General features: G+C 64.6%; 46 protein-coding genes, 1 tRNA gene and 1 pseudogene. 13 read left to right on the forward strand and 35 right to left on the reverse strand.

The genetic code is table 11. The annotated features are described in order from the left end of the window. Positions 1 to 388: 388 nt before the first annotated feature. Together EB836_RS15755 and EB836_RS15760 are read left to right on the forward strand one after the other, a co-directional pair. On the forward strand, positions 389 to 1,312 hold the full coding sequence (locus tag EB836_RS15755) for a LysR family transcriptional regulator (protein WP_135542085.1): 924 nt from the start codon (positions 389 to 391) through the stop codon (positions 1,310 to 1,312). Between the two features lie 385 nt (positions 1,313 to 1,697). Further along, positions 1,698 to 2,141: a hypothetical protein gene (locus tag EB836_RS15760; RefSeq protein ID WP_135542087.1), complete on the forward strand. Its 444-nt coding sequence runs from the start codon at positions 1,698 to 1,700 to the stop codon at positions 2,139 to 2,141. A gap of 122 nt (positions 2,142 to 2,263) precedes the next feature. Here the strand turns inward: EB836_RS15760 and EB836_RS15765 are convergent, their stop codons facing one another. Then, positions 2,264 to 2,665 (reverse strand): helix-turn-helix domain-containing protein, encoded by a 402-nt coding sequence (locus EB836_RS15765; protein ID WP_135542089.1) that lies wholly within the window; start codon positions 2,663 to 2,665, stop codon positions 2,264 to 2,266. Between the two features lie 112 nt (positions 2,666 to 2,777). Here EB836_RS15765 and EB836_RS15770 point away from each other — a divergent pair, with 112 nt between their 5' ends. After that, positions 2,778 to 3,383 (forward strand): NAD(P)H-binding protein, encoded by a 606-nt coding sequence (locus EB836_RS15770; RefSeq protein ID WP_135542091.1) that lies wholly within the window; start codon positions 2,778 to 2,780, stop codon positions 3,381 to 3,383. Between the two features lie 118 nt (positions 3,384 to 3,501). On the opposite strand, the gene EB836_RS15775 is transcribed toward EB836_RS15770, so the two are convergent. The 5 genes and pseudogenes from EB836_RS15775 to EB836_RS15795 form a co-directional block, all read right to left on the reverse strand. Then, positions 3,502 to 4,884, reverse strand: coding sequence for an NAD(P)/FAD-dependent oxidoreductase (locus tag EB836_RS15775; protein WP_135542093.1), 1,383 nt, complete (start codon positions 4,882 to 4,884; stop codon positions 3,502 to 3,504). A gap of 91 nt (positions 4,885 to 4,975) precedes the next feature. After that, complete coding sequence (locus tag EB836_RS15780) at positions 4,976 to 6,220, reverse strand: S8 family serine peptidase (protein WP_240690063.1); 1,245 nt, start codon at positions 6,218 to 6,220, stop codon at positions 4,976 to 4,978. Then, positions 6,217 to 7,161, reverse strand: coding sequence for a Ppx/GppA phosphatase family protein (locus EB836_RS15785; protein WP_135542095.1), 945 nt, complete (start codon positions 7,159 to 7,161; stop codon positions 6,217 to 6,219). The genes EB836_RS15780 and EB836_RS15785 overlap by 4 nt, the downstream gene beginning before the upstream one ends. Before the next feature lie 156 nt (positions 7,162 to 7,317). Next, positions 7,318 to 7,797 (reverse strand): annotated as a pseudogene (locus EB836_RS15790) (DUF501 domain-containing protein); the annotation flags it as partial. Continuing rightward, positions 7,797 to 8,285, reverse strand: coding sequence for a septum formation initiator family protein (locus EB836_RS15795; RefSeq protein ID WP_135542100.1), 489 nt, complete (start codon positions 8,283 to 8,285; stop codon positions 7,797 to 7,799). The pseudogene EB836_RS15790 and the gene EB836_RS15795, both read right to left, overlap by 1 nt. Before the next feature lie 421 nt (positions 8,286 to 8,706). Here EB836_RS15795 and EB836_RS15800 point away from each other — a divergent pair, with 421 nt between their 5' ends. Continuing rightward, a complete protein-coding gene (locus tag EB836_RS15800) occupies positions 8,707 to 9,717 on the forward strand; it encodes a DUF559 domain-containing protein (protein ID WP_135542101.1) in 1,011 nt (336 codons plus the stop codon). Between the two features lie 312 nt (positions 9,718 to 10,029). On the opposite strand, the gene eno is transcribed toward EB836_RS15800, so the two are convergent. From eno to mfd, 5 genes are all read right to left on the reverse strand, one after another. Beyond that, complete coding sequence (eno, locus tag EB836_RS15805; RefSeq protein ID WP_135542103.1) at positions 10,030 to 11,310, reverse strand: phosphopyruvate hydratase; 1,281 nt, start codon at positions 11,308 to 11,310, stop codon at positions 10,030 to 10,032. 139 nt (positions 11,311 to 11,449) lie between these two features. Continuing rightward, positions 11,450 to 12,349, reverse strand: a complete 900-nt coding sequence (locus EB836_RS15810; RefSeq protein ID WP_135542105.1) for a tyrosine-protein phosphatase — start codon at positions 12,347 to 12,349, stop codon at positions 11,450 to 11,452. Then, positions 12,346 to 12,804, reverse strand: a complete 459-nt coding sequence (locus EB836_RS15815) for a MazG nucleotide pyrophosphohydrolase domain-containing protein (protein WP_240690064.1) — start codon at positions 12,802 to 12,804, stop codon at positions 12,346 to 12,348. The genes EB836_RS15810 and EB836_RS15815 overlap by 4 nt, the downstream gene beginning before the upstream one ends. A 64-nt stretch (positions 12,805 to 12,868) precedes the next feature. Next, positions 12,869 to 13,063 (reverse strand): CsbD family protein, encoded by a 195-nt coding sequence (locus EB836_RS15820; protein WP_135542107.1) that lies wholly within the window; start codon positions 13,061 to 13,063, stop codon positions 12,869 to 12,871. A gap of 114 nt (positions 13,064 to 13,177) precedes the next feature. Next, the gene (gene mfd, locus EB836_RS15825; RefSeq protein ID WP_135542109.1) at positions 13,178 to 16,768 is read right to left on the reverse strand and encodes a transcription-repair coupling factor; all 3,591 of its coding nucleotides are present in this window, start codon (positions 16,766 to 16,768) and stop codon (positions 13,178 to 13,180) included. Positions 16,769 to 16,949: 181 nt separating this feature from the next. Here mfd and EB836_RS15830 point away from each other — a divergent pair, with 181 nt between their 5' ends. Together EB836_RS15830 and EB836_RS15835 are read left to right on the forward strand one after the other, a co-directional pair. Then, positions 16,950 to 18,428: an arylsulfotransferase family protein gene (locus EB836_RS15830; RefSeq protein ID WP_135542111.1), complete on the forward strand. Its 1,479-nt coding sequence runs from the start codon at positions 16,950 to 16,952 to the stop codon at positions 18,426 to 18,428. Between the two features lie 119 nt (positions 18,429 to 18,547). After that, on the forward strand, positions 18,548 to 19,270 hold the full coding sequence (locus EB836_RS15835; protein WP_135542113.1) for a rhomboid family intramembrane serine protease: 723 nt from the start codon (positions 18,548 to 18,550) through the stop codon (positions 19,268 to 19,270). A 92-nt stretch (positions 19,271 to 19,362) separates the two neighbouring features. Here the strand turns inward: EB836_RS15835 and pth are convergent, their stop codons facing one another. The 6 genes from pth to EB836_RS15865 form a co-directional block, all read right to left on the reverse strand. Next, on the reverse strand, positions 19,363 to 19,962 hold the full coding sequence (gene pth / locus EB836_RS15840) for an aminoacyl-tRNA hydrolase (RefSeq protein ID WP_135542115.1): 600 nt from the start codon (positions 19,960 to 19,962) through the stop codon (positions 19,363 to 19,365). 265 nt (positions 19,963 to 20,227) lie between these two features. After that, complete coding sequence (locus EB836_RS15845) at positions 20,228 to 20,875, reverse strand: 50S ribosomal protein L25/general stress protein Ctc (RefSeq protein WP_135542117.1); 648 nt, start codon at positions 20,873 to 20,875, stop codon at positions 20,228 to 20,230. Positions 20,876 to 21,029: 154 nt separating this feature from the next. Continuing rightward, a complete protein-coding gene (locus EB836_RS15850) occupies positions 21,030 to 22,040 on the reverse strand; it encodes an alpha/beta hydrolase (protein ID WP_135542119.1) in 1,011 nt (336 codons plus the stop codon). Positions 22,041 to 22,267: 227 nt separating this feature from the next. Further along, positions 22,268 to 23,239, reverse strand: coding sequence for a ribose-phosphate diphosphokinase (locus tag EB836_RS15855; protein ID WP_135542121.1), 972 nt, complete (start codon positions 23,237 to 23,239; stop codon positions 22,268 to 22,270). Continuing rightward, positions 23,232 to 24,689: a bifunctional UDP-N-acetylglucosamine diphosphorylase/glucosamine-1-phosphate N-acetyltransferase GlmU gene (gene glmU / locus EB836_RS15860; protein ID WP_135542123.1), complete on the reverse strand. Its 1,458-nt coding sequence runs from the start codon at positions 24,687 to 24,689 to the stop codon at positions 23,232 to 23,234. Before glmU ends, EB836_RS15855 begins: the two co-directional genes overlap by 8 nt. Before the next feature lie 32 nt (positions 24,690 to 24,721). Then, a tRNA-Gln gene (locus tag EB836_RS15865) sits at positions 24,722 to 24,793 on the reverse strand. A gap of 64 nt (positions 24,794 to 24,857) precedes the next feature. Between EB836_RS15865 and EB836_RS15870 the strand changes: the two genes are divergently transcribed. From EB836_RS15870 to EB836_RS15880, 3 genes are all read left to right on the forward strand, one after another. Next, the gene (locus tag EB836_RS15870; RefSeq protein ID WP_135542125.1) at positions 24,858 to 25,250 is read left to right on the forward strand and encodes a hypothetical protein; all 393 of its coding nucleotides are present in this window, start codon (positions 24,858 to 24,860) and stop codon (positions 25,248 to 25,250) included. A 219-nt stretch (positions 25,251 to 25,469) separates the two neighbouring features. Further along, positions 25,470 to 26,822, forward strand: a complete 1,353-nt coding sequence (locus EB836_RS15875) for an integrase core domain-containing protein (RefSeq protein WP_167854489.1) — start codon at positions 25,470 to 25,472, stop codon at positions 26,820 to 26,822. 244 nt (positions 26,823 to 27,066) lie between these two features. After that, positions 27,067 to 29,565, forward strand: coding sequence for a UvrD-helicase domain-containing protein (locus tag EB836_RS15880; RefSeq protein ID WP_135542129.1), 2,499 nt, complete (start codon positions 27,067 to 27,069; stop codon positions 29,563 to 29,565). Positions 29,566 to 29,712: 147 nt separating this feature from the next. Here EB836_RS15880 and EB836_RS15885 read toward each other — a convergent pair whose 3' ends face one another. The 4 genes from EB836_RS15885 to purN form a co-directional block, all read right to left on the reverse strand. Beyond that, on the reverse strand, positions 29,713 to 29,895 hold the full coding sequence (locus tag EB836_RS15885; protein WP_135542130.1) for an Rv0909 family putative TA system antitoxin: 183 nt from the start codon (positions 29,893 to 29,895) through the stop codon (positions 29,713 to 29,715). 157 nt (positions 29,896 to 30,052) lie between these two features. Further along, on the reverse strand, positions 30,053 to 30,394 hold the full coding sequence (locus tag EB836_RS15890; protein WP_135542132.1) for a DUF3017 domain-containing protein: 342 nt from the start codon (positions 30,392 to 30,394) through the stop codon (positions 30,053 to 30,055). Position 30,395: 1 nt separating this feature from the next. Beyond that, positions 30,396 to 31,940, reverse strand: coding sequence for a bifunctional phosphoribosylaminoimidazolecarboxamide formyltransferase/IMP cyclohydrolase (purH, locus tag EB836_RS15895; protein WP_135542134.1), 1,545 nt, complete (start codon positions 31,938 to 31,940; stop codon positions 30,396 to 30,398). A 49-nt stretch (positions 31,941 to 31,989) separates the two neighbouring features. Continuing rightward, positions 31,990 to 32,613, reverse strand: a complete 624-nt coding sequence (gene purN, locus EB836_RS15900) for a phosphoribosylglycinamide formyltransferase (RefSeq protein WP_135542136.1) — start codon at positions 32,611 to 32,613, stop codon at positions 31,990 to 31,992. Between the two features lie 102 nt (positions 32,614 to 32,715). Between purN and EB836_RS15905 the strand changes: the two genes are divergently transcribed. Next, positions 32,716 to 33,168, forward strand: a complete 453-nt coding sequence (locus EB836_RS15905) for a hypothetical protein (RefSeq protein ID WP_135542138.1) — start codon at positions 32,716 to 32,718, stop codon at positions 33,166 to 33,168. A gap of 154 nt (positions 33,169 to 33,322) precedes the next feature. Here EB836_RS15905 and EB836_RS15910 read toward each other — a convergent pair whose 3' ends face one another. Further along, on the reverse strand, positions 33,323 to 34,642 hold the full coding sequence (locus EB836_RS15910; protein WP_205683393.1) for a DUF6350 family protein: 1,320 nt from the start codon (positions 34,640 to 34,642) through the stop codon (positions 33,323 to 33,325). 116 nt (positions 34,643 to 34,758) lie between these two features. On the opposite strand from EB836_RS15910, the gene EB836_RS15915 reads away from it, so the two are divergent. Further along, positions 34,759 to 36,456, forward strand: a complete 1,698-nt coding sequence (locus EB836_RS15915; RefSeq protein ID WP_135542140.1) for a hypothetical protein — start codon at positions 34,759 to 34,761, stop codon at positions 36,454 to 36,456. 105 nt (positions 36,457 to 36,561) lie between these two features. Here the strand turns inward: EB836_RS15915 and EB836_RS15920 are convergent, their stop codons facing one another. The 10 genes from EB836_RS15920 to clpS all read right to left on the reverse strand — a co-directional run bounded on the left by EB836_RS15920 (position 36,562) and on the right by clpS (position 46,593). Further along, positions 36,562 to 37,980: an amidase gene (locus EB836_RS15920; RefSeq protein ID WP_135542142.1), complete on the reverse strand. Its 1,419-nt coding sequence runs from the start codon at positions 37,978 to 37,980 to the stop codon at positions 36,562 to 36,564. A 124-nt stretch (positions 37,981 to 38,104) separates the two neighbouring features. Then, entirely contained in the window at positions 38,105 to 39,871 is a 1,767-nt protein-coding gene (locus EB836_RS15925) for an ABC transporter ATP-binding protein (RefSeq protein ID WP_135542144.1), read from the reverse strand. Beyond that, the gene (locus EB836_RS15930) at positions 39,864 to 40,679 is read right to left on the reverse strand and encodes an ABC transporter permease (protein WP_240690066.1); all 816 of its coding nucleotides are present in this window, start codon (positions 40,677 to 40,679) and stop codon (positions 39,864 to 39,866) included. Before EB836_RS15930 ends, EB836_RS15925 begins: the two co-directional genes overlap by 8 nt. 116 nt (positions 40,680 to 40,795) lie before the next feature. Next, positions 40,796 to 41,743, reverse strand: coding sequence for an ABC transporter permease (locus EB836_RS15935; RefSeq protein ID WP_135542148.1), 948 nt, complete (start codon positions 41,741 to 41,743; stop codon positions 40,796 to 40,798). 12 nt (positions 41,744 to 41,755) lie between these two features. Next, positions 41,756 to 43,261: an ABC transporter substrate-binding protein gene (locus EB836_RS15940; RefSeq protein WP_135542150.1), complete on the reverse strand. Its 1,506-nt coding sequence runs from the start codon at positions 43,259 to 43,261 to the stop codon at positions 41,756 to 41,758. Between the two features lie 233 nt (positions 43,262 to 43,494). Then, on the reverse strand, positions 43,495 to 44,100 hold the full coding sequence (rdgB, locus tag EB836_RS15945; RefSeq protein ID WP_135542151.1) for an RdgB/HAM1 family non-canonical purine NTP pyrophosphatase: 606 nt from the start codon (positions 44,098 to 44,100) through the stop codon (positions 43,495 to 43,497). After that, positions 44,097 to 44,819: a ribonuclease PH gene (gene rph, locus EB836_RS15950; protein WP_135542153.1), complete on the reverse strand. Its 723-nt coding sequence runs from the start codon at positions 44,817 to 44,819 to the stop codon at positions 44,097 to 44,099. The genes rdgB and rph overlap by 4 nt, the downstream gene beginning before the upstream one ends. A 65-nt stretch (positions 44,820 to 44,884) precedes the next feature. Next, positions 44,885 to 45,706 carry an MBL fold metallo-hydrolase gene (locus EB836_RS15955; RefSeq protein ID WP_135542155.1) on the reverse strand — a complete coding sequence of 274 codons (822 nt, stop codon included), beginning with the start codon at positions 45,704 to 45,706 and terminating at the stop codon, positions 44,885 to 44,887. Then, entirely contained in the window at positions 45,703 to 46,284 is a 582-nt protein-coding gene (locus tag EB836_RS15960) for a DUF2017 family protein (RefSeq protein WP_135542157.1), read from the reverse strand. Before EB836_RS15960 ends, EB836_RS15955 begins: the two co-directional genes overlap by 4 nt. 3 nt (positions 46,285 to 46,287) lie before the next feature. Then, a complete protein-coding gene (gene clpS / locus EB836_RS15965; RefSeq protein WP_135542159.1) occupies positions 46,288 to 46,593 on the reverse strand; it encodes an ATP-dependent Clp protease adapter ClpS in 306 nt (101 codons plus the stop codon). A gap of 52 nt (positions 46,594 to 46,645) precedes the next feature. Between clpS and EB836_RS15970 the strand changes: the two genes are divergently transcribed. Continuing rightward, entirely contained in the window at positions 46,646 to 47,965 is a 1,320-nt protein-coding gene (locus EB836_RS15970; protein ID WP_135542161.1) for a nicotinate phosphoribosyltransferase, read from the forward strand. A 72-nt stretch (positions 47,966 to 48,037) separates the two neighbouring features. Here EB836_RS15970 and EB836_RS15975 read toward each other — a convergent pair whose 3' ends face one another. Both EB836_RS15975 and EB836_RS15980 read right to left on the reverse strand, forming a co-directional pair. After that, positions 48,038 to 49,831 (reverse strand): DEAD/DEAH box helicase, encoded by a 1,794-nt coding sequence (locus tag EB836_RS15975; RefSeq protein ID WP_135542163.1) that lies wholly within the window; start codon positions 49,829 to 49,831, stop codon positions 48,038 to 48,040. After that, positions 49,832 to 50,086 carry a DUF3039 domain-containing protein gene (locus EB836_RS15980; RefSeq protein WP_135542165.1) on the reverse strand — a complete coding sequence of 85 codons (255 nt, stop codon included), beginning with the start codon at positions 50,084 to 50,086 and terminating at the stop codon, positions 49,832 to 49,834. Positions 50,087 to 50,117: 31 nt separating this feature from the next. Between EB836_RS15980 and EB836_RS15985 the strand changes: the two genes are divergently transcribed. Then, positions 50,118 to 50,633, forward strand: coding sequence for a flavin reductase family protein (locus EB836_RS15985; RefSeq protein ID WP_135542167.1), 516 nt, complete (start codon positions 50,118 to 50,120; stop codon positions 50,631 to 50,633). A 210-nt stretch (positions 50,634 to 50,843) separates the two neighbouring features. Here the strand turns inward: EB836_RS15985 and gdhA are convergent, their stop codons facing one another. Next, a complete protein-coding gene (gdhA, locus tag EB836_RS15990; protein ID WP_135542169.1) occupies positions 50,844 to 52,190 on the reverse strand; it encodes an NADP-specific glutamate dehydrogenase in 1,347 nt (448 codons plus the stop codon). Between the last annotated feature and the right edge of the window lie 432 nt (positions 52,191 to 52,622).

Below are 52,622 nucleotides of genomic sequence, written 5' to 3' on the forward strand. Positions count from 1 at the left end.
CCGGGTGGTCACGACTGGACACAACGAGTCGATGGGCAGAAATCGTGGCCACCAGCGGGCAGTTTTATTGGCCACCAGTGGGCAATTCTCGTGGCCGTCTATGGGCAGTTCCTACTGACCGTTGACACTCCATAACCACAATCAATCAAGTACACAGCTTCGCCGATGACGAGAGCAGTCGAGATTCCCGCGCGTACGCTCTGTCCTTGATAACGCCACCAGCGTGGTCCGCCCGCGGTTCCCAACGTGATGATGTGCGGACTGTTTGCCTTGGTCATGGGTCGGCGTTGCTCCTCAAGCGGTTCGATAGGACATCTGGTTCCCAGTGTGGTCTACGCCATTAATTTTGTAGAATCAATACTTGTGAAGTACTACATAGGCGGAATTGATGGGTGAGCTCACGCTTCGTCAACTCGAATATTTCGTCGCTGTCGTCGACGCCGGTTCGGTGACCGCAGCGTCGAAGAAGGTCAACGTCACTCAGGCAACGGTGTCGATGGCGATTGCACAACTGGAAAGCCGCCTTGGCACGGATCTGCTCATCCGACAACAGTCCAAAGGGGTCGTACCGACCCGCGCCGGAAGAGAACTGTCAGCGCGTGCACGCCACGTCGTTGCGATGACAGCCGAGATAGAACAGGTGGCAGCAACCGGAACTTCGGAGATCTCAGGGGTGCTCGAAATCGGGTGCGTGTCTTCCCTTTCCCCTCAAGTCGTGCCGCCATTAGCCGCACACTTCGAAAGGCACTACCCTCAAGTGACCTTCAACTACCGAGAAGGCTCCGCCGGAGACCTCCAGCAGGCGCTCATCGACGGCGCTCTCGATATGGCATTCGTATTCTCCCGGCAGACTCTCGAAGCGGTCCATTCTCACGACATCACAGAAGCAATCTTGAAGATCATGCTTCCGGCTGAGCACCCTCTATGCAGTAGGAAATCGATCTCATTCAGCGAGGTGGCCCACGAGTCCGCAATCCTGATCGATCTGCCTCCCAGCCGTGACAGATCGATCGAGTTCATGCGAAATGCTGGAGTGGAACCCCGCATCAGATGGACTAGCACCAACCTGGCAACGGTGATGGCTCTGGTCGCGAACGGACTGGGATATTCTCTCCGCTACGCACTCCCCGGCGAGACCAGCGCACCGGGACCTGGTGTCATTGAGATTCCGGCCGCAGATACGGTGCCGAGGAACGCGATTAGTGCTGTCTTGCCGAGAGGAGCCCACACATCACGGAAGGTTGACGAAGCGATTCGGTTCTTGAGCGACCACTTTTCTGAGGCCGCACAAGCTGGCGTTGATGGACACTGAGCATCAGGCAAGCTTCCTGGCGCTCATTGTGGCCGAGCACAGGCGACCATTCCTCAAAGCCAGTGGCCATCTCGTTCGTTTTCGCCGGCCGCGCTGACAGCATCCTTCTACCGCGATGCTTCATTTCGGTTAAATAACTCCACTCACCCCACGTTTACCCATCTTTTTCAGCGGAACCCCACGGAAACTCATGGCAACTAAGCGAACCTCAGAAGCATCGCGTTCCTCGATTTCTCGGGGCAGAAGCCACCCCACGGAAACTCGCGAAAACTATGACTCCACATCGATTCAGTGTGGGTTCGAGTCCCACTGGGGGACGATTCTTTGTCGGTGTCGAGTGCCGACCGAGATCGCCGATTTCCGCCGTTTGCGGCATGATCGTCTTATGTCGTTCCTTCTTCTCAGCCCCGGTCAGGCACCCCAGCCGATCGCCTCCGTCGACGATGATCTCGCCCGTACGCAGCACGGACCCGCCGTCATCATCACCGCCACCGAGTCGGCCTCCCCCGCTTCGGCAGACGGCTCCACCACTGCCGACTTCCCGTCGCAGGGTCGCCCGTTCGCCTTCCGTGAGACCGGTGGAGACTGGACGGAGATCGGCTTCGAAGCCGCCGATCATTGGGTGCAGATGGGCCCGGACCTACGCAGCCGCCTCGTCGAGGATCATCTTGCGACGCTCGACGTCGCCGAGTTCAAACAGGCGACGAACGGCGGCAGCGCCTCGATCATCACGAACAACTGGGTCTACTCAGGCCAGCCGCGGGTCTATCGTGTCGCCGGAGAGCTGCGTGATTTCGTCACCGTGCTCGGGGAATTCTCCCGCGCCTGATCCCTATTGCTGTTCCTCCGCGGTACGACTGTGACGGTATCCACCACACGACTGGTCGAGATGCGACCCATCGATTCTGCCGAAGCGCCCGGGCCCGCGGCCGGTTGACCGTCTGGCTCCGGTCACCGGAACGCTCGCATGCCTTCGGACACCTGTGGCTCGTCATGGCGGTCCCGGTTCTCGACGATCTCCGCGACGTTGGCCTCTGCCCACTCCCGGAGCGCTGCCACAGGATCCTGCAGCGATCGTCCGAGGCCGGTGAGCGAGTATTCCACCCGCGGCGGAACCTCGGCGAAGACCTCCCGGACCACGAGACCATCGGCGACAAGCGACCGCAGGGTCGAGGTCAGCACCTTCGGGGTGATCCCGCCGATGGCCAGACGGATCTCGTTGAAGCGCTTCGGACCGGAATCGAGAATGTCGACGATAAGCACCGTCCACTTGTCTCCGACGCGGTCAAGAACCACTCGAGTCGGGCATTCGGGGTCGAAGGCATCGCCTTCCCAGCGAACTTTCACACTCATAGCTCCATAGTATCCTTGAGGTACTCGCTATCCAAAAGATACCTTAGGAAAGTCAGATTACGACATCCACCGTGCACCGCAGTCGCGCCGCACGAAGAACGAAGGGACTCTTATGAAGATCGCACTCTTTGGAGCATCGGGAATGATCGGCTCTCGCGTCGTCGCGGAGGCGGCCTCCCGCGGGATCGAGGTCACCGCCATCACTCGGTCCGGCGCCGAGGTGGCCGGAGCGGCCCGCTCAATCACCGGTGATATGGCCAATGCGGAGCTCGGAGCACGGATGGCCGCCGACCACGATGTCATCGTCTCCACCACGGGCCCCAGCCGCACCGGCGGTGACCACCAAGAATGGCTTAACGCGCTGTCGACTCTGGCCAAGGCCACCGGCGACGCTCGACTCTTCGTCGTCGGCGGTGCCGGTTCGCTGTTCGCCGGGGACACGATGCTCAAAGACACGGAGGGCTTCCCTCCCGCGTACAAGGCTGAGGCCGAAACCGGCACGAAGGCCCTCGAGCTTCTGCGTGCCGCGAATCCGTCCCCGTGGACGCTCATCTCCCCCGCCCCGGAAATCGCTCCGGGTGAGCGCACCGGTTCCTACAACGTCGAGCTCGAGGTGCCTGCGGGCGACTCGATCTCGGCCGAGGACTTCGCTGTCGCAATGGTCGATGAGATCGCCGATCCCAAGCACATCGACGCCCGCTTCACCGTCGCGAACTGAGCAGGACGAACTCGCAGCAGAGTCTGCAGATATGACTGACGCCGGGGATGCACTCATGCATCCCCGGCGTCGGTCGTCTCATCAGGGCCTGTCACCGGATGGCACCGGTTGCAGTGGATCAGGCCTTGGCAGGTTCCTTGGGTTCCTTCTTCGGAGCCGGCTTCGAGTTAGCGGCCTCGACGAAGTTCTTGCGCGGAACATCAAGGTCGGCCAACGGCATGGCATCGCGGCCGAGCACGGCGTTGAGGAACCAGTTGCCGAAGACCTTGACCTTGCGGTCCAGGGTCGGAATGGCGTAGCCGTGGTAAGCACGGTGCATCAGCCAAGCGAGAAGTCCGCGGGCCTCGAAGTCGCCCATCTGCGACACGCCCTTGTACAGACCCAGACCAGCCACCGAGCCGATCGTCTTGTGGAAGTACTGCTTGAACTCCGTTTCTCCCCGCAGAGCGGCGAGCACGTTGGCGGCGAGCACCGGAGCCTGACGCGAAGCGTGCTGGGCGTTGGGCACACAGAAGCCTGCCACTCCGCCTCCGGAGAGGTCGGGCACAGCGGCGTTGTCGCCTGCTGCCCAAGCGCCCTCGACCACTCCGTCGTCGCCCTCGACACGCAGATCGGCGCGGACGGTGACATTGCCGCGTTCGTTGATCGGCAGGTCGGAATCGACGAGCAGCGGATTGGCCTTGACGCCGGCGGACCACACGATGGTGTCGGCGTCGAATTCCTCGCCGTTGGAGAGCTTGATGTGCTTATCGGTGCAGTCCTGGAGGAAGGTCTCGAGGTAGACGTCGATTCCACGCTCACGCATGTGCTCGACAACCCACCGGGCCTGTGCTTCGCCGACCTCGGGCATGACGCGGTCGACGGCCTCGACGAGGACGAAGCGGACATCGGCTTCGGTCAGCGTCTCATACTGGGCGATGGCCGAACGGACGAGGTCTTCGAGCTCCGTGAGCGCCTCGATGCCGGCGAATCCGCCGCCGACGAAGACGAAGGTCAGAGCCTTGCGGCGCTCCTCGTCGTCTTCCATCAGCGAAGCGTCTGCAAGGCGGGAGAGGAAGTGGTCGCGCAGGGCGACGGCTTCTTCGATGCGCTTGAGCGCAATCGCGTTCTCCTTCAGACCGGGAATCGGCAGCGCGCGAGCGACCGAACCGGCGGCGAGGATGATGTGATCGTAGTCGAGTTCGAATGCCTCATCGTTGTCGGGCTCGATGGTGGCGAACTTCTCGGCGTGGTTGATCGAGGTGACCTTCGCGGTGATGACCTCTGCACCCGGCAGGTTGCGGCGCAGCGGCACAACGGCGTGACGGGGCTCAATCGAACCGGCTGCCACCTCGGGGAGGAACGGCAGATAGGTCATGTACGGGTTGGGGTCGACCACGGTGACGGTGGCTTCGCCCCGACCGAGGTTCTTCAGCAGGTTCTGGGCGGTGGTCAGGCCGAGGTAGCCGCCACCGACGACGAGGATTCGTGGACGCAGTTTCGAGTTTCTGATGAGTGCCATATTCCCATGCTAGACCCTTGTGAAAACTTTCACTAATTGTTTCTCCGTAGGCTCAGAACGCCCCAGATCAGAGCCGTTCCACCGGCCTGATTCACCGGCGGCGACGAGCGAAGGAAACGGTTGAGGCGACGAGGAGGACAAGCGTGGCCAGGGCGCCGACGCCGAGGACGGCGAAGCCGAAGATCGGTGTCGACTGCGAGGCCGCGATGTCTGTGGGAGCAACGGCTCGCGGGCTCTCGCTCTCGTCCGGAGCGGCAGTCTCGGTCTCCTTCGCCTTCGCCTCGCCACGACGATGCATCTTCACCCAGTCCGCCAGTTCTGTCTCTGCGGAGACGATCTTGCCCGGGACTTTCGCCTTGACCGCCGCCTGCGGGTTGAGCCTGCCCCAACCGACGGTCGGATCGGGTTTGTCCTCCGTGCTCACTGCCTTGTGACCGGCGACCGGCTTCGCGCTCGACTGCAGCTTTGCGCGAACTTCATCGGCGGTGAGCTTCGGGTTGTCGGAGCGGATGAGCGCAGCCGCTCCGGAGACGATCGGTGAGGCGAACGAGCACCCCTGCCCTTCGGCGTACCCGCCGCTGTAGTACGGGATCGGGATGTCCTTGGCCGGCCCCATGAGGTCGACGGCCGTGCCCGGTGCAGTGGAGTCGTCGAGCACGCGTCCGTTCTTGTCCAATCCCCCGACACCGATGACTCCCGGGACTGTCGATGGCGACCAGGCCTGAGTTGCGCCCTGTGAGGCGTTGCCGACGCAGGCCACGATGAGAACGTCTTTCTTATAGGCGTAGGCGAAGGCGTCATCCCAACTCTCCGGCCAGCCCGGATCGTCCCATCCCAAGGACATGTTGATGACTTTGGCTCCGGAGTCGACGGACCAGCGGAGGGCTTTTTCGGCCTGTTCACGAGTCGATCCTGATTCCTTCGGGCGGTCAGGGCCCAGCCACATCGAGGCGGAGAGGATCTTCGCATCGGGGGCGACTCCGGTCGGTCCGGCTCCGGTTCCCTGGCCGGCGATGACTCCGGCGACGGCAGTGCCGTGGTGAATGGTGGTCTTGCCGCCGATAGGGGTCTTTCCGTCTTTTCCCAGTCCGCTGAAGTCCTTCGCTGAGGTCACGACCCCTCCGAGATCCTCATGGTCGGTGTTCACGCCCGAGTCGATGACAGCGACCTTGACACCTTTGCCGGTGGACTTCTTCCAGACCTTGTCGATGCCGTAGTCCTTGATGAACCATTGACCGGGCCCCGCCTTCGGCGCGGCCATGACCGGCTGGGTGGTGCCGACGATGAGGCCGAGGACGAGGACGGTGGCGGCGAAGAGTCTGGCGGTGGCCCTCACGAGCTCGTCAGCGCCAGGTCGAGCGCGGTTCCGTCGAGGATGTCAGTCTCCGAGATACGGATGTCCAGTGTCCCGCCTGCAGCGGTGACCGCCTGGTCGAAGCGGGCGGTGATGCGGGCGAACAGCAGGGAGCCGGCACCGATGACATCGACGCGTCCCGGATGCATGTACGGCAGTTCGGTACGGGCTTCGCGGTCCATGGCGAGGAGTCTGCGGGATTCGGCCTCGATGTCGGCGACGCTGATATGGGCGCCGTGGATGCGGTCTCGCTGGTAGCTGTCGAGTCCGAGCACGCCGGCGGTTATGGTCGTGACGGTGCCGGCAACGCCGATGAAGGTGCGCGGGGCCGAGAAGTCGACCGTCTGCGCGGCCCGATCGAGCTGGGCGTCGATATCAGCGATCGCCGCACGGGTCTGATCCTCGCCGGGAGTCTCCACGGGCATGTGGCGTTCGGTCAGACGCACGGATCCGATGTCCATACTCACCGCCGCCTCGACGTCGCCCTGGCCGAGGACGAGTTCGGTCGATCCGCCGCCGAGGTCCATGACGACGAAGGGCCCCTCTGCGGCCTCGAGATCCGCGGTGGCGCCGAGGAAGGACAGTCGTGCCTCCTCTTCGCCGGTGATGACGTCGGGGACGATGCCGAGGATCGAGAAGATGCCGGCGAAGAACTCATCGCGATTCTTCACATCGCGGCTGGCCGAGGTCGCCACGAATCTCAGCCTCTCCACCTGGTACTCCACGGCCACCTCGGCGAATTCCTTCGCCGCAGCGAAGGCGCGCTCCAGAGCTTCGGGAGCGAATTCGCCGGTGGCATCGACACCTTGGCCCAGCCGCACGATCCGGGTCTCGCGGCGAAGATCGGTGAGGGTGCCGTCGGCGACATCCGCGATGAGCAGGCGCAGAGAATTCGTCCCGCAGTCGAAGGCAGCAACTCGCATGGTCGGATCCTAGTCAGTCGGTTCGGTGGCGGCAATCGCCTCGGCGGTGTCAGTCGGAGCAGTCGCCTGCGCGGACGGTTCGGCAGCGTCCGAGGGGTCGGACGATCCGGCACCTGTGGCGGCGGGCTCGGGATCCGGTGCGGCGATCGGGGGCACATCGTTCATGAAGGACAGTGCACGGTCACCGATCGGGTTGACTCCGGGCCCGGCGGAGAGCGAATGGCCGACGAGGGCGTGGAGGCACTTGACGCGGGTGGGCATTCCCCCGGCCGAATAGTTCTTGATCTCCTCGACTTCGGCCAGTCCGGCTGCAGCCCCGATCTCGGAGCGGACGGCCAGGTAGGCCCGGTGGGCGGCGGCGTAGGCAGCGGCGAGCTCTTCGTCCTCGCCGACCTCGGTCGTCCATTCGGCCATGATCCCGGAGGCCTCCAGGCGCGAGCACTCGGCGACATAGGCGGGATGGGTGAGGTAGAAGGTCGTCGGGAACGGGGTGCCGTCCTCGAGCCTGGGGGCCGTGGCGACGACGAGAGGTTCACCGGCGGTGCTGCGAGCTGCGATGCCGACGACTCCGCGGGGAATGCGCCCGAGCTGGTCGTGAAGGGTTGCGAAATCCGCCTCGGTGCACTCTGTGATCATCAGCTCTTCTCCACGGTATTGCCGGTCTCCTGAATGGACTCCAGCAACTCAAGGTACCAGGCCTGCTTGGCAACCGGTCGATCTGCCTCGGAATCCTCCTCGACGGCATCCTGGTTGGTCACGATGACCGCGTTCTTGCCCTTCTCCACGTAGTACTGGTCTTCGCGCGCTTTGCGCTTGATGTAGTCGGGATCCTTGAGGTTCTTGTTCTTCTCGTCGAGGCTCTTGACCTCGGATTTCGTTGTTTCGATCTCGTTGTTCAGAGCGGCGATCTGCTGGGCCTGCTTGAGTGCGGAATTCAGCGGAGACAGGAATGCGAAGAGGACGATGGCGATGACGAGGAGGAACATTCCCGTGCGCCAGGACATGCGGCGGCTGCGCGCTTCGGCGCTGGCGTCGGCTTCGACGACGGGTTTCGACCGTCGACGAGGGGCGGCCTTACCTGGAGCCGACTTCGGGGCACTGCGTCTGGGCTTGCTCGGGACCATGCTTCTTTCCTCTGCGACTGGGGATCGGGGAAGGGTGTCGCAACATCTCCAAGTGTGCCGTGTCCGCTCACTTCGCGCGAGGATTTGGGCCCCGTGGCGTGTTCGATTCCGCACCCTGCCCGCTGACCCGGCCCGGCGCGCGTTGTCCCGTCCAGCACCGGAAGCGTCACGTTCTCCCGCTCGCGGCGCCTCCTACAGTCAGTGAGGCATCCAACACCGGAACCGATGCCACGCACCGGTCCGGCAGGATGTTCTGTGACTACCGGTGACTGATACCGCGTGACCACCACCGCGCGACCACGCGAAAGCACCACCCACTCCACACCCACACCCTTGAATTCACGCGCCTGTATCAACAGTGTTATCCACATATCAACAGCCCTCCATTGCACTTTGCTGCCGTTTCATGCAATTTGAGTGCATGTACAAACTCATCGGCACAGAAGAACTCAACAGACTCGGTTTCAGCCACAGTGATATCAGACGTGCCCGCACCTGCTGTCTGCGGCGGCTGTCGAGAGGCGTCTATCTCGTCAAACATGTCTGCGATCAAAAGGCCCATCAGCCGCTGTGGGCCAGCATCCATGAGAAGGTCCACAAGACCTTCGTCGAACACGGCGATATCCGCGATCAGGTCGAGGACCTCAACGCCTCGGTGATGGCGCGGCACAACCAGCAGTCCGATCTTCGCACCGATGCCTCGAAGCCGAATCCGCCGCCCGAGGTCTTCTCTCACATCTCCGCAGCCCTCATCCACAACCTCCCGGTCGCCTACCCAGTCACCCACCAGGTCGAAGTCGTCCGCCCCGGCACCAACCGGCGGTTCAAGAGCATCCACGTTCGCGGGAATCTCATTCCGCCCAACCACCGTGCCGTCACCGGCTGCGGCGCTGAGGTCACCACGCTCGAGCGCACCCTCATCGATGTCGCCCGCAGCTACAACCTCGACATCTCCGTGGCCATGCTCGACGATGCGCTGCACCGTGGACTGACCACGAAAGACCAGATCCGCACTGTCCTCGCCCAGTGCCTGGAGAAGCGCAATATCAGCAAGGTGAAGCTGGCGATCGAGCTCGCTGATTCCCGCCGCGAATCCCCCGCCGAGGCGATTGCCGCGGTCCGCTTCTTCCAGCACGGCATCACGGGACTGGAACCGCAGATCACCTTCCGCACCGAGAATCTGCGCCGTGACATCCGTGTCGACTTCCGCCACAGCCAGGCGCGTCTCATCGTCGAGATCGACGGCATCGGCAAGCTCTATCTGGGCTCGGGAGTCCCGCGAACGGAACTCGAAGAGGAGCGCCGCCGCGAGCAGTGGCTTCGCGATCGAGGCTGGCGGGTGATCAGGATCAGCTGGAAGGAGCTGTTTCGGGAGACGAAATTCGAGGAGATCCTTCGGGCGATCCGCCGCTCACAGCCACAGACGGCATGATCACCCACCGTTCGCGCTAGCTCCTCCCGGTGCACCGGTGCAACGTGTCGCCAGCTGGAGGGAGTGCGGCCGGCGGTGCCACGCGACGGCAACGGTGAGGGATGCCCCGAACCAACGCACCGAGATGGTCTCGCCCGTCCTCAACGAGGCAGTCTCGCCCTCCCTCAGCCGTCCGCGCCGAGATGGTCTCGCCCGTCCGCACCAGAGCAACCCCGTCTGCACGCACCGAGGCGGGGCCGGACGACCGCTGATCGTCCGGCCCCGCCTCGGGGAGTTCCTCAGGAACCTGTGTCCCGTGATTGCCGGGTTCGCTCAGGCTTCGAAGCGCGGAAAGGCTCCGCGACCGGCGTAGCGTGCCGCATCGCCGAGCTGCTCTTCGATGCGCAGCAGCTGGTTGTACTTCGCAACGCGTTCGGACCGGGCCGGGGCACCGGCCTTGATCTGACCGGCGTTCGTGGCCACAGCCAGATCGGCGATCGTCGTGTCCTCGGTCTCGCCCGAACGGTGCGAGATCATCGTCGTGTACCCGTGCGTCTGCGCCAGGGACACAGCGTCGAGGGTTTCGGTGAGGGTGCCGATCTGGTTGACCTTGACCAGCAGCGAGTTCGCGGTGGCGCTGTCGATTCCGCGCTGCAGGCGCTCCGGGTTGGTCACGAACAGGTCGTCGCCGACGAGCTGGACCTTCGCACCGATCGCTTCGGTCAGGGTCGCCCAGCCCTCCCAGTCGTTCTCGTCGAGGGGGTCCTCGATGGACACGAGCGGGTACTTCGCGAGCAGCTCCTCGTAGTAGGCGGCCATCTCTTCGGCCGTCTTCTTGCCGCCTTCGAATTCGTAGACTCCATCGTTGTAGAACTCCGAGGAGGCCACGTCGAGGGCGACGGCGATGTCCCGTCCGGGACGGTGTCCGGCGAGGTCGATGGCTTCGAGGATGAGGTCGAGTGCCGCGGCGTTCGAGTCGAGGTTCGGGGCGAACCCGCCCTCATCGCCGAGTCCGGTCGACAGACCGCGTTCCTTGAGCACGCCCTTGAGCGCGTGGTAGACCTCGACGCTCCACTGCAGCGCTTCGTGGAAGCTTGCGGCACCGATCGGGGCGATCATGAATTCCTGGATGTCGACGTTCGAGTCCGCGTGTGACCCGCCGTTGAGGATGTTCATCATCGGCACGGGCATGACGTGTGCGTTCGGGCCACCGAGGTAGCGGTAGAGGGGCAGGTCCGCCGAAACCGCTGCCGCCCGAGCCACGGCCAGCGAGGTTCCGAGCATCGCATTCGCGCCGATGCGGGACTTGTTGTCGGTGCCGTCGAGCTCGATGAGCGCATGGTCGACCAGTCGCTGATCGTCGCTCTCGAGCCCGGCGATGACTTCGTGGATCTCGTCGACGACGGCGTCGACGGCCTGGGTGACTCCCTTGCCCAGGTAGCGTTCGGGATCTCCGTCGCGCAGTTCGACGGCTTCGAACTCTCCCGTGGAGGCGCCGGACGGGACTCCGGCACGACCGACGGACTCGTCGGCCAACAGCACTTCCACCTCAACGGTGGGGTTTCCCCGGGAATCCAGGATTTCGCGGGCATTTGCGGCAACGATCTCAGCCACTGAGTACTCCTTAGCTTTTGGTTTCACATGGGGAACATGTGCCTGCAGGACAGCTTAATGCAACGCACGACGGGGCTCACTCTCTGTTCGTCGCATGACACTGGCCGGCCCCGCCGCGGCGCCGACTGTCCGCGATCGTTCAGGCCTCGGCTGCGGGTTCGAGCAGACACTCGCGCAGCCGCTGCGGGGTGGACGGGTCCATTCCGTGGGTGAGCAGATACGCTTCCACTGCCCCGCCGGTGCCGATCCCGCCGGCGCCTGCTCTGTTGGCAGCGATCCTGCCGGTGTCGGAGCCTTTTCCTGCGCCGCCGACTCCGATTCCATTCGCCGAGGCGGCCCCGTAGTCGGTCTCGATCCTATCGATGACCTCGTGCATGAGTTCGGGAGGGGCGGCCGTGGCGGTCGCGGCGAGGTTTCCGGAGATGCCGGCATCAGCGAAGTTCTTCGTGATCGAGTCGAGGAACCCGCCGGAGAGGTGAGTGGAGGTGATCGCGTATTCGTCGATGATCGCTTCCCTGCCCACGCCGAGGAGGTCGAGCAGGAACGCTCCGACCACACCGGTGCGGTCCTTGCCCGCAGAGCAGTGGAAGACGACACCTGTTCCGCAGTGATCGGCGACGGTGTCGACGACCGCGGCCAGCCGGTGCCCGAAATGAGTGATCATGAGGTCGTAGATGCGCTCGAGCGAGCGATCGCTGAGATCCATTCCCGTCGCCTCGGCGGCGGCCCTCATCTCCTCGACGCTCATCGGTCGACTGGGGAAGAAATGATCCTCGAAGACAGGAAGTTCGATGTGGGCGACCTCGAGCCCGTCGAGGGTGTCGGGCAGCTTCGAACGCTCACCGATGTCCCGCATGTCGACGACGGCACCGATGCCGAGTTCGCGCATATCGGCGCGTGACCGGTCGGTCAGCCGTGCCAGGCCGTCGGCTCGAAACACCTTCCCGAGTCGCACCGCATTATCCCCGGACTGCGTGCGAGCGCCGCCGAGGTCACGGAAGTTGAAGGTGCCCTCGATCTCGAGACGCTCCAGACTCATCGATTTCCGTCCTCTCTGCGCCGCGCGGTCTTCTCTTCCGCTTTGATCCGGCGGTATTCGCGTTCCACATCTTCCAAAGCGGCCATCTCTTCCCCGGCGTCTTCGCCGAAGGCCAGCGGGTGGCGGCGGATGAGCTTCTCCTCGAGACCGTCGATGATGGTCCCGAGGCTGTGCCCGTATTCGTGTCCGCCGCTCTCGTCGAGCAGAGCGGAGTGGAACAGCACCTGGTAGAACACGTCGCCGAGCTCCTCGACCACTGCCGCACGGTGGGCCGATGTCGGTGCAGCGGTGAAGTCCTCGAGAGCTTCTATGAGCTCCTCGGTCTCTTCGCGAGCGTATTTCTCAAGGCTGCGGTGGTCCTGTCGGCTCGACCAAGGGCACCGTCTGCGCAGGGTCGCCATCGCCGCCACCACGTGCCGAGTTGAGGTGTCCTCTTCGGCTGCGGGCTCATCCACGCGCTGTCCTCCTGCCGACGCGAAAGGCCCCCCACCACCGAGGCAGTGGGGGCCGTTGCGATGGTCACTTCGAGAATTTGTCCTTGACCGATGCGCCGAGATCCTTGACGGATTCGCCGACGTCCTTGGCCTTGGCCTTGAGCTGATCGGTTGCGCCTTCGGCCTTGAGTTCGTCGTCACCGGTGACGTCTCCGATGGATTCCTTGGCACGTCCGCCGAGGTCTTCGGCCTTGTTCTCGAACTTGTCGTCAACGCCCATGGCGATTCTCCTTCGTCGAATGGTGTATCGCTTACTGCGGAGTGCTCCGCTCTTCGCACTCTACGCCACCGCTGCCGCTGGTGAGCGGAAGCTTGGAGAACAGTCGGGGAATTCTCACGTGTTCTCGACCGTCTCCTGGGTGGCCTCGGACTCGACGACGGGCAGGATCGCGTCGAGGAACTGATGGGCCCAGCGCAGGATGTCAGAATCGGTCATCTCCTTCGCATCGAACCCGGTTCCGGCCATCGGTTTGGGCACGAGGACGGAGCGCAACGCCGGTTTGAGCAGCGCCTTCGGGTACAGGCGTTTGAGCCTGACCACCTGCGAGCCGGCGAGTTCGACCGGGCCGAAGCGGATGAAGTTGCCCTGCGCGACGATGTCGCTGACGCCGGAGGCGCGGGCACGGATGCGCAGCCTGGCGACGTCGGCGAGCACACCGACCGGTGCCGGATAGGGGCCGTAGCGGTCGACGAGTTCATCGAGGACTTCCTGGAGTTCGTCTTCGTTCGCTGCCGCCGCCAGCTTCCGGTACGCCTCGAGGCGCAGCCGTTCGTGGTCGACGTACTCGGCCGGCAGGTGCGCGTCGACGGGCAGTTCGAGGCGCATATCGGCCTCGGGTTCGGTCTCCTCACCGCGGAACTTCGCGACGGCTTCGCCGACGAGTCGGACGTAGAGGTCGAACCCGACGCCTTCGATGTGACCGGACTGCTGACCCCCGAGGAGGTTGCCGGCACCGCGGATCTCCAGGTCCTTCATCGCCACCTGCATGCCGGCACCCAGTTCGGTGTGCGCAGCCAGCGTCGTCAGTCGGTCGTGGGCGGTTTCGGTCAGCTGGGTGTCCGGCGGGTAGAGGAAATAGGCATAGGCGCGTTCCCGGCCGCGACCGACTCGCCCGCGCAGCTGGTGGAGCTGGGAGAGCCCGTAGCGGTCGGCGTTGTCGATGATGAGTGTATTCGCATTGGCGATGTCGATGCCGGTCTCGACGATCGTCGTGCACACGAGCACGTCGTACTTCTTCTCCCAGAAGTCGACGATGACCTGCTCGAGTCGGGTTTCGTTCATCTTGCCGTGGGCGATGGCGATCCGGGCCTCGGGCACCATCTCGGCGATATGCCCGGCCACGGCCTCGATGTCTCGGACCCGGTTGTGGATGTAGAAGACCTGACCTTCGCGCATGAGCTCACGGCGGATCGCGGCCCTGATCTGCTTGTCCTCGCGCCTGCCCACATAGGTCAGGACCGGGTGCCTCTCCTCCGGAGGCGTGGCCAGGGTCGACATCTCGCGGATGCCGGTGACGGCCATCTCCAGGGTGCGGGGAATCGGTGTCGCGGACATTGCGAGCACGTCGACATTGGTCCGCAGGGCCTTGAGCGTCTCCTTGTGCTCGACACCGAAGCGCTGCTCCTCATCGATGATGACCAGTCCGAGGTCCTTGAATCGCACCTCGCCGCTGAGCAGCCGGTGGGTGCCGATGACGAGGTCGAGTTTGCCTGCACCCAAGTCCTCTTTGACCTTCTCCGACTCCTGCTTCGACTGGAACCGGGAGAGCGCGCCGATCGTGACGGGGAATCCCGAATACCGTTCGGCGAAGGTCTCATAGTGCTGTTGGACAAGCAGCGTGGTCGGCACAAGCACCGCGACCTGCTTGCCCTCCTGGATCGCTTTGAACGCGGCACGAACCGCGATCTCCGTCTTTCCATAGCCCACGTCGCCGCAGATCAGACGGTCCATCGGCACCGTCTTCTCCATGTCCGATTTGACCTCATCGATGGTCGTGAGCTGGTCGGCGGTCTCGACATAGTGGAAGGCGTCTTCGAGTTCGCGCTGCCATGGTGTGTCGGGCCCATAGGAGTGACCGACTGTGGCCTGCCGAGCCGAGTAGAGCCGGATGAGTTCGCCTGCGATCTCCTTGACTGCCTTGCGCGCCTTGGCCTTCGTCGTCTGCCAGTCCGCCCCGCCCATCTTGTTGAGGCTCGGGCTCTCGCCGCCGACATAGCGGGTGACCTGATCGAGCGCGTCGCTGGGGACGTAGAGACGGTCACCGGGCTGGCCGCGTTTGGCTGGAGCATATTCGATGATGAGGTACTCGCGGGTGTGCTTGTTCGCACCGCGTCCGGTCGTCCGCTGTGTCATCTCGACGAAGCGTCCCACACCGTGCTGGTCGTGGACGACGTAGTCGCCGGGGGCCAGATTGAGCGGGTCCACCTGGTTGCGCCGACGTCGGGTGGGCAGCCGCCGCATGTCCCTCGTCGAGGTGGCCGCCGCCCGCCCGAGCACATCGGCTTCGGTGAGAACGGCGAGTTTGAGATCGTCGAAGACGAATCCGCCGAACGAGGCAGCCGTCGTCACAGTCACGAGCGCTTCGGGCAGGTCCGTGGGATCGTCGACGAAGGTGGCGGGCACTCCGGCTTCGGAGAAGACTTCGACCATCCGGTGGCCCGGTCCCGGTCCTTCGGTGAGGACAAGGATCCGCCACTTGTCATGGATGAGGTCCCTGACATCGGCGAGGATCGCTTCGACGTCACCGGCATAGCCCTTGGGGATACGGGCCGGGACGGCGAAGATGTTCTCCTCCGGGTCGGCGAGCTCCTCATCATGGGCGAAACCCCCGAGCTCCCACCAGGCCAGCCCGATGAGGCGAGCGCCCTCTGCCATTTCGGCGACGGTGCGGAAGCTCGCCGCGGACAGGTCGATCGGGGACTCTCCCCCGGCGGCGGCTCCGGCCCACGCGGCTTCGAGGAATTCGTTCGTCGTCTCCACGAGGTCTGCGGCGCGGGCTTCGACTCGCTCGGGTTCGGTGATGATGATCTTCGACTCCGCAGGCAGCAGCGCGATGATCGGCTCCATCCCGTCGGCGAGGACGGCGGACAGCGATTCCATGCCTTCGACGGCGACTCCGCCGGCGATCCTCTCAAGCATGTCCGCAGCACCGGGCACATCCTCGGCGAGTTTCGCCGCGCGTTCGCGCACCGAATCGGTCAGGAGCAGCTCCCGGCACGGCGGTGCGGACAGGGTCAGCGGTTCCTCCCCTTCGGCGGCGGGGATGGAGCGTTGGTCGCTGACGGAGAATTCGCGGATCTCATCGACCTCGTCGCCGAAGAACTCCACGCGCAGCGCCCGCTCAGCGGTGGCCGGGAAGATGTCGACGATGCCGCCGCGCACGGCGAATTCGCCCCGTCGCGAGACCATGTCGACGCGAGAGTAGGCGAGTTCCGTCAGTCGTGCGGCGAGGTCGTCGATCTCGGATTCGTCGCCGACGGCGAGCTCGGCCGGCGCGATGTCCCCCAGCCCCTTCGCCACGGGCTGGAGGAATGCGCGCACGGGCGCAAGGATGAAACTCAGCTCTCGACCCGGGCTGGGGTGGGCCAGGCGGCGGAGCACCTCGAGGCGTTGGCCGACGGTGTCCGAGCGTGGGGACAGCTTTTCGTGCGGCAGCGTCTCCCAGCTGGGGAAGATCGCGATGGAGGAGGCTGGCACCCAGTCGGCGAGCGCTTGGGCGAGGTCTTCGGCCTCACGGGTCGTGGCGGTGACGATGAGCTGCGGCGCCGAGGCTGCTCCCGCGGCGCCGACCGTCCGACGCAGGATCGACGGCCACAGTCCCTTGATCGCATCAATCCTGCCCCCACCCGAGTCCGGGTCGTTGAAGGCGGCGACGAGTCCGTTGACGGCGGGGTTCTGGCGGGTGAGATCAAGTCCGTTGAGCACCCGAACAGTCTAGGCCACGCACCTGACACGGCCCATCCGGTGTCTGCGCTCACGACCGGTGTCCCGGACAGAGGACCTGTGCGTCCCCGGTGCGAGGACAAGGTTCCCGCGCCCGCGCCGTAGGGGCGCTCGAGGCGGGCGGACAGCGGCGGAATTCATCGAAACGTGTGAGGATGAGTACATGGCCAAGTTGAGAACCGTCCTGGCAGGACTGGCCGCGACCGCGCTCCTGCTCACGGGCTGCACCGGCGATGCCGACGACGACATCGCAGTCGCCGAACGATGGGACTTCCACTCCCGTCCCGATCTCGCCCCTCCGAAAGTCGAGATCGACTCGGCAGCGTTCCCCACCGACGATGGGGACCTGTCGACCCTCCTCGCGCCGAAGGGCCAGACGAAGACCGACGAGAAGTCGTGGGTCGGCGGACTCATCCTCGATGCCGCCGGCGACCCGCTGTGGATCCGTGAGGGCGGCGATGCGCTGTGGGACCTGCGGGTACAGGAGTATCGTGGAGAACCGGTTCTCACTTGGTGGGAGGGTCTGGCGGAGACTCCGCACACCGCCGGCGAGGTCGTCATCCTCGACGCCTCGTACCAGGAGATCGCCCGCGTGGGCATGGGCGGCGAACTGCCCCAGGACACCTCGGATCTGCACGAGACGACGATCACCGATGACGACACCATGTTCCTCCTCTCCTACGTCAAGACCCAGACCGATCTCAGCTCCGTCGGCGGAGGCGCCGACGGCTGGGTGTGGGAGGGCATCGTCCAGGAGGTCGACATCGCCACCGGCGAGCCCCTCTTCGAATGGCACTCCCTCGACGCCGTTCCCGTCGACCAGTCCGAAGCCGAACTCAAGGACGGCGAAGGCACGAAGGACGAACCCTTCGACTACATCCACCTCAACTCCGTGGACGAGGACGACGACGGTGAGTCCCTCCTCGTGTCCGCCCGCAATACGCATGCGATCTACCAGCTCGACCGGAAGACGGCGGATCTCAACTGGGTCCTCGGCGGCAAAGCTTCGGACTTCGAGATGGGTCAGGGGGCGACGTTCGCCTGGCAGCACGATGCCCGCCGCCGCTCCGATGGGACGCTGACGCTCTTCGACAACCATGCCGCGCCCCGCCTCGGCGACACTCGCGGGCTGCGTCTCGACGTCGATGAGAAGAAGAAGCGCGCCGAGGTGGTCACCGAGTATCCCGCCCCCGACGACCGCTCGTCGGGCAGTCAGGGGAACCTGCAGGAACTCGACAACGGCAATGTCGTCGTCGGATGGGGTTCTGAACCCTATGTCTCGGAGTTCACGAAGGACGGGAAGCTGCTCACCGACCTCACCTTCGTCGGCGGGTCGAACTACCGCGCGTACCGCTCCGATTGGCATGCCCAGCCGGTCGCCCCGCCGACGGCCACGAAGACCGAACCGCAGCCCGATGTCACCCGCATCCACATGAGCTGGAACGGCGCCACCGAGGTGGAGTCGTGGCGGGTGCTCAGCGGAGATGACGACGACCATCTCAGCGAGAACACGGTCGTCGAACGCACCGGGTTCGAAACCGCCGCGGATATCACCCCGAACGGGTCGAAGATCATCGTCGAAGCCCTCGACGACGATGGCAAGACGCTCGCGTCGGCGCGAGTGGCACCGCGAGTGCACTGAAGTCAGACTCCGTCACCGGGAACATGTCGAGGCGATAACGGGCCTAACGGAACGGTCACGATTGCACCAGAGCCCCGGTTTTTCGGGGTTCTCCAATCTTCATCACTCACAATTGGGTTATGAGCTCCGACCACTCCCCTCGTTTCACCCCCGAAGAATCCCGCATGCTCTTCGGCTCCGAATCCGCCGGTTCCGGATCCCCTCACCCCAGCCGCTCCGCGAACCCGCCGGTGGCCCACCTGACCACCAGCGTCGACCGCAATCATCACTTCTCGAGGTTCGTCCCGGTCCTCGTCCTGCTGGCGGCGATGTGGGTCGTCGAGATCGTCGATGCTCTCCTCCCCCTCGACCTCGATGCCTTCAGCCTGCAGTCGTGGAATCCGCTCTCGCTCTACGGGCTGGTCACCTCACCGCTGCTGCACTCGGGATTCGGCCACCTCATGGCCAATACGTTCCCGTTCCTCGTCCTCGGCATCGTCATCGCGTTCGAAGGTTCGCGCCGATTCTGGCAGGTCACCGCGATCACCGCGCTCGCTTCGGGTCTCGGCGCCTGGCTGACCACCTGGCCGGGTCAGCACATCATCGGCGCCTCGGGAATTGTCTTCGGCTTCTTCGGATACCTCGCGGTGCGCACCTGGTTCACCGATGACGTGCTGCGCAAGATCGTCTACTTTGCGATCGGGCTCTTCATCTTCGTCACCTACGGGGCCTCGATGATCTTCGGCATGCTGCCGCAGACCAATGACATCTCCTGGCAGGGTCACCTCTTCGGATTCGCCGGCGGCATCTTCGCCGCGTGGCTGCTTCACCGCCGGCGCCAGGACGGCCGACACAGCCGCTGACCGCTGCGTGCTCTCGCGTTCAGGTCCCGGCCGCCTCGGGCAGGGCCGTTCGGCACCGTCGGGCGGAGGTGACTGTTCGCTCGGTGCTGCGTTCAGCGGGAGTGGAACTTCTGCTGCACGGCGTCCAAACCGTCATTGATGAGAGCTTCGACGGCGTCGGCGAGGTCGGAGACGAAGATCGGCAGTGTGGTCCGTTCGTCTTTGGAGAACGGACGCAGCACATGATCGGCGGTGTCCTGCCGGCCGGGAGGCCGTCCGACTCCGGCCCGTACCCGCAGATAGTCCTTCGTCCCCAGCACCGAGGTCATCGAACGCAGGCCGTTGTGGCCGCCTTCTCCCCCACCCCGTTTGGCTCTGATCGCGTCGAAGGGAAGGTCCACATCGTCATGAACGGCGATGATCCGTTCGGTGGCGATGCCGTAGAAATCGGCCAGCTGCCTGACCGGCCCGCCGGATTCGTTCATGTATCCGGTCGAAGTTCCCAGCACCACACGGGGCCCGGGCACTCCCGGCACGCGGCCGGTGGGCAGGCGGCCGGTGCCGACATTGGATCTCAGCTTCGTCCGGGTGAGGCCCGTGCCGATACGTGAAGCGAGTTCGGCAATGACCATCTGTCCGATGTTGTGACGGGTCGCTTCGTATTTGGGGCCGGGATTGCCCAGCCCGAAGACCAACCAGGCTTCGTTCGTCATTGCCGTCCTTCGTCTGTCTGTTCTCCGCCGATCCGGCGCAAGCCTACCCCGTGAGGCACTTGTGGCGTGCACGCGGGTCGGTGCTGGTCCAAGCGCGTCAGGGCTGGCCGCCTGCCCGAGAGTCAGGGGGTGTCACTGTGCGCGATTGCCGTCGGCGATGGCCCGGGGCTGAGACGAATTCGGTGGGCCGCCTTGTAGGCGACCCACCGAATCGAGTGTTCAGTCTGCACTCACCTCAGCACCGAGGTGCCGTGGTGTGAAAAGATCACTCCTCCTCGGAGGAGCCTTCTGCACTTGCGGACTCTTCGGTCGACTCTTCGCCGGTCGACTCTTCGGCAGCCTCGTCCTCTGCGTCCGACTCGGTGTCCATCTCAGCCTCTTCCGAGACGTTGACGATGAGCAGCTCTTCGTCGGCGATGAGTTCGACGCCGGCGGGCAGCTCGACCTGACCGGCGAGGACGTGCTCGCCTGCAGGACGGCCGTCGACGGAGATCTCGATGAGTTCGGGCAGACGGGTCGCATCGGCCTTGACGGCGATGGTCGACTCCTCCTGCGAGACCATGGTTCCGGGTGCGGCCTCTCCGATGATGTGGACGGGCACGTCGACCTCGATCTTCTCACCGCGCTTGACGATGATGAGATCGAGGTGCTCGATCTCGCGACGGACGGGTTCGATCTGCACATCGCGGGCGATGGCGAGGACGTTCTTGGATCCGTCGGTGCTTTCGATCTCGAGCAGCGCGTTGGCGTGCTTGAGTGCCAGCATGGTGGCGTGGCCCTCGAGCGAGATGTGCACGGGATCGCCGCCGTGTCCGTAGACGACCGCGGGGATACGTCCGGCGCGGCGGATGCGGCGCGCTGCGCCCTTGCCGAACTCGTTGCGAGCTTCGGCCAGAAGTTTGAAGTCAGCCATTTTCTCTCCTTCGTGGTGAACTTATCTTCGAGCACCACGGCGAAACAGCCTGGATCCGCTGCAAATCTCGAGAAACCGGTCCTCAGGGATTCGTGGGATGCCGACCGCGTCGATCACGGAGACGAGATCCGTCTCCCTCGCCGAGGCAACCTGATCATTCTACGGCACTGTCCGCGACGGCACCAAGTCGGCTGTTCACGGCATCGGCACAGGCGTCGATTCCCACCTCGGTGAGCAGGATGTCGTAGTGATTCGTGCCTTGGACGTCGATGACGCTCATGTGCGGCCACTTCCGCGCATAGTCGGCGGTGAGTTCGGGCGGGTAGAGGCCCGGTTCCGCCGCGACGAGATCCCGTTCGGCGAAGAGGAAGACGACCTCGGCCTGGGCCCGGTCGTCGCCCATGATCGTTTCGAGTGCACTCTGGTATGCCGACCCGGTGTACATATCGGCCGAATCGGCCTGCATCGCTTCGATCGACGTCGACGGTTGGAAGGAATCGTCGTCCTTGGCCGCAAGGTCGTAGACGAAGCTCTCGGTGGCTACCGTGTCGAGTCCGTCGACGAAGGCCGGATGTGCGGCGAAGAACGCCAGGTACTCCTCGATGGAGCCGAAGCTCATCGACAGACGCTCGGCGGCAGGCCCGAGCACGGCGGCGATGAGATCGTCGGTGTCGAGGTCTTCGTCATTGAGGTCATCGACCGGCGCTCCGCCGCTGGGCTGCCCCTCGGGCAGGGGAAGTCCCCCGTCGATGAGGACGGGGCCGCGGAAGCGGTCGGCCGCCTCGGTGCCGGCAGCGGTGCTCTTGGTGGTTCCGGCAAGAGTCATCGCAACGAACCCGCCCATCGAATGTCCGACGAGCGTCACGGAGCCGTCCGGGGCGAAGGCATCGATGGCGGCGCGGACGTCGGCGGCATGGACGGCCATTCCGTAGGGGCCGGGCAGGGTCCGGGAATCGGCACGTCCGCGCAGGTCAGGGCCGATGACGCGGACCCCAGGCAGGGCGGAGACGAGCCCGGCGAAGAAGAGATGATTCGAGGTGATCCCGTGGATGACGCAGACGGTGGGCACGTGCCCGGGACCGGCAGCGACCGGCTCCCACACCCCCACGGACAGCTGCCCGCCTTCCACGTCCACGCGGTAACGGTTGTAATCGTGTGACGACATCGTCGCGGATCCCTTCGCTTTGGCGTTGCTACCAGTGTAGATCGTCCGGGGCGCGGAAACGATGGGCCTGGGTCGGCACGAAGACCACGGGCCATCGCGGCAGCGGAGACCACGGGCGCGAAGGACACGGGTCATTGCGGCTGCGGAGACGAAGGAACCCCGAGCCGGTGACGACTCGGGGTTCCTGTGCGCGTCGCGGGATTCGCGGCGAGCGGATTCGGTCGGTCTCAGACCTCGAAGAGGCTGGTGACCGATCCGTCTTCGAAGACCTCGTGCACGGCCCGGGCGATGAGCGGGGCGATCGAGAGCACGGTGAGCTTGTCGAAGATCTTGTCTTCGCTCAGCGGCAGCGTGTTGGTGACGATGACCTCTTCGGCCACGGAGTTCGACAGACGTTCGACGGCGGGGCCGGAGAACACGGCGTGGGTGGACACGACGATGACGCCCTTCGCGCCGGCGGCCATGCAGGCGTCGGCGGCCTGGACGATGGTGCCGCCGGTGTCGATCATGTCGTCGACGAGCACGCAGGTGCGGCCTTCGACCTCTCCGACGACACGGTTGGCCTTCGTCTCGTTCGGGCGGGTGATGTCGCGGGTCTTGTGGATGAACGCCAGCGGCACGCCGCCGAGCGAGTTCGACCAGTTCTCCGCGACCTTGATGCGTCCGGCATCGGGCGAGACGACAGCAAGCTCACCGGGGTACTTGTCCTTGACGTAGCCGGCGAGGATCGGCATTGCGATGAGGTGGTCGACGGGGCCGTCGAAGTAGCCCTGGATCTGCGCGGTGTGCAGGTCGACGGCGATGATGCGGTCGGCACCGGCGGTCTTGTACAGGTCGGCCACGAGGCGGGCGGAGATCGGTTCGCGTCCGCGGTGCTTCTTGTCCTGCCGAGCGTACGGGAAGAACGGTGCGATGACGGTGATCCGCTTGGCCGAGGCGCGCTTGAGGGCATCGACCATAATCAGCTGCTCCATCAGCCATTCGTTGATGGGAGCGCAGTGCGACTGCAGGACGAAGACGTCGCTGCCGCGCACGGACTCGGAATAGCGGACGTAGATCTCACCGTTCGCGAAGTTGTAGATGTCGGTGGGGAGGAGTTCGGTCCCCAGGTTCTCCGCGACTTGTTCGGCGAGTTCGGGGTTCGCCCGACCGCTGACCAGGACGAGCTTCTTATCGCCCGTCGTCGTTATCTCATTCACTAATCCGTTCCCCTTCGGATGCGTTTTCGGCCGCCTGCGCTGCAGGTGTGCCGGGACGGTTTGTCTGGACCCAGCCCTCCAGGTTGCGCTGTGGGGCCACCGAGATGGCCAACGCTCCTGCAGGGACATCCTTGCGCACCGTCGTGCTTGCACCCGAATAGGCGCCGTCGCCCACGGTGACAGGGGCGACGTACATATTGTCCGAGCCCATGCGTGCATGCTTGCCGATGACGGTGCGGTGCTTGTTGACGCCGTCATAGTTGACGAACACCGAGGCGGCGCCGATGTTCGTGCCTTCCCCGATCTCGGCGTCGCCGACGTAGGAGAGGTGGGGGATCTTGGCGTCCTTGCCGATTTCGGCGTTCTTCGTCTCCACGAAGGTGCCGATCTTTCCGGATTCGCCGAGCTTGGTCCCCGGACGCAGGTAGGCGAAGGGTCCGACGTTGGCGCCGGCACCGATGACGGCGAGCTCCCCGTGGGTGCGCACGACGTGTGCTCCCGATCCCACCTCGGTGTCCTTGAGCGTGGTGTCGGGGCCGACGACGGCGTCGGCGCCGATGTCCGTGGCACCGAGCAGCTGGGTGCCCGGCAGGATCGTCGCGTCGGCGGCGATCGAGACGTCGACGTCGATCCACGTGGTGTCGGGGTCGATGATGGACACGCCTGCACGCATGAACTTCTCGCACTGGCGGCGGTTGAGCTCCTTGCCCAGGTTCGCCAGCTGCACGCGGTCATTGGCTCCCTCGACCTGCCACAGATCGTCGGTGGCGGTGGCGGCGACGGACAGTCCGGACTGGCGGGAGTGGCCGATGACGTCGGTGAGGTACTTCTCGCCTTGGGCGTTGTCGGTCGTCAGCGAGGCCAGCCCCTCCTTCAGCGCAGCGGCGTCGAAGGCGTAGATGCCGGAGTTGATCTCACGGATGGAGCGCTCGTCATCGTCCGCGTCCTTCTGCTCGACGATGCGCAGCAGAGAGCCGTTGGCATCACGGACGATGCGTCCGTAGCCATTGGGGTCGTCCACCTCGGCGGACAGGACGGTCACGGCGTTGGCCGCGGATTCGTGGATCTCGACGAGACCGTTGATCGTCTCGGTCGTCAGCAGCGGCACATCGCCGTAGGTGACGACGACGGTGCCGGTGAGGTCTTCGGGCAGCTGGGTGAGCGCACATTCGGTGGCGCGGCCGGTGCCGGGCACTTCGTCCTGGTCGGCGATGAGCAGGGTGCGCTGGGAGGTCACCGGCAGGGAGTCGAGGTGAGCGACGAGCTGGTCGCGTTCGTGTCGGACGACGACGATGAGATGTTCCGGCGACGTTCCGGCGGCAGCGGAGACAGCATGGTGGAGCAGGGAGCGCCCGCCGATGGGATGCATCACCTTCGGAAGAGCCGACTTCATTCGGGTTCCCTGGCCCGCAGCCAGTACGATGACGGCGGTCGGACGAGTCTGCGACATTGTTGAATCCTTCGCATGTCGGTTGGGGCCAGCTCCGCCCATAGGATTCGAACCTATACTGCACGGCTCCAAAGGCCGGCGTGCTGCCATTACACCAGGGCGGAACAGCGTGCACCAGTTCAGGGGCCCGCGCTCACGAGACACCATCATGCCACTACGATTAACTCTATGGAAATTCTACGCGAGATTCTTCTGACCCTGCATCTGGTCGGAATGGCGATCATTGTCGGCGGTTATTTCACCGTCATCCGCTCCCCCAGAGTGCTTCCCGGAATGCTGCACGCCTCCTATCTTCAGCTCATCACCGGGCTTCTGCTCATGGGCCTGGCCGAGATGGGCGACGGCAGCGTCAACCACATGAAGATCGGCATCAAGCTGGTCGTGGCGATCCTCGTCACGGTCTTCGCCTTCATCGGCAACAAGAAGCAGAAGGCCTTCGCCGCGGCCGCCCCGGCCGAGGGCGCAACGGCGACGGCGGTGAAGAACCCCTCGGCGACGATGGCGCATCTGACGTTCGCATTCGCGATCATCAACGTCATCGTGGCAGTCTTCATCCACTGACCCACCCCTCTTGCTACCTGACGGCGGCGCAGCAACTTCGCGCGAGGTTGCTGCGTGTGTTGTCTCACTACCTTGCTTACGACCTGTCTCAATACGTTGCTGACACTATGTCTCATCACGTTGCTGACATCATGAAGCACACTTCGGGTCATGCCCGAACCACTTTCACTGACCACCCGCCGCGCGATCATCGACTTCGACCCCAACGCACCTGACTCGATGACGATCACCGAGTTCTGCCGCCACCACGGCATCACTCGAACCTCGTTCTACGCCATCCGCAAACGCTATAAAGCAGAAGGACTGCTGGCCCTCCACCCCCACTCATCTGCGCCGAAGAACACCGTACGAATCTATGACCAGACAACCACCGATCTCGTCCTCAAGATCCGCACCGAACTCGAATCCACCGGATGGGACGCCGGACCGAAATCGATCTGGTTCCACGGAGTCGATACCGGTCAACTCACCGACCCCATCCCGTCGGTGGCCACGATCGGACGGATCCTCTCCGACGCTGGACGTGTGAAGAAGAACCCGAAGAAACGCCCCCGATCATCACTGATCCGGTTCGTACGAGCCAATGCCATGGAGATGTGGCAACTTGATGCTTTCGAATACAAACTCGCAGGCAGCAAGACCATGATCACGGTGTATCAGCTCCTCGATGACTCCACCCGCTTCGATGTCGGCACACAAGCCTTCCACGGCGTGGAAAACAGCACCCATGCGATCAAGACCATCTCCGATGCCTTCGCAGACTGCGGGGTGCCCCAAGAGATGCTGACCGATAACGGCAACGCCTTCAATGGCAATCGTCAGGGCTGGGTCGTGAGAACCCAGCTTTTCCTCGCCGACTATGGGTGCCGAGGAATCTCCGGCATGCCCGGGCACCCGCAAACCCAGGGAAAGAACGAACGCGGCCACCAGACACTGCTGAAGGTCCTTGACGCCAACCATCCCCGCAGTCTTGAACAAGCACGCAGGGTGATCGTGGCCTTCCGCGACCGCTACAACTATCGACGCCGCCATCAGGCACTGCCAGGGGACATGACTCCCCACAAAGCATGGGAAGCAGCAAACCACGCCCCTTCGGACGGCACACCGATCCCGCATGCTGAGGTCGAAGCGATCGCACGTCAATATGCTCAACGGCGACGAGTTCTGGCCGAGTTGAACCAGCCACACCTCGATGACGACAGTGTCGCCGGCGAGCCCGTCCCATCAGTCGACGATTCAGTGCCAGACCGTGTCGTGATCTCTCCTGGCAATCCACAGATCTATTTCCAAGCCGTCGGACTCGGAGTCCCGAGATCATTGGTCGGGGTCTATCAATCAGTCGTCACCGACGACTCCTACGCCCTGTTCGACACGACCTCTGGCGAGGAAGTGGTGTTCTTCCCGTTACCGATCCGCACCGCCGAAACGCACAGGCGGTATCCGCTGTGGCGAGTCATTGGTGCCAGAATGCGTGGCGCCACGGATCTGTGGCTGAAGAAGCAACGTGGCTACGTGCTTAAGCATTTCCCATCCGAGGCAACAGCCGACCGAACCGTCCCGAAATGCCACTGACAACCCCGCCACCAGAGAGCCAGCAACCTATTGAGTCAGGTTGTCAGCAATCTGGCGAGCGAGGTTGTCAGCAAGGTAACGAGTCAGGTTGTCAGCAACGTCGCGAGTTTCCACACGAGGTTGCTGCGCCGCCGTCAGGTAGTTCTGGGAGGGTGTGTTCGGCGTGCGCGTTGGACGAGGAGCTATTGCGGGTGCGGAGGGGAATCGCCCCGTGTCGGACCCGGGCGGTATCGTTATGGGCGACATGACTGCTGCAGCTGAACACACCGACCATGCCGCCGACGCCGACTCCCGAGCGGCCGAACTCCTCACCGGGCTCAATCCGCGACAGCGCGAGGCCGTGATCCACACCGGATCTCCGCTGCTCATCGTCGCCGGTGCCGGATCGGGCAAGACCACCGTCCTCACCCGTCGCATCGCCTATGCCCTGGCCACGGGACGCGCACATCCCGGTGAGGTCCTCGCGATCACGTTCACGAACAAGGCCGCCAAAGAGATGGCCGAACGCGTGTCCTCCATCGTCGGCCCGGCCTCCCGATCCATGTGGGTCTCGACGTTCCACTCCTCCTGCGTGCGGATCCTGCGCCGGGAGGCGAAGATCCTGGGCATGAAGTCGAACTTCACCATCTATGACGCCCAGGACGCGCAGCGACTCGTCGCACAGATCCTCAAGGAACTCGGCCTCGATACGAAGAAGTACGCACCGCGGGCGATCCTCCATCGGATCTCGAACCTCAAGAACGAGCTGCAGACTCCGGACGATTTCATCCCCCGTCCGAACAATCCCGCCGACGAGGTGCTCGCCGACGTCTTCCGGCGATACACCGCTCGTCTGCGCTTGGCCAATGCCTTCGACTTCGACGACCTCATCGCCGAGACCGTCCACCTCTTCGGGGCCTTCCCCGAGGTGGCCGATTCCTACCGTCGTCGCTTCCGCCACATCCTCGTCGACGAATATCAGGACACGAACCCGGCCCAGTATGCGCTCATCAAGGCACTGGCCGGGGACGGTGCCGGTGGCGCGACCGGGGCCGAACTCACCGTCGTCGGTGACGCCGACCAGTCGATCTATGCCTTCCGCGGCGCCACGGTCCGCAACATCGTCGAATTCGAGAAGGACTTCCCGACCGCGGACACCATTCTGCTCGAGCAGAACTATCGGTCGACGCAGAACATCCTCGACGCGGCGAACGCCGTGATCGCCAACAACGACGACCGCAGAGAGAAGAAGCTGTGGACCTCGGAGGGCTCGGGCGAGCAGATCGTCGGCTGGGTCGCCGAGAACGAGCAGGGTGAGGCCCGCTTCATCGTCGACCGCATCGACGACCTCATCGACGAAGAGAAGTACACCTACGGCGACTTCGCCGTGTTCTACCGCACGAACGCTCAGTCCCGCGCGATCGAGGATGCCCTGGTCCGCTCGGGCATTCCGTACAAGGTCGTCGGCGGCACTCGCTTCTACGAGCGCAAAGAGATCAAGGACGCCCTCGCCTACCTGCGCGTGATCGCCAACCCCGATGACGACGTCAATCTGCGCCGCATCCTCAACGTGCCCAAACGGTCCATCGGCGACCGCACCGAAGGTCTCATCGCGGACTTCGCCGACCGCGAGAACATCAGCTTCTACACCGCTCTGGGTCGGCTCGCTGAGATCCCCCACCTGAGTTCCCGCGCGCAGACTTCGGTGCAGAAGTTCTACGACCTCATGCAGGACCTCCGCTCCACTGCCGAATCCTCGCCGCTGTCGCGTGTCATCGAAGCGATCCTCGAACAGTCCGGTTATCTCGAATCGCTGCAGAAGAGCACGGATCCCCAGGATGAGTCCCGCGTCGACAACCTCGCCGAGCTCGTCGCCGTGGCCGAAGACTTCGTCGCCACCCGTGAGTCTGCCGCTGTCGCCGAGGCGGAAGAGACCGACACCCCCACCGAGGCGGCCGCGCCCGCAGACGACATCCCCGCCGAGGCGGCCGCTGCCATCGATGAGACCGGCACCGCGGGTGCCGCGCCCGGTGTCGGGCCGGCCGCGATCGACCAGTTCCTCGAACAGGTCGCTCTGGCCTCCGACACCGATCAGATCCCCGACGCGGAACTGGGACAGGTCACGCTGATGACGCTGCACACGGCTAAGGGGCTGGAGTTCCCCGTCGTCTTCCTCACCGGTCTCGAGGACGGCGGCTTCCCTCATTCGCGGTCGTTCGAGAATCCGCAGGAGCTGTCCGAGGAACGTCGTCTGGCGTATGTCGGGCTCACTCGTGCCCGGCAGCGGCTGCTCGTCACCCGAGCCGAGACCCGCAGCATGTGGGGCCAGCCGCAGTACAATCCGCCGAGCCGGTTCCTGGCAGAGATCCCGGAGACCCTCATCAGCTGGGAGAACACGGGCAGCTTCTCGGGCGGGTTCTCCGGGGGATTCGGTTCAGGTGGCTACGGCTCGGGAGGGACACCGTCCGGGTATTCGGGAGGCTCCCGCAGCTTCGGCTCGACCCGGTATTCGGGAGGTTCGTCGCGTTCCCGTTCGAACGCAAGCTCCTCGTCGCCGGTGGCAGGATTCCCCAACCGAATCCGTCCCAATCGTGAGGTCATCTCGGTCGAGGTCGGTGAGAAGGTCTCCCACGAGTCCTTCGGTCTCGGCACCGTCACCGAGGTCAACGGTGTCGGAGACAAGACCGTGGCCGTCGTCGATTTCGGTTCGGCCGGGTCGAAGCGCCTGCTGCTGCGCTACGCCCCGATCGAAAAGCTCGGCTGAGACGGCCTGCCGGGCCTCACCCCCGGTCGAATACGTCGAGGGCGACTGCGGAAACCGCAGCGAAGCCGGGCAGAAGACGAAAGCGCCGAGGAGAACTAGAGTTCTCCTCGGCGCTCTTCCATGCCGGACGCGGCTATGGATCAAAGATCATTCGTTGCCAAGCTTGCCATCGACTCCGTCGCGACCCTTGTTGATCTGGTCATCGAACTTACCACCGGTGGCGTTGTTAGCGGCGTCAGCAGCCTTATCCAGGCCCTGGTCGCTGATCTTCTCACCCTTATCGCTATTCAAGGCGTCCTTGGCTTTGTTTGTCAGATCGTCCAGTCCCATGCTGTCTCCCTTCCTCGGAAAGGGTTCTCAGCGAACCCCTTGACGCCTTTCACCCTGCCACCGATTCCGTCGGCACGACACCGAGGAGCCCCGTTTCTCAGCGAATGCACATAAACCTTGTCTTCTGGTCTTCAGCGTGCCTTCGAGGCCCTCACGGTCACCGCGAGGTGGGGACAATGAAGGCCAGACTGACGAGGAGCACCGCGAAGAGGAGACATGTCGCGATGTCGACGGTTTTCGAACGGTTGGTCCACACATCGGTCCACGGCTCGGGCATCGCCCGCAGCGCGGCCAGAGCAGTGGGAACGACCGCCAGAACCACGGCGCCGACCCGGAAGTCGATGAACGTACAGGCCGCGGCGGCGATCGCGCCCACGAGGCACCCGAGGAGCACCCAGTCGCGTCTGGTGGGATGGGCGTACCGGCGTTTCCAGTAGATCCACCGCTTCGCGATCGGGCCTCTCCCCCGCCGTGCGTGGCGGGGGTGAGGACGCTTCATCTCAGTGGAAGAAATGGCGGCTCCCGGTCAGGTACATGGTGATGCCGGCTTCTTCCGCAGCCGCGATGACCTCCTCGTCGCGGATCGACCCGCCGGGCTGGACGACGGCGCTCACACCGGCGTCGATGAGGATCTGGAGACCATCGGGGAACGGGAAGAAGGCATCGGAGGAGGCGACAGCACCGGTGGCACGTTCGGCACCGGCGCGCTCGACGGCCAGCTTCGCGGAGTCGACGCGGTTGACCTGCCCCATGCCCACACCGACGGATGCGCCGCCCTTGGCCAGCAGGATCGCATTGGACTTCACGGCCCGTCCGGCCTTCCACGCGAACTCGAGGTCGGCGAGGATCTCCGGGCTGGCTGCCGGTCCGGCCGCCAGAGTCCAGTACTGCGAAGAATCGCCTTCGGCCTGGAAAGCGTCACGGTCCTGGACGAGGAAGCCGCCGCTGATCGGTTTGATCTCTGCGGTGGGAGCATCGATGTCTCCAAGTGCGAGCAGACGCAGGTTCTTCTTCGTCGAGAGAATCTCGAGCGCCTCGGCGCTGAAGGACGGCGCGGCCAGGCATTCGGTGAAGATCGGCTTGATCGAAGCCGCCAGATCGGCATCGACTTCCCGGTTCGTGGCGATCACGCCGCCGTAGGCCGAGAGCGGATCGCATTCGTGGGCGGCGCTGTGGGCGGCGGCGGCAGTCTCGGCAACGGCGATGCCGCACGGATTCGCGTGCTTGATGATGGCCACGGCCGGCTGGTCGAAGTCGAATGCGGCACGGATCGCGGCATCGGTGTCGGTGTAGTTGTTGTATGACATCGCCTTACCACCGAGCAGTTCGGCGCCGGCGATTCCGCGAGTGCCGTCGGAATAGACCGCGGCCGCCTGGTGCGGATTCTCCCCGTAGCGCAGGTCGGCGATCTTCTCACCGGTGAGTCCGGCGAACGCGGCTTTGTCGTCTCCGGCGAGCTCGGAGGCGAACCAGGAGGCCACGGCGGAGTCGTAGGCGGCGGTGTGGGCGAAGGCGCGGGCAGCGAAGGAACGCCGAGCCTCGAGGTCGAAACCGTCTCCGGCAGCGGCTTCGAGCACCGATGAATAATCGGCCGGGTCGGTGACGACGGCGACGGTGGGATGGTTCTTCGCCGCCGCCCGCACCATCGACGGTCCGCCGATGTCGATCTGTTCGATGCAGTCATCGAATCCGGCGCCGCTGGCGACCGTGTCGGCAAAGGGGTAGAGGTTGACGACGACGAGGTCGAAGGGTTCGATCTCGAGTTCGCTGAGCTGCTCGAAATGCTCAGGTTTGCGGGAATCGGCGAGGATTCCGGCGTGCACACGTGGGTGGAGGGTCTTGACGCGGCCCTCGAGGCATTCGGGGAACCCTGTGAGCTCTTCGACCTTCGTCACCTCGGCTCCCGCCTCGGCGATCTTGCCGGCAGTGGAGCCGGTCGACACGATCTGGACTCCGGCCGCGTGGAGTCCGCGGGCCAGCTCGTGCAACCCGGTCTTGTCATAGACGCTGATGAGCGCCCTCTTGATCGTGCGGGTTCCTGTCACTGATCCTCCTTGAGGTTCGGTCGCCGGTCGGTTCTTCTCACGGCTGGGGTCAATTGGCGGTCATCGCCGAGGCGGCATATCCGCGGACATGCCGACCGTCGACGACGAGGTCGGAGTGGGCCAGGTGCGCGAGCAGACGCACCAGCTCTTCGCGTTCTCGGGCCTTGATGCGTTCGTGCACGGTCTCTTCGGTGTCGTCATCAGCGATCGGCACTGCGTATTGGGTGATGATCGGACCGGTGTCGACGCCGGCGTCGACGAGGTGGATGGTTCCGCCGGTCAGCTTCACTCCATGGGCGAGAGCATCGCGGACGCCGTGTGCGCCGGGAAACGACGGCAGCAGCGCCGGGTGCGTATTGATGATCCGCGACGGGAACGCTGCGACGAAGCTCTCGCCGAGGATGCGCATGAACCCGGCCGAGACGACCCAGTCGGGTGCGAGTTCGGCGACGACGTCGCGCAGCTCTTCGTTCCATGCGGCACGGTCGGCGAAGTCCTTGGGGCGGACGACGAAGGTGGGGATGTCATGCTTCTGGGCCCGGTCCAGCACTCCGGCCGTAGGCGAGTCCGAACCGACGGCGAGGATGTCGATGCCGTGCTTCCCATCGGCGAAGGCGTCGATGACCGCCTGGGTGAGGGTACCGGATCCTGAGGCCAGAAGAACGATGCGCACCCGACCAGTCTAACGTCTGTGGCCGGGCTCGGTCGCCGCCCCACCATCACCGGCAGGCATCCTGCCGAGGCATTTGTCAGGCGACTATGACAAACTGGCGGGGTGACGTCACCACACAGCACTGAAGAGAAGAAGGCGCCGACTCCCGAAGAGGAGAAGCAGGCTGCTCCGGCACGACACGGGCTCGTCCTGATCCTGCTCATCCTCGCGTCCGTTCTGACGTTCACCTATCAGCTTCCGTTCAAGCTTGCCGCGATCGGCTTCTCCATCGCCGCGATCGTGTGGTCGGTGAAGTACATCGTCGCCGTGGTCAAGACCAAGCAGCGTCGGAACATGTCGTTGGGCATCCTCGGCGGACTTCTCAGCCTCTATCTCATCTTCTCGACGGCCTCGTCGATCATCCTCTGGCCGGTGCAGTCGAACTACGAGGAGTGCCTGCGTGATGCGATCACGCAGCAGGCTCAGCTCTCATGCACCAGCGAGTACCAATCCGGGCTCGGAGACTGGTTCAAGCAGCTCACCGGGCAGGAACTCGACCTGCCGGGCACCAAGTGATCTTCGCCCGTCCGGGCTCGCCCAGCCGAGACTGACCCGTTCAGCACAACGACCGGCGGCACGGCGAGCGGCAGCACGACGGCGACCGCCGAGCAGTCGTTGCGTTCGATCAGGCCTCGCGCCACGCCGCCTCTGACCGCGGCTGGTCCAACTCTTACCGCGGCTCATCCTCGTCGGATGCTGGATCATCGAGATCCGCGGCCTCCGGCTCAACATCGCTCTGCTGCGCGTCTTCGCGGTCGACGCCCGCAGATCCATCGGAAGTGAACTCATCTCCATCGGTCTCGCTGTTCTCCTGCTGCAGGCTCGACAGTCGGATGAGGAGCAGTCCGACGGCCAGTCCCACTCCGATCCACACCGTGATGGCAACGGCCGACAGCAGCGCCGACGGGCCGAAGCCGGCGAGACCGAACGGTCCCAGCGCTCCGCGCGAGAAGACGCCGAGGACTGCAGAACCGACGAACAAAATGCCGGAGGCGACACCGAGGCCCGGCCATGAACTCTCAGCGACTTCGCGAGCCCGGACCCGCCCCAGGATCGTGCCCAGCAGCCCCAAGAGGACCAAGATCACCGGGGCCGCCATCGTCCACGCGGGGTATTCGCCGCTGAGCAGCTGCAGCACCGGGACATCGGGCACCGGCGCGGAGGTCGACCGGAACGCGGAGCTGACGTCCGCTCCGCCGACGACGACTCCCGTCCCGGCGCTCCACGACAGGGCCGAGTAGAGGATGCCCGGAGCGAAGAGGAACTGGACGATGAACAGTCCGACGCCCGCGGCCAGCGGCGCGCTGTAGACCTGCAGCGACTCGGCCACCGCCTGCCAACGGACGACGAAGCCGACAGCGAGCACGAGCACAGCCGCCGCCAACGCGCCCCACAGCAGACGACGAGCCAAACGGGTCCCGACGTTCCACGTCTCGTCATCGACAGTGCGCAATCCGGGGATGTCGCCGATGCCGCGGACCCTGAGGAAACCGCAGGCCACGGCAGTGACGAGGAAGAGGAGAAGGCGGAGGATCCCGGACGGGGTGATGCCGGCGTGACCGACGACGATGGCGAGCACGAGCAGAGGCCCGGCGTAGCCGACGACGAAGGTGCCGAGAGCAGCGGCCATCACCGTCCACCACTGGCCGGGTGTGTCCTCTCCGGTGTCCGAGGTGTCAGCTGCTGCACCCTCGACCAGCCGCTTCGCAGCACCGGCCACGAGGAACCACAGTCCGAGGGTGACCAGGCTGGGAGCGATGGAGAATTCGAAACCGAGCGTCGACACGCTCAGGCCCGAGACTGCCGCCCACAGCGCGAATGCCCATTCGGGAATCGCGGAGTAGGGAAGCTGCGAGCCGAGTCCGACGATCCAGAAGACGATCGCCGCCACGAAGCCGGCAGGCACGATGATGAGGTCGATCTTCACGACCTCGAGCAGAGCTGCGAGGATCGGACGACGATAGGGCTGGGGGTGAGGAGAAGTGTGCATCACGACCATTTTCGCTGACAGCGGGGCGGCTTCCTGGTATTGACAACGCGATTCCCTGCTCTGGGACGTACAATTGCGCCAGGACAGGCTTGTACACGCAAAGGATGAACCCAACGATGAGCAACGGGAACGATCACCCCCATTTCCCGCCACCACCCAGCGAGCCTCCGGAGGCCGGCCGATCGAAGCCGAACTCGGAACCGCAAACGGACGCAGGCATCGAGGGTTCGGCAGCACCCGACGATGTGAAGAAGCCGCCGGAAGCCTCGGCAGACTCGGATTCCTCCGGGTCCGCGGTTCCCGACGACCAGGCTCCCCCGCTGGGACAGTCCGGAGACGGCTCCGCGACGCGCCCCACCGTGGCCCCGGCCTCATCGCAGCCGAATCAGGCGCCTCAGTACTCGGGCCCCGGAGCACAGAACGCACAGAGCGGCCCGAATGTGCCCTACCAGAACTCTCAGTATCAGAGTGCGCAGGGCCCTGCTGGTCAACACCCCGGAAGCCAGCCCCAGGGCGGTCAGCATCAAGGCGGCGCCCCGTACCCCGGAGCACAGAATCAAGCCGGACCCAATCAGCCCAGACCCGACCAGCCGAGCCAGTACCCGTCGAACCCGTATCAGACCGGTTCGGGACCAGACAGCCAGCGGACCGGTTCCGGTCCCGGACAGTCCCAGGCCATCCCGCAGCCGGCGCCGGCTCCGGGCTTCGCCGGTTCGCAGGCGACCGCAACACGGGCCGACTCCCGCCCCGAGAAGAAGAAGAGCAGGCTTCCGCTCTTCATCACACTCGGTGCCGTCGCCCTCGTCATCATCCTCGTCCTCGCCGGCATCTTCGTCATCGGCAGCGTCAACAAGAACAAGTACGGGCCCGACAAGGTGGCAGAAGACTACATCGCCGCGCTGAACAAGGGCGATTTCGCGGCTGCGGAGAAGATCGCGCCGTCACCGCGTCCTGAAGGGACGAACCTCGACCTGCTGTCGAAGAACTTCACCGAATCCTCCTCGGCGAAGATCGAGAAGGCCAAGGTCGAGTCCTCCAAGGTCGATGGGGACAGCGGCAAGGTCCTCGTGTCCTATGAACTCGACGGCAGCGAGTACAACGTCGAGCTGGCAGCGAAGAAGGATGGCAAACAGGACCTGTTCTTCGACAAATGGACGCTGACCGGGCCCGAGCTCAATGTCATCTCCCTCGACGTTCCCGCCGCTGACGGTCTCACCGTCAACGGTCAGGACTACACGGCGAAGTCGGGAACCACGTCGTTCGCCGTCTACCCCGGCAAATACGACTTCAAGATCCCCAAGAGCAAATGGGTCTCGGAGGCCTCGGATTCCGCCGGAGTGAACTTCCCGAAGGCTTTCGCCCCGGGCGGTCAGCCGAACCAGGGTCAGGTCTCCCCCACGACTCTCAACCTCGATCTGGCACCGACGGGCGCGTTCGAGAAAGAAGTGCAGAAGCAGGTCGAAAAGGAACTCAAGAAGTGCTTCGACAATAAGAGCATCAAGCCGAAGTGCAAGTTCATCAAGTACGACCCGACCGAGATCCCTGTCGGAGGTTCGGACAAGAAGCTCGATGATCTGGCGAAGGACGGCACCGCGAAGTGGGACATGAAGAACATGCCCAAGGTGAAGGCCAGCTTCGGTACGGCAGATACGAACACCGGTTCGTTCTTCACCGACAAGCCCGGCAAGTTCAACTTCTCCGTCGACGGCAAGAAGTCCGGTTCCTCATACTTCTCCAACGGCAACGCACTGTCGGTGTCGGGAAGCGTGAAGATCGACGGAGACAAACTCAAGGTCGAATTCTTCGACTTCTGATCCTGCGCAGCTTGACCACCTCGCCGAGGCGGTGAGAGCACGAAGGCGGGCCCGCAGCGACCGATACCGGTCACTGCGGGCCCGCCTTCTTCGTTGCGAATCCGCTCAGCCCATCGCCGTCCGGGTCGGGCGCTCGACTCCGGCGACGTCTTCGAACCAGGAACCTGCGGCCATGACCGATTCGTCGGCGAAGCGCTTCCCGGCGATCTGCACTCCGATGGTGCGCCCATCGGCCGTGAACCCGCCCAGCACGGTCGCGGCAGGCTGTTCGGACATGTTGAAGGGCATGGTGAACCCGATGTGTCCCATCGGCTCGTGCACTCTCGGGTAGGGCATCGGCTGCTCGGCCGGGAACGCCGCGCCCGGTGCTGTCGGCGAAATGATGAGGTCGAACTCGGCCGTGGCGGTGATTGTGCGACGGCGGATCTCCTGCACGCTGTGATAGCAGCTCATGAGCTCGACACCGCTGACGTCGGCCCCGCCCTGAGCCCACTGTCGGATATAGGGCAGGATGAGCTCCTGCTCCTCCACGGGCAGGGCCTTGAGGTCGCCCCAGGACCGGACCCTCCAGAACAGGTCCATGTCATGGAGCAGATCGTCGTCGATGAACGGGTCGAGGGGGACGAGCTCGGCGCCGGCGGCAGCGAACCGTTCGGCCGCCTCGGTGATCGTCGACAGCACCTGCGCGTCGGGGGCGACCCCGCACCCGGCATCGAGCTGCAGTCCGATACGCAGTCCACGCGGATCGAAAGCCGGCGAATCGTGTCCGGGAAGAGCCTGCGTCTCGTCGGCGGCGAAGCGCGGCAGCCTCGAATAGTCCCGGTCATCGGGGGCGGAGATGATGTCCATGGCGGCCTTGACGTCAGCCATCGATCGGGTGAGGGGCCCGGCGCATCGACCGAGGTACGGGCCGTCGAGCGGGACCCGACCGAAGCTGGGCTTGAGTCCGGTCAGTCCGAGCCAGGTGCACGGCAGGCGGATGGATCCGCCGATGTCCGAACCGATGTGGATCGGTCCGTACCCGGCGGCCGCGGCCGCTCCGGCCCCGGCGCTCGAACCACCGGTGGTGAGCGCGGGGTCGAGCGGTGACCGGGTGATGCCGTGCAGCGAGGAGACGCCCGAGGACAGCATGCCCCAGTCGGGCATCGTCGTGGAGCCGAGGATGACGGCACCGGCCTCTTCGAGTCGCTGTGTGATCGGCGCATCGTGGTCGGACACCGGCATGTCCACCCAGGCGTGCCCGCTGGGCAGCGGCACGCCGCGGCGGGCGATGTTCTCCTTGATCGTGACCGGCACCCCGTCGAGGTCGCTCAGCGGTCGGCCCTCTCGCCATCGGGCGGCGCTGGCCACGGCCGCGGTTCGAGAGCGTTCGTCATCGCGGTGGAAGAGTGCGTTGATCGTCGATTCGCATTCGTCCATGCGGTTCACGACCGCGCTGTGCACCTCAATCGGGTCGAAGTCTCCCTTGGCGAATCCGACGACCATGTCGGATGCGCTGTGATCGGCAAGCGTCGTGTTGCCCATGTCCTGCCCTTTCTCTCGATGATGAAAACCGTGTTGCCCGGCCCCGAGTGCGTGCCTCCGGCCCCGAGTGCGCACGCCCGCGCCGCGTCGCCGCCGACCGGAGTCGGTGCCGTTCCGGCGTTGTTCAGCCGCTGGCGCCGAGCGCGTCCGTCAGGCTCGGGGTCGCCGCGATGAGTCGCCGCGTGTACTCCTGCCGCGGGTTCGCGTAGATGTCCTCAGTCGCACCGGATTCGACGATCCGGCCGTCTTTCATGACGATGATCTGCGAGCACAGGTGTTGGACGACGCCGAGGTCGTGGGAGACGAAGAGGAGGGTGAGCGCATAGTCCTCGACGAGGTCGGTGAGCAGGTTGAGCACCTGCGCGCGCACCGACACGTCGAGGGCGGAGACGGGTTCGTCGGCGACGAGGATCTGCGGCCGTGTCACCAGGGCTCGAGCGATCGAGATCCGCTGTCGCTGCCCGCCGGAGAATTGGTGCGGGTAGCGGCGCAGGGAGCGCGCGTCGAGGTCAACTGCCTCGAGCATCTCCTCGACCCGCGCGATGCGTTCGTCCTTCTCGACTCCTGCGGCGATGAGCGGTTCGGCGACGATGTCGGCCACGCGCATGCGCGGGTCGAGTGAGGCGAAGGGGTCCTGGAACACGATCTGCAGATTCTCCCGCAGGGCGCGCAGGGACCGTGAGCTCGCCGCCTCGACGCGGATGTCGCCGACGCGCACGTGCCCGGTGGTGGGCCGGTCGAGTCCCGAGAGGATGCCCAGCAGCGTCGACTTCCCCGATCCCGATTCGCCGACGATGCCCAATCGCTCCCCCGCCGCAACGCTGAAGTCGATTCCGTCGAGCGCGGTGACATCCGAACGGCGCCGACCGAACAGTCCCCGTCCCTTGAACACTCGGGTCACGTCTGCGACCTCGATCAGCGGTGCAGAGTCCCTCGCCGAGGCGGCCTCACCGACATCGTCGACCGCGATGTTCCCTCCCGCCGGGTCGTCTGCCTCGACGGTCTCGGTGCCGACCGGGTCCGGGGTGTCCTCCCCCGCCGAGGTCTGCGGGCCGGTGTAGGCGAGCGCGGTCTTGAGGGTGAAGAGGCGTCCGTTCCCATCGGTGGCTTCCAGGTCGGACGAGGCCAGGAGTCCGCGCGTGTATTCGTGCTGCGGATCGGTGAAGATCTCGGTCACGGTGCCGGTTTCGACGATGCGTCCGCGGTACATGACGATGACTCGGTCGCAGACACCGGCGACGACGGCGAGGTCGTGGGTGATGAACAGGAGCCCGGCTTCCACGGCCGAGACCCGCTCGGCGATGAGGTCGAGCATGTGTCGCTGCACGGTGACGTCGAGGGCCGTGGTCGGCTCGTCGCAGATGAGCAGCTTCGGCGAGTTCGCCAGCGCGATTGCGAGCATGACTCGCTGTCGCTGTCCGCCGGACATCTGGTGGGGATAGGCGAAGCGGGCGCTGTCCGGATCGGGCATGCGCACATCCTCGAGCAGCTCTTTCACCCGTGCCGGGATCTGGGCTCGTGGGATCTTGCCGTGGATGCGCAGCACTTCAGCGATCTGGTCGCCGATGCGCATGAGCGGGTTGAGTGCGCTCATGGGTTCCTGGAACACCATGGACACGATGTCCGAGCGCAGGCTCGCCAGTGTCTTCTCGTTCGCTTCGAGGAGGTTCCCGTGATGGCCCTGCAGGTGCACTCGGCCTTCGGCGTGCAGCTCTTCGGGCAGCAGCCCCATCACGGATTGGGCGGTCAGGGACTTGCCCGAACCGGATTCCCCGATGAGTCCGACCCGCTCGCCCGGCTCCAGGTTCAGACTGACATCGTGGAGCACGGCGGCGTCGGCACCGGAGGGGGTGATGGTGAGGTCGCGGACCTCGAGCAGATTCTCAGCCACGACGAGCCTCCATCTTCGGATCGAATCGGTCACGCAGCCCATCGCCGAGGAGGTTGAACCCGAGCACGGCCAATGCGATGAACATGCCCGGCCACAACGCGAGTTCGGGGTGGGTGGACAGGAACTGCTGGGACTCCTGGAGCATCCGTCCCCAGGAGGGCACCGGAGCCTGGGTGCCGAGTCCGAGGAAGGACAGCCCCGCCTCGGCGAGGACGGAGATCGCGAACGCCACGGAGGCTTGGACGATGACCATGCCGGCGATGTTCGGCAGCACATGGACGACGGCGATCGCCGAGACCCGGCGGTTCGATGCCCGCGCCGCGCGCACGTATTCGGATCCGAGCACCTGCAGCGTTCCGGATCTCGCCACGCGGGCGAAGCCGGGGATCGCTGCGATGCCGACGGCGATCATGGCCGGCCCCGTTCCCGGTGAGAACACGGCGGCGAAGATGATCGCCAGCAGCAGGGCTGGGAACGCCAGCAGGATGTCGTTGGCGCGCATGATCACCGCGTCGATCCATATGCCCCACGACTGTTTCGCGAACAGGGCCGCGATGATCCCGATCGGGGTGCCGATGAGCAGAGCGATGCCGACGGCGACGACTCCGACGAGGAGGGTGATCCGGGCTCCGAACATCACCCAGGTCAGTGTGTCCCGCCCGAATTTGTCCGTGCCGAACGGGTGGGCGAGGCTGGCGGACTGCAGACGGGCGACCGGGTCGATCTCGCTCGGGGCGTAGGGCGTCCAGATGAAGGACACGAGCGCCAGACCGACGATGAGGGTGACGAAGCAGGTGCCGATGATCATCGAAGCGTTGAGACGCAGCGACTGTCGCGAACTGGTCGCCGGTCCCCTCGCACGAGCGGTCGCGGCGTCGACTGCGACGTCATCGCGGGGGTCGGTGGCACCGGTGGGGGTCTGGCTCATGCGGCGTTCCTGATCCGAGGGTCGACTACGGGCACGAGGATGTCGACGATGAGGTTGATGATGAGCACCAGCAGGACGAGCACCATGACGATGCCCTGGACGGCGACGAGGTCGCGGTTGGCGACGGCGCGCACGAGTTCGGAGCCGATGCCGGGCAGGACGAAGATCTGTTCGATGATCACGGCCCCGACCAACAGGGTGGCCAATTGGACGCCGGCGACGGTGATGACGGGGATCGCCGCATTGCGCAGTCCGTGCACGAACAGCGCCCTCGTCTTGGTCAGCCCTTTCGCCCGGGCGGTGCGGATGAAGTCTTCGCGCATGACGTCGAGCACGGCTGAACGCACATAACGGGTGAGGATCGCCGCCTGCACGAGAGCCAACGACACCACCGGCAGGACGAGACGCAGAACGAACCCGCCGAATCCTTCGACCGGAGCCATCCACCCTTGGGAGGGGAACCAGCCGAGGCGGAGTGAGAAGACGATGACGAGGATGATCGCGGCAAGGAAGTTCGGGATCGCGATGCCGACCTGGCTGGCGGCCGAGATCGTCACGCCGATCCAGTTGCGCTGTCCGAGGGCGGCGAAGGTGCCCAAGGGCACGGCGATGAGGATCGACAGGACGATCGCGGCGATGACGAGGATCGCGGTGACTTGGACGCTGTCGATGATGACCGGAGTGATCTCGGCACCGGTGACATAGGACGTGCCGAAGTCCCCGCCGAGCATGCCGCCCACCCAGTCGAAGTACCGGATCACGGGCGGACGGTCGAGGCCGTACTGTGCTTCGAGAGCCGCCACGGCCTCAGGCGTGGCATTCGTCCCCAATGCCACCTGTGCCGCATTGCCCGGCAGCAGGCTCATCAGGGCGAAGACCACCACCGAGGCGACGAGGAGGGACAGCGCGAACTGGATCGCGCGGTTGATCGCATAGGTGAGCATCGAACCGGTGGGTCAGTTCCAGCTCAGGTCGGCGATCTTGAACGCATCGGAGACCCGGTTGGCGGGGATCCCTCCGATGTCGGACTTGGCGATCACGAGGTTCGGGAAGAGGAACAGGAAGTCCGATGCGGCATCCTCGGTGATCGTCTTCGCGATCTCCTTCATTCCGGAGATGTATTCCTCTTCCGTGCCGGTGTCGGCCTTCTCGGCGATCTTCTCGATCTTCGCATCGTCGTAGCCGATGTAGTAGTCGTCGGAGAACACAGTGAGGATATCGCGCGGTTCGGCGTGGTTGATCACCGACATGTCGAAGTCGTGTTCGGTGAACGTCTTGTCCAACCACACGGCCGGGAATTCCTGGGTCTCGATGTTCGCTTTGAGACCGACCTCTTCGAGCTGGGCGGACACGATTTCGGAGATCGCCTTCGCGTACGGCAGGTTCGGCACGGTGAAGGAGAATTCCTCGCCCTTGATTCCGGCGTCGCTGACGAGCTGCTTGGCCTTCTGCGGGTCGTGCTTCCACACCCCGGTGAGATCTTCGTAGTACGGGTCGGTCGGCGGGACCATGGATCCGATGAGTTCACCGTAACCGGCCCAGGCGGTGTCGAGGACGGCCTTGCGGTCGATGGCGTACATGACGGCTTCACGGGCCTTCTTGTCCTTGAAGATGCCGTCCGCGTTGTTCATCGACAGCACGACTTCGCCGTTCGTGGTGCCGGAGACGATCTGGTAGTCGTCGCTTTGGAACTCTCCGGCCAGTTCGGGGGCCTGCAGGTTGGAGACGAGGTCGATCTCTCCGGACTTCAGTGCGTTCGACGCCGAGACCGCGTCCTTGAAGTATTTGAACTGGACCTTCTCCAGGGCCGGCTTCTCACCCCAATAGTCATCCCGGGCGGCGAAGTCGATTGACTGTCCCCGAGTGAACTTCTCGATCTCGAAGGGCCCGGTGCCGATCGCTTCGTTGGCCAGGTCCTCAGTGCCTTCGGTGTCGAACACGGCTCCGACGAGGCTGGTGAGGTTGAACAGCCACGTATTTGAGGGCTTCTTCAGTTCGATCTCGACGGTGTTGTCGTCGGGAGTGTCGATGGACTTGACGATGTCCATCTTCGCCTTGAGTGCGTTCTTCCAGTCCTTCTGCACCCGCTCATAGGAGAATTTCACGTCTTCGCTGGTCAAGTCGGCGCCGTTGGAGAACTTCACGCCTTCCTGCAGTTCGAAGGTGTAGGTCTTGCGGTCGTCGGAGAGACTCCAGTCCTTCGCCAGTGCCGGTTGGATCTCGCCCTCTTCGTCGAGGCGGACGAGGGATTCGTAGACGTTCTCCATCAGTGCCTCGGGGATGGCGACTCCCGAAGTGGAGGTGAAGTCGAGGTTGACCGGTTCGGCGGTGAAGGCGATGCTCATCGAATCCTTCTTCTCCCCGTCGTCGCCGGAGTCCGAAGCTCCCGCCGAACAGCCGGTCAGCAGCATGCTTGCGGCCGCCGCTGCCGCCACCCACTTCATGATGCGCGGAGTCTTCATTGTTCTCCTCGATTTCGCCGACCGCAGAGAGGGTCGTTCGCCAACACTCAAGCACCGTCAGTGTATCCGAAATTCTCACTAGTCGAAGCGCTCAGGTTCACATGTTGGATCAGGTGAGCTGGCCTGTCGGACTCACCGGACGAGAGCATGCGAACCGGTTCTTCGGGCCTCACGGACGGGGCGATGCGCAGCGTCCGGTCGAACTCCCGAACCCGAGCAGGTGACGTGAGACTTCAGAGATTCGTTTCGGCGGCGAGGACCTCGGCGAGAGCATCGAAGGCGATGCGGCGATGTGACCGCGAGTTCTTCTCCTCGGAGCTCATCTGCGCGGTGCTCAGCGTCGACCCGTCGGGGACGAAGATCGGATCGTAGCCGAAGCCGTTCTCCCCCATCGGCTCCGTAGCCAGGCGCCCGGGCATGACGCCTTCGGTGGTGAATTCGCGACCGTCGGCGGTCACCGCGGCCGCTGCGCAGCGAAACTGCGCACCCCGGTGTTCGGCGGCGATGTCGCTCAGCTGCGCGAGCAGGAGCTCGAGGTTGGCTCTGTCGTCGCCGTGGCGTCCCGACCAGCGGGCGGAGAAGATCCCCGGCGCCCCGCCGAGCACGTCGACGCTGATGCCCGAGTCATCGGCGATCGCGGTGCGACCGGTCGCCGCAGCGGCGGCGCGAGCCTTGATGAGGGCATTGTCGGTGAATGTCACCCCGGTTTCGGCGACATCGGCCAGGCCCGCCTCGGCGGCGGTGAGCACCTGGGTGTCGGCGCCGAGGACAGGGCCGAGGATGGCCAGCAGCTCCCGCTTCTTGCCCTCATTGTGGGTGGCGAGGACGAACGTCGTCATCGCGTCAGCACTTCGGACTGGAGGCGAGTGAGTTCGCTGCAGCCGTGCGCGGCCAGGTCGAGGAGTTTGCCGAGCTCGTCGCGATCGAAGGGTGCGCCCTCAGCGGTGCCTTGGACCTCGACGAACTTGCCCGAACCGGTCATCACCACGTTCATATCGGTTTCGGCTCGGGAATCCTCGACATAGGGCAGGTCGAGCAGAGGCTCACCGTCGATGATGCCGACGCTGATGGCGGCGATGGAGTCGATGAGCGGATTGTGGGCTGCGGGGATGAGACCGGTCGAGCGGCCCTTGTCGATGGCATTCGCCAGGGCGACATAGGCGCCGGTGATCGAAGCCGTGCGTGTGCCCCCATCGGCTTGGAGGACGTCGCAGTCGAGGACGAGGGTGTTCTCGCCGAGCTTCTCCATGTCGATGACCGCGCGCAGGCTGCGGCCGATGAGGCGGGAGATCTCGTGGGTGCGTCCGCCCAGCTTGCCCTTGACGGATTCGCGGGTGTTCCTGGAGTCCGTGGCCCGGGGCAGCATCGCGTATTCGGCGGTCACCCAGCCGCGACCCTGGCCCTTGAGCCAGCGAGGCACGCCTTCGGTCAGAGATGCCGCGCAGAGGACACGGGTATTGCCGAACTCGATGAGCGCCGAACCCTCGGCAGTGTTGATCCAGTCGGGGGTGATCCGGACTTCACGGAGTTCGTCTGCCTGACGGCCGTCTGCTCGCACGGTGTGCCTCTTTCATGTTTCGGTTGCGGGTTGGTCTGATGTGCCTTCGCCCCTGCGGCTCCGGCTCACACGGTCCAGGTGGCTCCGGGTTTCGCCAGCTCGATGGGACCGCGGTATTCACCGGCTGCCTCACCGCGGACGATGGAGCAGTCGGTCCAGATCGGAATGTGGGTGAGCACGAGCGCGGACACCTCGGCGTTCTGTGCCACGCGTCCGGCGCGTTTGCCGGTGAGGTGGATCCCGCGAGCGGTGTCGCGGTCTTCCTGGAAAGCCGCTTCGCAGAGGAAGAGGTCGGCATCCTTCGCCGCGGCGACGAGGTTGTCGCATTCGTCGCTGTCACCGGAGTAGGTGATGACGCTGCCTTTCGCGTCGGTGATGCGCAGCGCGTAGGCCTCGACCGGGTGGTCGACGAGGAAGGACTCGACGGTCAGCGACCCGATCTGATTCCGAGTGCCGTGGTCGAGGTCGGAGAATTCGAAGGCATGGTCGAAGTCCGAGTCGTCTCCCCCGTTGGCGACCGGGGACTTTCCGGGATCCGTGTAATACGCCCTCATCAGTCGCTCCTTCGCGCCGGCGGGGGCGAAGACGGGGGTGCGGGTGCGGATCGTGCCGGTGTCGGAGATGTCGCCGTTGAAGAACTTCGGATCGAAGCAGTGTTTGACGTAGAGCCCGGTCATGTCCATGCAGTGGTCCGGGTGCAGGTGGCTGAGGACGATGCCGGAGAGCCGGTCGGTGTCTACGGTCTGCTGCAGGGGGCTCAGCGCCCCGGACCCGAGGTCGAGGATGATGCGAGTCGGCGTGTCCTCTTCCGTTTCGATGAGGTAGCAGCTGGCGAGAGCACCGCGTCCGGGAAAAGAGCCGGCGGTGCCGATGGCGGTGAGTCTCATGTCTCGTCATCCCCCTGCTTCCGGGTCAGCAAGGTCGTTGTCAGTCGGTCCTGAATCCAGGTCAGGAAGTCGTACAGGGTCAGCGTGAGGTCTTCGGACTCGGAGAGCTCCTCACGGCGCGCGTACTTCTCATCCTGCGCGTCCTCGGTGTCGATGCCGAGCCGGACGGCGAGCACGAGCCGCAGATCGTTCAGGCCCTTCATCCACGCCAGGGTCTCGTCGTGGGTCAGGGTGATGTCGTTGCCCTTGCTCAGGCCCAGCAGCACGATGCGCACATTGTGTGCCTTGGCCTGTTTGAGGTCGAATTCGGTCAGCCGCCGGAATTCCGTCGACCGCTCTTCGTCTTCCGGGTCGACATCCGGCAGCAGCCGCAGCAGCGCCGGATCCTCGGGGCGGGGACGGCCGACGAGCCCGAGGCGGGCATCCCAGTTCTCCGAATCCGGTCGGGAGCCGTCCTCGGACCCATCGTCTTCGGAGAGCAGGGCGGCGAGGTCGGTGAAGACCGTGAGCATGAGCGAGCGCTCGTTGTCTTCGAGGCGGAGGACGACATCATCCCCCCGTGCGTCGATGGCTGCCATAGGTCAGTCGGATCCTGAATCGGGTTGGCACGCGGCCCACAGACCGTATTCGTGCATCGCTTGGGTGTCTCTCTCCATGGCTTCGCGGCCTCCGGTGGCGACGACGGAGCGCCCGTTCTCGTGGACTTCGAGCATGAGTGCGTCGGCTTTGTCCTCGGAATATCCGAAGTAGGTCTGGAACACGTAGCTGACATAGCTCATGAGATTGACCGGGTCGTTGAAGACCACGGTTCGCCAGGGCTTAGCCAGGTCCTCGGCCGGTCGAACGTCGACCTCCGGCTCGAGAACTGGTGTCGTTGGGTTGCTCACGTTTCCAGCTTACGGCAGAACACTGACGCTGTCGTGACGTAAGATCGCGCCTATGAGTGATCTCACACGGACCGATTCGACGGCGTTCTTCACGGATCAGTACGAATTGACGATGGTGCAGGCTGCCTTGGAATCCGGCGCCGCCCATCGCAAGAGTCTCTTCGAGGTGTTCGGCCGCAGCCTTCCCGCTGGCCGCCGCTACGGTGTCGTCGCCGGCACCGGTCGGATCCTCGAGATGATCCGCGACTTCCGCTTCGATGATGCGGAGCTGTCTTTCCTCAGCCGCGAGGACATCGTCGACGCCCGCACGATCGACTGGTTGGCGAACTACCGGTTCACCGGCAATATCCGCGGCTATGCCGAAGGCGAGATCTACTTCCCCGGCTCCCCTCTGCTGACGATCGAATCGACCTTCGCCGAGGGGGTCATCCTCGAGACGCTCATCCTCTCCGCGATGAACTACGACTGTGCGGTCGCGTCGGCGGCGTCTCGGATGGCGCAGGCGGCTGGCGACCGCCCCTGCGCTGAGATGGGCGGACGACGCACGAACGAACACGCCGCTGTGGCGGCGGCGCGGGCCGCGGTGATCGGCGGATTCGCATCGACGTCGAATCTCGCCGCTGGACTGACCTATGGTCTGCGGACAATCGGCACCTCGGCCCATTCCTTCACTCTGCTCCACGATTCCGAACGTGAGGCCTTCGCCGCGCAGCTGAAGTCTTTGGGCACCGATACGACTCTGCTGCTCGACACCTACGACGTCGAAGAGGCCCTGGCGACCGCGGTCGAACTCGCCGGTACCGGGCTCGGCGGGGTGCGGATCGACTCGGGTGACCTCATCGAGCAGGCCGGCGAGGTGCGCGAGGGTCTTGACCGCCTCGGCGCTCATGACACGACGATCACCGTCACCAGCGATCTTGACGAGTATGCGATCGCCGCGCTGGCCGCGTCCCCGGTCGACTCCTATGGTGTCGGCACCCGCGTCGTCACCGGTTCCGGCGCTCCGGCAGCGGGACTGGTGTACAAGCTCGTCGCCCGCGCCGATGAAGCCGGTGAGTGGACCTCGGTGGCGAAGCACTCATCGGGCAAGCCCTCTCGCGGCGGGCACAAGGAGGCGCTGCGCCTCATCGACGGCGCGATTGCGGTCGAGGAAGCCGTCGGCATTCCGGCCCTGCCCGATGATCTCGGTGAGGGTCGTCGTCTCAGCGTCGATCTCGTACGCGACGGTGAGGTCGATGAGTCCTTCACCGGAGCCGCGGGTGTGAAGAAGGCCTGTGCCCGCCACGATGAGTCTTTGGCGGAGCTGCCGCGTTCGGCGCGTCGACTGCAGGACGGCGAGCCCGCCATTCCCACAGTCTTCTATTCCGCCTGATCTCCTGCGGCCGGACCGCCTCGGCGGCCGCACCGCCCTCCTCCGTCGGCTTCGGGGTCCGGCCCGGCGGCGTCACTTCTTGCCGATGAACCAGCCCTGGAGCTTCTTGATCCGGGCTTGGATCTGCTCACGCGTGGCCTGAGCGACCGCCGGTCCCCCGCACGCTTTGCGCAGTTCGACGTGCACGTTCTGGTGCGGTGTGCCGGTGCGCCTGGACCAGGCGCCCACGAGGCTCTGCAGCTGGTTGCGCTCTTCCTTCATCGCTCGGTGTTCGAGTTCGCTGGTCTCGACTTCCGGTGCCGGAGGGCCCGTGGCCGTCTTGCGTTTGGCCTGACGTGCCTGTTGGGTTCGCAGCAGTTCGTGGACCTGGTCGGGTTCGAGCAGGCCGGGGATCCCGATGAAATCGAGTTCGTCTTCGGAGCCGATGGCACCGCCGGTGCCGAATTCGCCGCCGTCGAAGAGCACTCGGTCGAACAGGGCTTCCGCGCCGAGGGCTTCGAACGAGCCGAGCTGGTCGGAGGAGGCGCCCTCATTCCGGTTCGCCTGCTCCATGGCCTGGTCGTCGAAGACGACGACATCATTCTCGTCCTCGGTCTTCGGCCGGTCGAGAGCGTGATCGCGTTCGGCTTCCATCGAGTTCGCCAGGGCCAGCAGCACCGGCACGGACGGTAAGAACACCGAGGCGGTCTCGCCACGTTTGCGGGCGCGGACGAAACGGCCGATCGCCTGGGCGAAGAACAGCGGAGTCGACGAGGAGGTCGCATAGACGCCGACGCACAGACGTGGAACGTCGACACCCTCGGAGACCATGCGCACGGCGACCATCCACCGGTCGGTGGAGTTCTGGAACTGTTCGATCCGTTCTGAGGCTCCGACTTCGTCGGAGAGGACCACGGTCGGTTTCTCTCCCGTGATCTCATGGAGGCGTTTGGCGTAGGCGCGGGCTGCGTCCTGATCGGTGGCGATGACGAGTCCGCCGGCGTCGTGGACGGTGCGGCGGACCTCGGTCAGCCGGATGTCGGCCGCCTTGAGCACGGCCGGGATCCAGTCGCCCTTCGGGTCCAACGCGGTGCGCCAGGCCTGGGAGTTGATGTCCTTGGTCGTCTCCTCACCGAGGACGTGCGACATCTCGTCGCCGGCCTTGGTCCGCCAGGTCATGGCGCCGGCGTAGGCGAGGAACAGTACGGGACGGACGACCGAGTCCTTCAGTGCCCGGCCGTAGCCGTAGGAGTAGTCCGCCACCGAGGTGCGGATGCCGTTCTCGTCGGGCGCGTACGTGACGAACGGAATCGGTGAGGTGTCCGAACGGAAAGGGGTTCCGGTCAGAGACAGCCTGCGCACGGCAGGACCGAACGCCTCGCGCACGGCATCACCCCACGACAGCGCGTCTCCGCCGTGGTGGACCTCGTCGAGGATGACGAGGGTGCGGCCGGCCGCTGTGCGGTTGTGATGGAGGACCGGTTTCGCGGCGACCTGCGCATAGGTCAGTGCGACACCGTGGTAGCCGGGTGCGTGCTTGCCCTGAGAGTTCTTGAAGTGGGGGTCGAGCTTGATCCCCACACGGGCTGCGGAATCGGCCCACTGCACCTTGAGGTGCTCGGTGGGTGCGACCACGGTCACGCGGTTGACGACCCGTCGGGCCAGGAGTTCGGCGGCCAAACGCAGAGCGAAGGTCGTCTTACCGGCCCCGGGGGTCGCGACAGCGAGGAAGTCCTTGGGTTCGGTCTTGAAGTAGAGCTCGAGAGCCTCCGCCTGCCAGGCACGCAACTTTCCGGCTGTTCCCCATGCCGCACGTTCGGGGAAAGCCGGTGGAAGCTGTTCTGCCGCGGAGGTCCCTGGAGCTCCAGGGAGCTGTTCCGCGGACATCTACTCCTGCGGTCCTTCGGACATCGTTTCGTAGATCTCTTTGCACTTGGGGCAGATCGGGAACCGCTCGGGATCGCGAGTGGGAACCCACACCTTTCCGCACAAGGCGATCAGCGGAGTCCCAGTCACCATGGACTCCATGATCTTGTCCTTGGGCGCGTAGTGGCTGAAGCGCTCGTGATCTCCGGGCTCGGCAAGCTGCTCGGTCTGCTCGCGCTCGATCGTTGCTGAACCGCCTGAAGCTGGAATGGTCATGGCTCCATTGTAGTTCCCTAGAATGAGAGTCATGGACCAGGCCTACGACGAATCCCTCACAGAACGCTACCGCGAGCTCAGCGATGACATCGCCGCGGCAGTCGCCATCGTGTCTGCCACCCGTGGCAGCGCTCTTCACGCCATCACCGTCGATTCGTTTCTCGACGTGTCCTACGATCCGCCGACCATGGCGGTGAGCATCTATTCCGGTTCAAGGATGATGGAGACCTTGGAGACGAGTTCGCATTTCGCGATCTCGCTGCTGAATTCGGATCAGCGGGATATCTCCGAACGCCTCGGAGCGTCGGGCCAACCGCTCTACGGGTCCCTCAAGGGGGTGGACACCTTCCCCGCCCCACAGGCGGGTCAGCCGGTGCTCACCGAGGCTCTCGCATGGTTCGAGCTCGAACTCACCGAGGTGCTCGACGTCGCCACGCACAATATCGTCGTCGGTCGGGTTGTTGCTTTGGGCGCGGGGACGAATGCCGGAACGAATCGTCCTCTGCTGCGCTGGCGCAAGGGATACGGCACCATCGGACAGCGCTGAGACTCGGCTGCGCCCAGCACACGAACGAGGCCCTGCCCACGGCCGACACTCTTCGCAGCGAAGGAAGTCGGCGGTGGGCAGGGCCGTCCAGTTGTGGCACCCGATGGCGCGCCTCAGGCTGTCGCCTGTCCCCCAGCTGCCATCGGCTCGGCCGTGGCTGCCCGGTTGCTGCCGCTCAGCCGTGGGCTGAGCGGTCGGCAGGGGAGGAGGTCAGACGACCCCTTGGGCGAGCATGGCTTCGGAGACGCGGATGAAACCGGCGATGTTGGCGCCGGAGACGTAGTCTCCGGGCTGACCGAACTCATCGGCCGCGGCCGCGCAGCTGTCATGGACATCGCCCATGATCTCGGCGAGCCGCGCCTCGGTGAAGTCGAAGTCCCACGAGTCGCGGCTGGCGTTCTGCTGCATCTCGAGGGCGCTGGTTCCCACGCCTCCGGCGTTGGCGGCCTTGCCGGGAGCGAAGAGCACTCCGGCTTCGGAGAAGATCTTCACGGCCTCCGGGGTGCACGGCATGTTCGCCCCCTCGGCGAGGGCGATGAGACCGTTCTTGACCAAGGTCGAGGCCGAATCCGCGTCGAGCTCGTTCTGCGTCGCACAGGGCAGTGCCACATCGACCTCAACATCCCAGACGTTTCCACCTTCATGGTAAGAGGAACGTCCGCCGTGCTCCACAACGTAGTCGGAGATCCGACCGCGCTCTTCGAACTTGATGCGCTTGACGAGTTCGGTGTCGATTCCGTCCGGGTCGTGGATGAAGCCGGATGAGTCGGACATCGTGATGACGGTGCCGCCGAATGCGGTGACCTTCTCAGCGGCGAACACAGCGACGTTGCCCGACCCGGAAATCGAAACCGTACGTCCGTCGATGTTCTTCTTCGCCGCGGCGAGCATGTCCTTGAGGAAGTAGACGACACCGAAGCCGGTGGCTTCCGTGCGGACCATGGACCCTCCGTAGGACAGACCCTTACCGGTGAGGACACCGGCTTCGTAGGAGTTCGTCATACGCTTGTACTGTCCGAACAGATAGCCGATCTCACGGCCGCCGACGCCGATGTCACCGGCGGGAACATCGCGGTATTCGCCGATGTGGCGTGAGAGCTCGGTCATCAGCGACTGGCAGAAGCGCATCACTTCCTGGTCGCTGCGGCCCTTGGGGTCGAAGTCTGCTCCGCCCTTGCCGCCGCCGATGGGCAGCCCGGTGATCGCGTTTTTGAAGATCTGTTCGAAACCGAGGAACTTGACGATACCGAGGTTGACCGAGGGGTGGAATCGCAGACCGCCCTTGTAGGGTCCGAGAGCCGAGTTGAACTGCACGCGGAAGGCACGGTTGATCTGAACATCGCCGGCGTCGTCGATCCATGGAACCCGGAAGATGATCTGACGTTCGGGTTCGCACAGACGTTCGAGTGCGGAAAGCTCCAGGTACTCGGGATGCTTATCCACGACGGGGCCCAGGGAATAGAGGACTTCCTGTACCGCTTGGTGGAACTCCGACTCTCCAGGATTACGTTGGAGTACCGTGTCCAAGATTGGCTGCAGTGATGGATGTAGGCTCATACGCCCAAACATACCGTGACACTCATAACATGACTCCGACCGCCCGGATTATGGACACGACTGTCTGGCAACGTCGATTGAGATATAGAACTCGACGGCCTCATATCAGTGTGAGAATGCGCCGAAAGGACGATTCCTCTGATCCGATCGAACGCCATCTCGATGCCCTTAGGAGTTCAATTACGAAAGACAAATACAAAAGGACGGCGGTCCGTCGGTTCCTCGGAATCGACTAAACACCACCACGCCACACTGCCCACAAACCACCAAGAAACACGGTTGTGGTCAGCAGCAACAACGCACCATGAATACGAGGAAGGCCCCGCCCAACCCCCACACAAACAGGAATCAGACGAGGCCACCCCCACCAAAAAATATTGCGGCAGTCACTTACTCTCCCACAACCACCAAGTTGCAGTACCATCAGCGCGC

It is taken from the genome of Brevibacterium sp. S111 (genome assembly GCF_004745075.1).
Lineage (GTDB): Bacteria > Actinomycetota > Actinomycetes > Actinomycetales > Brevibacteriaceae > Brevibacterium.

Bases quoted from the DNA above. Each gene is read 5' to 3' on its own strand.
- EB836_RS15755 (WP_135542085.1), top strand. From the start codon at position 389: ATGGGTGAGCTCACGCTTCGTCAACTCGAATATTTCGTCGCTGTCGTC.
- EB836_RS15760 (WP_135542087.1), top strand. From the start codon at position 1,698: ATGTCGTTCCTTCTTCTCAGCCCCGGTCAGGCACCCCAGCCGATCGCC.
- EB836_RS15765 (WP_135542089.1), bottom strand. From the start codon at position 2,665: ATGAGTGTGAAAGTTCGCTGGGAAGGCGATGCCTTCGACCCCGAATGC.
- EB836_RS15770 (WP_135542091.1), top strand. From the start codon at position 2,778: ATGAAGATCGCACTCTTTGGAGCATCGGGAATGATCGGCTCTCGCGTC.
- EB836_RS15775 (WP_135542093.1), bottom strand. From the start codon at position 4,884: ATGGCACTCATCAGAAACTCGAAACTGCGTCCACGAATCCTCGTCGTC.
- EB836_RS15785 (WP_135542095.1), bottom strand. From the start codon at position 7,161: ATGCGAGTTGCTGCCTTCGACTGCGGGACGAATTCTCTGCGCCTGCTC.
- EB836_RS15795 (WP_135542100.1), bottom strand. From the start codon at position 8,285: ATGGTCCCGAGCAAGCCCAGACGCAGTGCCCCGAAGTCGGCTCCAGGT.
- EB836_RS15800 (WP_135542101.1), top strand. From the start codon at position 8,707: ATGTACAAACTCATCGGCACAGAAGAACTCAACAGACTCGGTTTCAGC.
- EB836_RS15810 (WP_135542105.1), bottom strand. From the start codon at position 12,349: ATGAGTCTGGAGCGTCTCGAGATCGAGGGCACCTTCAACTTCCGTGAC.
- EB836_RS15820 (WP_135542107.1), bottom strand. From the start codon at position 13,063: ATGGGCGTTGACGACAAGTTCGAGAACAAGGCCGAAGACCTCGGCGGA.
- EB836_RS15830 (WP_135542111.1), top strand. From the start codon at position 16,950: ATGGCCAAGTTGAGAACCGTCCTGGCAGGACTGGCCGCGACCGCGCTC.
- EB836_RS15835 (WP_135542113.1), top strand. From the start codon at position 18,548: ATGAGCTCCGACCACTCCCCTCGTTTCACCCCCGAAGAATCCCGCATG.
- pth (WP_135542115.1), bottom strand. From the start codon at position 19,962: ATGACGAACGAAGCCTGGTTGGTCTTCGGGCTGGGCAATCCCGGCCCC.
- EB836_RS15845 (WP_135542117.1), bottom strand. From the start codon at position 20,875: ATGGCTGACTTCAAACTTCTGGCCGAAGCTCGCAACGAGTTCGGCAAG.
- EB836_RS15850 (WP_135542119.1), bottom strand. From the start codon at position 22,040: ATGTCGTCACACGATTACAACCGTTACCGCGTGGACGTGGAAGGCGGG.
- glmU (WP_135542123.1), bottom strand. From the start codon at position 24,689: ATGTCGCAGACTCGTCCGACCGCCGTCATCGTACTGGCTGCGGGCCAG.
- EB836_RS15870 (WP_135542125.1), top strand. From the start codon at position 24,858: ATGGAAATTCTACGCGAGATTCTTCTGACCCTGCATCTGGTCGGAATG.
- EB836_RS15875 (WP_167854489.1), top strand. From the start codon at position 25,470: ATGACGATCACCGAGTTCTGCCGCCACCACGGCATCACTCGAACCTCG.
- EB836_RS15880 (WP_135542129.1), top strand. From the start codon at position 27,067: ATGACTGCTGCAGCTGAACACACCGACCATGCCGCCGACGCCGACTCC.
- EB836_RS15885 (WP_135542130.1), bottom strand. From the start codon at position 29,895: ATGGGACTGGACGATCTGACAAACAAAGCCAAGGACGCCTTGAATAGC.
- EB836_RS15890 (WP_135542132.1), bottom strand. From the start codon at position 30,394: ATGAAGCGTCCTCACCCCCGCCACGCACGGCGGGGGAGAGGCCCGATC.
- EB836_RS15910 (WP_205683393.1), bottom strand. From the start codon at position 34,642: ATGCACACTTCTCCTCACCCCCAGCCCTATCGTCGTCCGATCCTCGCA.
- EB836_RS15915 (WP_135542140.1), top strand. From the start codon at position 34,759: ATGAGCAACGGGAACGATCACCCCCATTTCCCGCCACCACCCAGCGAG.
- EB836_RS15920 (WP_135542142.1), bottom strand. From the start codon at position 37,980: ATGGGCAACACGACGCTTGCCGATCACAGCGCATCCGACATGGTCGTC.
- EB836_RS15930 (WP_240690066.1), bottom strand. From the start codon at position 40,679: ATGATCATCGGCACCTGCTTCGTCACCCTCATCGTCGGTCTGGCGCTC.
- EB836_RS15935 (WP_135542148.1), bottom strand. From the start codon at position 41,743: ATGCTCACCTATGCGATCAACCGCGCGATCCAGTTCGCGCTGTCCCTC.
- EB836_RS15940 (WP_135542150.1), bottom strand. From the start codon at position 43,261: ATGAAGACTCCGCGCATCATGAAGTGGGTGGCGGCAGCGGCGGCCGCA.
- rdgB (WP_135542151.1), bottom strand. From the start codon at position 44,100: ATGACGACGTTCGTCCTCGCCACCCACAATGAGGGCAAGAAGCGGGAG.
- EB836_RS15955 (WP_135542155.1), bottom strand. From the start codon at position 45,706: ATGAGACTCACCGCCATCGGCACCGCCGGCTCTTTTCCCGGACGCGGT.
- EB836_RS15960 (WP_135542157.1), bottom strand. From the start codon at position 46,284: ATGGCAGCCATCGACGCACGGGGGGATGATGTCGTCCTCCGCCTCGAA.
- EB836_RS15970 (WP_135542161.1), top strand. From the start codon at position 46,646: ATGAGTGATCTCACACGGACCGATTCGACGGCGTTCTTCACGGATCAG.
- EB836_RS15975 (WP_135542163.1), bottom strand. From the start codon at position 49,831: ATGTCCGCGGAACAGCTCCCTGGAGCTCCAGGGACCTCCGCGGCAGAA.
- EB836_RS15980 (WP_135542165.1), bottom strand. From the start codon at position 50,086: ATGACCATTCCAGCTTCAGGCGGTTCAGCAACGATCGAGCGCGAGCAG.
- EB836_RS15985 (WP_135542167.1), top strand. From the start codon at position 50,118: ATGGACCAGGCCTACGACGAATCCCTCACAGAACGCTACCGCGAGCTC.
- gdhA (WP_135542169.1), bottom strand. From the start codon at position 52,190: ATGAGCCTACATCCATCACTGCAGCCAATCTTGGACACGGTACTCCAA.